Origin of the sequence: Fibrobacter sp. UWOV1 (assembly GCF_900142495.1) — a bacterium.
GTDB lineage: Bacteria > Fibrobacterota > Fibrobacteria > Fibrobacterales > Fibrobacteraceae > Fibrobacter.
This window is the reverse complement of record NZ_FRBA01000002.1, coordinates 115,344-173,014: the sequence shown is the minus strand read 5'-3', so window position 1 is coordinate 173,014 and position 57,671 is coordinate 115,344. Positions and strand designations below refer to the sequence as shown.

At 48.9% G+C, this 57,671-nt stretch carries 39 protein-coding genes (2 of these 39 cut by a window edge); 14 read left to right on the top strand and 25 right to left on the bottom strand.

Going from position 1 to position 57,671, the window contains the following annotated elements:
* The 5 genes from BUC02_RS04480 to BUC02_RS04455 all read right to left on the bottom strand — a co-directional run.
* Nucleotides 1-252 carry the 5' end (the start) of a glycosyl hydrolase family 95 catalytic domain-containing protein gene (locus BUC02_RS04480; RefSeq protein WP_083564388.1) on the bottom strand. The gene continues 2,727 nt to the left of window position 1, outside the view, so the window shows 252 of its 2,979 coding nt (coding positions 1-252); the start codon lies at nucleotides 250-252; its stop codon lies off the left edge, out of view.
* 103 nt (nucleotides 253-355) lie between these two features.
* On the bottom strand, nucleotides 356-679 hold the full coding sequence (locus tag BUC02_RS16720; protein WP_073319256.1) for a winged helix-turn-helix domain-containing protein: 324 nt from the start codon (nucleotides 677-679) through the stop codon (nucleotides 356-358).
* Nucleotides 654-806, bottom strand: a complete 153-nt coding sequence (locus tag BUC02_RS04470; protein WP_249268968.1) for a hypothetical protein — start codon at nucleotides 804-806, stop codon at nucleotides 654-656. Before BUC02_RS04470 ends, BUC02_RS16720 begins: the two co-directional genes overlap by 26 nt.
* Before the next feature lie 46 nt (nucleotides 807-852).
* A complete protein-coding gene (locus tag BUC02_RS04465) occupies nucleotides 853-1,914 on the bottom strand; it encodes a PDDEXK nuclease domain-containing protein (protein ID WP_073319254.1) in 1,062 nt (353 codons plus the stop codon).
* Nucleotides 1,915-2,408: 494 nt separating this feature from the next.
* Nucleotides 2,409-3,818 (bottom strand): ATP-binding protein, encoded by a 1,410-nt coding sequence (locus BUC02_RS04455; protein WP_073319250.1) that lies wholly within the window; start codon nucleotides 3,816-3,818, stop codon nucleotides 2,409-2,411.
* Nucleotides 3,819-4,107: 289 nt separating this feature from the next.
* On the opposite strand from BUC02_RS04455, the gene BUC02_RS04450 reads away from it, so the two are divergent.
* From BUC02_RS04450 to mutT, 5 genes are all read left to right on the top strand, one after another.
* Entirely contained in the window at nucleotides 4,108-5,097 is a 990-nt protein-coding gene (locus BUC02_RS04450; protein ID WP_073319248.1) for an AbaSI family restriction endonuclease, read from the top strand.
* 38 nt (nucleotides 5,098-5,135) lie between these two features.
* Complete coding sequence (locus BUC02_RS04445; RefSeq protein ID WP_073319246.1) at nucleotides 5,136-6,569, top strand: KAP family P-loop NTPase fold protein; 1,434 nt, start codon at nucleotides 5,136-5,138, stop codon at nucleotides 6,567-6,569.
* 143 nt (nucleotides 6,570-6,712) lie between these two features.
* Entirely contained in the window at nucleotides 6,713-7,261 is a 549-nt protein-coding gene (locus BUC02_RS04440) for a helix-turn-helix domain-containing protein (RefSeq protein WP_073319244.1), read from the top strand.
* 19 nt (nucleotides 7,262-7,280) lie between these two features.
* Nucleotides 7,281-10,223, top strand: coding sequence for a DUF3427 domain-containing protein (locus tag BUC02_RS04435; RefSeq protein WP_073319242.1), 2,943 nt, complete (start codon nucleotides 7,281-7,283; stop codon nucleotides 10,221-10,223).
* Nucleotides 10,220-10,603: an 8-oxo-dGTP diphosphatase MutT gene (gene mutT / locus BUC02_RS04430; protein ID WP_073319240.1), complete on the top strand. Its 384-nt coding sequence runs from the start codon at nucleotides 10,220-10,222 to the stop codon at nucleotides 10,601-10,603. The genes BUC02_RS04435 and mutT overlap by 4 nt, the downstream gene beginning before the upstream one ends.
* A 184-nt stretch (nucleotides 10,604-10,787) precedes the next feature.
* Here the strand turns inward: mutT and BUC02_RS04425 are convergent, their stop codons facing one another.
* Nucleotides 10,788-11,108 (bottom strand): hypothetical protein, encoded by a 321-nt coding sequence (locus BUC02_RS04425; RefSeq protein ID WP_073319238.1) that lies wholly within the window; start codon nucleotides 11,106-11,108, stop codon nucleotides 10,788-10,790.
* Nucleotides 11,109-11,550: 442 nt separating this feature from the next.
* On the opposite strand from BUC02_RS04425, the gene BUC02_RS04420 reads away from it, so the two are divergent.
* Together BUC02_RS04420 and BUC02_RS04415 are read left to right on the top strand one after the other, a co-directional pair.
* The gene (locus BUC02_RS04420) at nucleotides 11,551-12,729 is read left to right on the top strand and encodes a PDDEXK nuclease domain-containing protein (protein ID WP_073319235.1); all 1,179 of its coding nucleotides are present in this window, start codon (nucleotides 11,551-11,553) and stop codon (nucleotides 12,727-12,729) included.
* Between the two features lie 181 nt (nucleotides 12,730-12,910).
* Nucleotides 12,911-14,275 carry an ATP-binding protein gene (locus tag BUC02_RS04415; RefSeq protein WP_073319811.1) on the top strand — a complete coding sequence of 455 codons (1,365 nt, stop codon included), beginning with the start codon at nucleotides 12,911-12,913 and terminating at the stop codon, nucleotides 14,273-14,275.
* 21 nt (nucleotides 14,276-14,296) lie between these two features.
* Here the strand turns inward: BUC02_RS04415 and BUC02_RS04410 are convergent, their stop codons facing one another.
* From BUC02_RS04410 to BUC02_RS04320, 19 genes are all read right to left on the bottom strand, one after another.
* Nucleotides 14,297-14,731: a MarR family winged helix-turn-helix transcriptional regulator gene (locus BUC02_RS04410; protein WP_073319232.1), complete on the bottom strand. Its 435-nt coding sequence runs from the start codon at nucleotides 14,729-14,731 to the stop codon at nucleotides 14,297-14,299.
* Nucleotides 14,732-14,739: 8 nt separating this feature from the next.
* Nucleotides 14,740-15,285 carry a glutathione peroxidase gene (locus tag BUC02_RS04405; protein WP_073319228.1) on the bottom strand — a complete coding sequence of 182 codons (546 nt, stop codon included), beginning with the start codon at nucleotides 15,283-15,285 and terminating at the stop codon, nucleotides 14,740-14,742.
* A gap of 189 nt (nucleotides 15,286-15,474) precedes the next feature.
* Nucleotides 15,475-18,096, bottom strand: coding sequence for a carbohydrate-binding protein (locus BUC02_RS04400; RefSeq protein WP_073319225.1), 2,622 nt, complete (start codon nucleotides 18,094-18,096; stop codon nucleotides 15,475-15,477).
* Nucleotides 18,097-18,204: 108 nt separating this feature from the next.
* Nucleotides 18,205-19,866, bottom strand: a complete 1,662-nt coding sequence (locus BUC02_RS04395) for a carbohydrate-binding protein (RefSeq protein WP_083564414.1) — start codon at nucleotides 19,864-19,866, stop codon at nucleotides 18,205-18,207.
* Between the two features lie 111 nt (nucleotides 19,867-19,977).
* Nucleotides 19,978-23,556 (bottom strand): fibro-slime domain-containing protein, encoded by a 3,579-nt coding sequence (locus BUC02_RS04390; RefSeq protein ID WP_254794097.1) that lies wholly within the window; start codon nucleotides 23,554-23,556, stop codon nucleotides 19,978-19,980.
* Between the two features lie 176 nt (nucleotides 23,557-23,732).
* Nucleotides 23,733-26,417, bottom strand: coding sequence for a beta-L-arabinofuranosidase domain-containing protein (locus BUC02_RS04385; RefSeq protein ID WP_073319222.1), 2,685 nt, complete (start codon nucleotides 26,415-26,417; stop codon nucleotides 23,733-23,735).
* 235 nt (nucleotides 26,418-26,652) lie between these two features.
* On the bottom strand, nucleotides 26,653-28,482 hold the full coding sequence (locus BUC02_RS04380; protein WP_254794095.1) for a carbohydrate-binding protein: 1,830 nt from the start codon (nucleotides 28,480-28,482) through the stop codon (nucleotides 26,653-26,655).
* 160 nt (nucleotides 28,483-28,642) lie between these two features.
* Complete coding sequence (locus BUC02_RS04375; protein WP_073319219.1) at nucleotides 28,643-30,142, bottom strand: carbohydrate binding domain-containing protein; 1,500 nt, start codon at nucleotides 30,140-30,142, stop codon at nucleotides 28,643-28,645.
* A 24-nt stretch (nucleotides 30,143-30,166) separates the two neighbouring features.
* Nucleotides 30,167-32,491, bottom strand: a complete 2,325-nt coding sequence (locus BUC02_RS04370; RefSeq protein WP_073319216.1) for a family 43 glycosylhydrolase — start codon at nucleotides 32,489-32,491, stop codon at nucleotides 30,167-30,169.
* A gap of 260 nt (nucleotides 32,492-32,751) precedes the next feature.
* Nucleotides 32,752-34,410, bottom strand: coding sequence for a sialate O-acetylesterase (locus BUC02_RS04365; protein ID WP_073319213.1), 1,659 nt, complete (start codon nucleotides 34,408-34,410; stop codon nucleotides 32,752-32,754).
* Between the two features lie 170 nt (nucleotides 34,411-34,580).
* Nucleotides 34,581-36,185, bottom strand: a complete 1,605-nt coding sequence (locus tag BUC02_RS04360) for a sialate O-acetylesterase (RefSeq protein ID WP_073319210.1) — start codon at nucleotides 36,183-36,185, stop codon at nucleotides 34,581-34,583.
* 337 nt (nucleotides 36,186-36,522) lie between these two features.
* Nucleotides 36,523-37,881 (bottom strand): SUMF1/EgtB/PvdO family nonheme iron enzyme, encoded by a 1,359-nt coding sequence (locus BUC02_RS04355; RefSeq protein ID WP_073319207.1) that lies wholly within the window; start codon nucleotides 37,879-37,881, stop codon nucleotides 36,523-36,525.
* Nucleotides 37,878-39,782 carry a zinc metalloprotease gene (locus tag BUC02_RS04350; protein ID WP_073319204.1) on the bottom strand — a complete coding sequence of 635 codons (1,905 nt, stop codon included), beginning with the start codon at nucleotides 39,780-39,782 and terminating at the stop codon, nucleotides 37,878-37,880. Before BUC02_RS04350 ends, BUC02_RS04355 begins: the two co-directional genes overlap by 4 nt.
* 6 nt (nucleotides 39,783-39,788) lie before the next feature.
* Entirely contained in the window at nucleotides 39,789-42,830 is a 3,042-nt protein-coding gene (locus BUC02_RS04345) for a carbohydrate binding domain-containing protein (protein WP_073319201.1), read from the bottom strand.
* A 74-nt stretch (nucleotides 42,831-42,904) separates the two neighbouring features.
* Complete coding sequence (locus BUC02_RS04340; protein ID WP_073319199.1) at nucleotides 42,905-44,983, bottom strand: carbohydrate-binding protein; 2,079 nt, start codon at nucleotides 44,981-44,983, stop codon at nucleotides 42,905-42,907.
* A gap of 133 nt (nucleotides 44,984-45,116) precedes the next feature.
* Complete coding sequence (locus BUC02_RS04335; RefSeq protein ID WP_073319196.1) at nucleotides 45,117-47,348, bottom strand: carbohydrate-binding protein; 2,232 nt, start codon at nucleotides 47,346-47,348, stop codon at nucleotides 45,117-45,119.
* Between the two features lie 125 nt (nucleotides 47,349-47,473).
* Nucleotides 47,474-49,702 carry a carbohydrate-binding protein gene (locus BUC02_RS04330; protein ID WP_254794093.1) on the bottom strand — a complete coding sequence of 743 codons (2,229 nt, stop codon included), beginning with the start codon at nucleotides 49,700-49,702 and terminating at the stop codon, nucleotides 47,474-47,476.
* 192 nt (nucleotides 49,703-49,894) lie between these two features.
* Nucleotides 49,895-51,220, bottom strand: coding sequence for a peptidase associated/transthyretin-like domain-containing protein (locus tag BUC02_RS04325; protein ID WP_073319193.1), 1,326 nt, complete (start codon nucleotides 51,218-51,220; stop codon nucleotides 49,895-49,897).
* Nucleotides 51,217-52,080 carry a DUF4423 domain-containing protein gene (locus BUC02_RS04320; protein ID WP_073319190.1) on the bottom strand — a complete coding sequence of 288 codons (864 nt, stop codon included), beginning with the start codon at nucleotides 52,078-52,080 and terminating at the stop codon, nucleotides 51,217-51,219. Before BUC02_RS04320 ends, BUC02_RS04325 begins: the two co-directional genes overlap by 4 nt.
* Before the next feature lie 237 nt (nucleotides 52,081-52,317).
* Between BUC02_RS04320 and BUC02_RS04310 the strand changes: the two genes are divergently transcribed.
* From BUC02_RS04310 to metH, 7 genes are all read left to right on the top strand, one after another.
* A complete protein-coding gene (locus BUC02_RS04310; protein WP_073319184.1) occupies nucleotides 52,318-52,710 on the top strand; it encodes a Fur family transcriptional regulator in 393 nt (130 codons plus the stop codon).
* Nucleotides 52,703-52,969: a hypothetical protein gene (locus tag BUC02_RS15840; protein ID WP_139261016.1), complete on the top strand. Its 267-nt coding sequence runs from the start codon at nucleotides 52,703-52,705 to the stop codon at nucleotides 52,967-52,969. The genes BUC02_RS04310 and BUC02_RS15840 overlap by 8 nt, the downstream gene beginning before the upstream one ends.
* Before the next feature lie 80 nt (nucleotides 52,970-53,049).
* A complete protein-coding gene (locus tag BUC02_RS04305; RefSeq protein WP_073319799.1) occupies nucleotides 53,050-54,141 on the top strand; it encodes a metal ABC transporter substrate-binding protein in 1,092 nt (363 codons plus the stop codon).
* A gap of 13 nt (nucleotides 54,142-54,154) precedes the next feature.
* Nucleotides 54,155-54,811, top strand: coding sequence for a metal ABC transporter ATP-binding protein (locus tag BUC02_RS04300; protein ID WP_073319181.1), 657 nt, complete (start codon nucleotides 54,155-54,157; stop codon nucleotides 54,809-54,811).
* A gap of 50 nt (nucleotides 54,812-54,861) precedes the next feature.
* The gene (locus BUC02_RS04295; protein ID WP_073319178.1) at nucleotides 54,862-55,713 is read left to right on the top strand and encodes a metal ABC transporter permease; all 852 of its coding nucleotides are present in this window, start codon (nucleotides 54,862-54,864) and stop codon (nucleotides 55,711-55,713) included.
* A complete protein-coding gene (locus BUC02_RS04290) occupies nucleotides 55,706-56,137 on the top strand; it encodes a hypothetical protein (protein ID WP_073319175.1) in 432 nt (143 codons plus the stop codon). Before BUC02_RS04295 ends, BUC02_RS04290 begins: the two co-directional genes overlap by 8 nt.
* Before the next feature lie 68 nt (nucleotides 56,138-56,205).
* On the top strand, nucleotides 56,206-57,671 hold the beginning of the coding sequence (gene metH, locus BUC02_RS04285; RefSeq protein ID WP_254794092.1) for a methionine synthase. 2,194 nt of this gene lie beyond the right edge of the window; 1,466 of the gene's 3,660 nt are visible here — the first part of the coding sequence; its start codon is at nucleotides 56,206-56,208; the stop codon falls past the right edge of the window.

Here is a 57,671-nt window from a genome sequence, read left to right as displayed (position 1 = left end):
CCCCTGCTTGTTGTTGTCGCCCGGGCCACCCGACCACACGGTACTTTCGTTCAGGCCGATAATGTCTTTTGCAACGCCACCGTAGACAATGCCGCCCATGTAGCCGTTGCCAATGGGCAAAGCGTCGGTAAACGAGGTACCCGCATCGCTATTGTACCACAATTTGAGGGGATTTTCGGCAGCGAAAGCCACAGGTGCAAACACCGTCGCCGCACACGCCAAAGTACCAAACACTAAGCCCAGCGTTCTCATAAGAACTCCTAAAAATTTCCAACCACAATAAAATTAGCCCCAAAAACAGGCTAAAAACCGCTCCAAAAGACACTTTTTGTTGATTTTTTGTCAATGGGAGTGATTATGTTTTAGGATGCTCCACGTCGTGCACCTCCCAGTGGCCACCGCGATCTCCGCCAATACGAGCAATGCGCCCAGACTTTGTGAGATTTCTCAATTGCCATTTTACGCCGTCAGCAGTTATTCCACAAATTTCTGATAACTCCAACCTAGTCACATTAGGATTGTTTGATATCGCATCAAGTATTTTCTGGGTAGTTTTTTGGGTAGTTTTTTGGGTAGGATTGAGTAGGATTGGGTGGGATTGGGTAGGATTGGGTGGGATTGGGTAGTATTGGGTAGTCTTTTGGGTAAATCCTTTATTTCCCGCTCCGGGCGGCGGCAATCTCGGCGTTGATTTCGTCGAGCGTCATACCTGCAGCAGGGCCGCGCTGAGCCTGCCTGCGCAATTCCATGAAGGCCTTCCATCCAGTATTATCTTTCTTGTTCTCTTCTTCTGATTTTTTCTTCATCGTATTTCTCCATTAGTTGCTTGAAGGGCGCATCTTCACAATACTCTTATCTTGCATTTTCAAATTCATTTACCCATTCCTTGACCTTCGCCTGCAATAGTTTCTTGTCCGGCAGGTACAGCTCATAGGCGGAGGCGTAAATATTCGCATCTTCGGGCAAAGTCAGCTTCACAAGGGTGTCCTTCTTCTCCTTGCAAAGCAGAATGCCGATAGTCGGCTTTTCAAAATCCTGCTTTACATAGCGGTCGTAATAGTTTACGTACATCTGCATCTGGCCTAGGTCCTGATGGGTCAACTTATCGACCTTCAAGTCAACGAGCACATAGCACTGCAGCAGACGATTGTACAAGACCAAGTCCACATAGTAGTTGTCCTCGTCAAAGGAGAAACGCTTCTGACGCGCTTCGAACAGGAATCCTTTCCCCAATTCAAGCAGGAAATCTTGCAATTTACCGATGATAGCAGATTCCAGTTTCGATTCCGAATACGAAGCGTCCGGCTTCAAGCCAACAAATTCAAGCGTCACCGGATTCTTGATGATATCCTCCGGCTTTTCCACAACATTGCCAACTCGCGACAGGCGGGCGACCTGTTCCTTGTCGCGGCTCAGCGCAAGACGCTCATACAGGCTTGAACCATACTGCCGCTGCAACTCGCGAAAAGACCAGTTCCCGGAAGTGGCCTCTATCTCGTAAAAACGGCGTTCATCGGCATTCTTGATACGCATGAGCACCAGGTAATGGGACCACGAAAGGGTGAATTCTGGCAAAACTTCAGATTGGGGCAACACTGTTGCCCCAATTTGCTGAGGACAATAAACACGGTAAAAAAAGCGACAACGCTTGAGCGTATCAACGGTCCACCCACTTTCATAGGTTGATAACAATCGTTCTGACAACTTCGATAGAATCTGCCTGCCATATTCCGCTCGATACTTACCTTTTTGCTCATCTTCTACAATTAATCGCCCAATCTGGTATTTCGTGTAGACTTCGGCAACATTCATTGCCGTAGCCACGCGAATTCGCGCTTGTTCAATCAAGTTCGAAACCTTATTGAACAGTGATTCCACCGCTTTTGCAGGGACGTTCTCTTTATTTTTAGTCATATAGCCTCCAAGGGGTCACAATTTGTGACCGGTTCTTTCCCGCTTCGGGTTGCGGCGATTTCTGCATTTTCCAATTCGTCAGCCGCTGGCTGACGATTTAAAACGAGGAGCAATTGCTCAAAGCGGAAACTACGTCTGCACTGCAGGCGCAATTAAGGTTTGTTTGTGTTTTAATTTGGGATGCTCTTGCGGTGCTGTTGGCGGGGGCTTTCCCCGGCGTTACCTGGCACCCGCCTTGGCGAGCGCACTTGAGCAGGTCGTGTTCCTGCCAGCTATCCAACAACATCAACAAGAAGGTTGATGAGCCCCACCGCGGATGCACGTACGGGCCGCAAGGCCTATGCCGACTGTCGCAGGGATTGTCGTAATACGGGGATAAATATACAAAGAGACCAGCAGGAAGTCAACACCCGCGCTATTCTTCGACGGCTTTCCATCCGCGATTTTTGCGAAGGTCTTCGTCTTCCCATATTTCATGGGGCCACACTTGGATTTTATTTCTCAATAATTTCCCAATGGCCGTTTTTGCGCGCGCCGACTCTACGGATGAGGCCGAGTTCCTGAAGTTTTTTCAAGTTCTCACGTATGGTTTCTCGAGTTTTCTGCATCTTATCGGCTAACTTGTCATAAGTGTAAGAATTATTCTCTTGCAACAAATTCAGCAATGCTTTTTGGGTGCTATTTATAGGCAGGTTTATAGGCAGATTTATAGGCAGATTTATAGGCGGATTTATAGGCGGATTCGCCCCACCTATATTCCATTTATTAGCAAGTTCCTTATACTGGTCGCTTGCACGGCATTCAACTGTAAGCCCGCCGAATTCGGCCTTTGGCTTAGGGAGCTTGGAATCAGTTTCTTCGCAAGCCAATTCGATGTTGTAATAGCCACGCCCCCAACTTTCCACATAGCCGCTCTTAAAAAATACGTTGGCGATATTGGGATTACGCGGTTTAGAAACATGCTTTTTGAAAAGGTCCTTCACCTTCACTTCTTCAGGCATGTTGCCCGGGTTCCACATCCAAATACGGTCAGAATAAATCTTGATTTGGATAGGAGTCGTTTCAGTGTAATCCTTATGGACGACGGCGTTCAACAACAATTCCCTGAAAGCGTCGGGCGGGAAAAAGAACCGCTCCTGGCGATTGATTCCCTCGTAACTCACCAACGCCTTCATGTATTTCGTGAAGATCAAGTCCATCGCCCGCTCGACCTGAATCAAAAGCGGTCCATGGATTTCGTCTTGGTACAAAATATCCGCTTCGGTCGCGAAAAAACCAATCTTTATATACGCTCCCGTAACCCAGCTTTCCGGGTCAGGATGGAAACACATCATGGCCGCCCGTGTCAAATGGCTACCTTCGGTGCAGCGGAGATTCTGGAGAAGATTCTGCACCGAGACACCGGCAGCCTTTTTATCGAGACGCTGCGATTCGACCGCCTTTTCCCTGAACAACTTTAGCGCTCCGTGATCCAACTCCTTCGTCGAAATTCCGGGAACAGGAACGGAATCCCAAGTGCGCCCCTGCATGAACAAAGTCAACCTGTTTATCTCGACACCGCTCAATTCTTGCACCGTGGAGCCTGAACGCTTGTAATAGCGGCCCCTGTAGCTAATCGGGACCGGATACTTGTCCACCTTGATTTCAAAGTAATCCAACCCACCAGCATTGAGCAGTCGCATCTCGCAAATGACGCCCATCGTGTTGCGAATCTTATTCGGAATATCTTCACTCAACTTATGAGCATTCTTAACACCACAAACATAGCCTTTATCGTCAACGCCGACAAAAAGCGACCCGCCTTCGGTATTCGCGAATGCGCAAATCCATTTCAGGTATTCATCTTGCCAAGACTGTTTAAATTCAGCGTATTGACATTCTTTAACCAAAACTTTCGTAGCCATGCAGCCTCCATGTAGCCGCGTTCGCGGCTGGTTGATGTTAGAGGCGTCCCCTTTACTCCGAAATCCCGGAATAAAAAAAGACGCATTTCTCCATTAGACGGAGAAACACGTCGGGCATTAATGTACCTAATATTCAGAATCTTGGCTAGGGGCTTAAGAAAATTTTACAGGGCGTTCCCCGGCCCAGGTCCCTGAGCTTGCCGAAGGGCCGAGTCGGGCTATATCGCAAGGGGTCACTATCCCTAACGCGGATTGCTATAATACAACATAACAATATATATTTAGGGCTATGGAAGAAAAAACTAAAATCAAATACATCTCTGAGATGCTTAATAAGCGTACAAAAGGGAAGGATTACGAGAATTTTGTAATCAACCAAATATATGCAAGGGTAGATAATCCTGAATTAGAAATTGTCACACAAAAATGTGTAAGACCCACCAAAGGCATTGACACAAAAAACCTTACTAAAGTCGGTAAAAACCACTACCTTATTGACCTGTATTTTCCTCAAATAAATCTTGCCGTAGAAGTTGACGAAGGTCACCATGAAAATATCGAAAATCAACTCAATGACAAGCAAAGAGAAAATCTCATAAAAGGTTCTGTTTCTTGCGATATAAAAAGAATAAAAATATGCAAGCCAGGAACGAAAATACCTCAAGAATATGACGATATTATTCAACAAATAAAAAAAATGGTTGTTGAAATAAAAGGCAAAATCTCCGAATGGGAAAAGGAAAACCATCAAAAGCTAAAGTGGATTACAAACGATGAAAAGATTGAAAGAGTAAAAAAATGCAAAGTTTTTGATGCTTGCAAAGCCATTCATTTTGGTGGCATAACAAAAGTTTTAAATTTATTGTCTGAAACAAAAAACTATAATAAATATCAGAGATGTGTAAAAAAATTTGACATCTATTCTATTTGGATTCCCGTATTAAGTGTAAGACTAGATGATGGAACTGTGAAAACTGCAAATGGGTGGAAGAACTTTATTAATGAGAGTGAAGATGAAATTTCAGAATTTCCATCTAGTAAGAGCTACAAGAAAGGGCTTGATACATATAAAGCTGAGGATGGGAGTTGTCCACCCAAATGGGGTACAAGAAAGAGAGTCATCTTTATGAAAATGAAGAATGATTTTGGAGATGATTGTTGTCGTTTTTTGGGGGTATTCAAACCCGACCATATTGAATATGAGGGAGGGAAACAGAAAAGAATTTATAAGCGAATTGCTACGACGATAGCGTTTGCTGAAATTGTCAGAAAAAGTTAATCCTCTTTTTCAATAACTAAAATACAGGATTTGCCGATATGAATAAACAAGATTTATTACATCGCGAACAGTATGTCAAACTACTCGAAAGCCTCATTGATAATAAAGTACAAAATCAAAATGGGTTTTCTTTTGCTATTGACGGTTCTTGGGGAACTGGCAAAACATTCGTCCTCCAAATGCTAGAAGGGAAATTAAAAACTAACGGTTATCTTATTTTTCATTATAATTGTTGGAGCAACGATTACTACGAAGAGCCTCTTATTGCGATTATATCAACCATTATCGACACCCTAAAGGACATTGATTTGCCCACAAGTGAAGAACGAAAAAAAGATGTTGTATCTAACGCACTAAGGTTCCTAGCGAAACTCCTATTCATGATTACCAAAAACAAATTTGGAGTCAATTTCCAAGAATTAGGAATAAATCTCGATGATTTAAAAGAGAATACAATAGAGGCCATTAAAGCCGACAAAAAGCCCTTGTTTTCCCATATTGTTGATGAACATTTTTCTATAAAGCAGAGCATTAAAGGCATCCAGAAGCAATTACTTAAATTGCAATCGGAATGGAAGGGCATTATCTTTATTGTAGATGAACTTGACAGATGCTTGCCCAATTATGCAATTAAGGTTATCGAAAGACTTCATCACATTTGTTTTGATTCCGAAAAAAACGATTTTAGATTTATACAAATACTTGCTATCAACAAAGCAGAATTAGCTGATTCCATTTCAAAGGCTTTTGGAAAAGATTTTAATATCGGGAAGCAAACAATAAATCAATCGCATTCATCGCAAAAAGCACTTGCATTCGCTGATTATTATTTTCAAAAGTTCATTCAGTTAATCATTCCTCTCCATATAGGGGATATATCAAATGGTTCTGAATTAATCCTAGATGGTTTCGAAAATGAATTTTTCGGATATGAAGAATCTGATAAAAAGATAATTGATGGATTTTTCTCATTAGTAATGAAAAACTTTTCAATGAGAAGCAAAATGGAACTCGTCAATCATACAAAGATGATCCATCAATTAACTTTAGCAAGAAATCCAGATTTACAAAAACCTCGTATTTGGATTCTTGCCGTTGAATTAGTAGATTGCCTGTATCGTTACCTATTGAAGCAAGAAAAACCCAAATTGAACTATGGAAAGATAGACCACCAGGGAATCATGTTTTGGCTTGGTGAAAAAGAAGGGCTAGTTTTTGCAACTAATAATAATGATTATCTAGATTTAATCAACCTGGAAAAATGGTCCCAAAGCTTTGTTGACGGTTATATTCAAGACATTGATGGTGGTGGCGTTTCCTTCAATTCCGTTACACCACTTAATTACGTAAAATACTTTTTCGTGTCTGAAGATAGTAAAGTTAAGCCTACCTCCCAAACTATTACACAGGATAGTATTCCTTTTGTTAAGGCGTTTCGGGAAACATTAGATATTATTGAACCGTTACAATAAAATCAAATGAAAAAAGAGATATTTCTGCCCCACCCCAAGGGGTTACAATCCCTAACGCAAATAGCCTAGAAGCTGTGTTATCTCCCGTTATCTTCTTTTAAATAGCAAAAAAAATCATAATGTGCACTATATGGCGTGGCTAAATGCTGCGCTATTTATATGTTTTCTGGGAACCCATCACAAGCGTTTATTATATGTCCCTACAGCAGAACATCGGCGTGGCCCTCAGGGCGTTGCGCGCGCAGAAAGGCGTCTCGCAAGAAAAACTGGCACTCGAAACCGGCATCGGCCGTCGTTACATGAGCGACATCGAGAACGGGCGCCGGAATGTCTCGCTCGAAATCATCGAGAAGATTGCCGAGTTTTTCGAAATAAGTTCCAGCGAATTCATTAAAATAATCGAGCAAACCGAAGAACCTCCCCTAACCATCGATTCGCTCAAGGATTACCTCTGCGAACTCGGGCATGAAGACGCAGTTGTCCTCGAAAGCCCCGATTATCTTTCGGCAATCGTTGGCGTTAGCGAAGATGGTCGCGTCATCTATTCGTACCCCAAAATGCTCCAGCACCTGGTTCTGAATGATGGGATGACATATGAAGAAGCGGCAGAATTCGTTGACTACAACACCATTGGGGCTCTGCCCTACATGGGCGAGAAAAAACCGATAATTTTGAACGAGATTATTAGATAAACGACATCCTTTTCGATTTATGGCCATCAACAAATTTATACGAAACAACAGTTCAAGAAACTTTTTTAACTATTTAGTTGAAAATTTAAGGAGCTGTGCAGAGTTTAAAATAAGCGTTGCCTTTATTACGTACGGGGGGCTACAAGTCTTACTTGAAACGCTTCATTTGTTAGAAGAAGAAAATATACCCGGCAAAATTTTGACGACAACATACAAGGAAATGACCCCGCCATCGGTTATCGAACGTTTGGCGAAATTTCAAAACATAGAGCTAAAAATCTACGTTCCTCCAACGAAGATTGATGGGTTTCACGCAAAGGGGTACTTATTTAAAAATCAGTCCAAAGACGGGAACTGGTCTATTATCATTGGATCATCAAATATTACTGGAAGGGCCTTGAAAACGAACGTAGAATGGAATGTTCTTCATCAGGACCTCCAAACGGAACGCTCCAGCGAATTCACGAAAAACGTATTACAAGAATTTGATGACTTGTGGAACAGTCCTTACGCCAAAGCATATTCAGACGATTTATTATCATCATACCGAGACTATCTTCAAAAGATAAAGGATACGATAGTATCAAAACATATTGAAGACATTTTCACTTACGATGACGCCGTAATTGAGCCCAATGAAATGCAAAACGAAGCTGTCGTCAAGTTAGCTCAGCTCAGGGACACGGGAGCAACAAAAGCTCTCGCAATTGCAGCTACTGGAAGCGGAAAAACTTACATGTCCGTTTTCGATTCTGTTCAGTTTAAGCCAAACCGTCTCCTTTTCATCGTTCACAGAGAAGACATCTTAAACAAAGCAAAAGAATCGTTCAAAAAGATTTATTACACCATAGACAAATCAATCTCTTTCGGATCCTTTACTGGCAATCTTGATGAAAGAAATTGCAGGTTTCTTTTTGCCACAAGAGACAAGCTTGCCCTGCATTATACAGAATTCAAACCGAATGATTTCGACTACATCGTTCTAGACGAAGCGCATCACGCATCAAGTCCTCAGTACGAAAATATTCTAAATTACTTCAAACCCAAATTTTTACTGGGATTAACGGCAACTCCAGAACGAACTGACGGCCAGGATATCTATTCCATATTCGACAATAACATCGCTATAGAAATACGTCTTCGCCAAGCTCTCGAATACAATCTTATTTGCCCATTCCATTACTTCGGATTGAAAGATGTTGATGGGATTGACTATTCCAAGATCACTGCAGCGCCAGGAACAAAAGAATTTATTCAACAAATCGCCAGCATGTTGATGATTGGAAAACGAGTTGACTACATCATTGAAAAACTCAAATTCTATGGACACGATGGAGAAAAGGCCAAAGTTCTCGGTTTTTGCGCAAACATAGAGCACGCAAAATACATGACTGATGAATTTAACAAACGTCTTTCTGCAAATGGGAAAGATGTCGCCATTGCGCTGTATTCTGGAAATGGAATAGGCACTACAACTAGAGAATATTATGTTAAACGTCTCGAAGACGATTCAGACAGTCTTCAGTATATCTTTACAGTTGATTTATTTAACGAAGGTATCGACATTCCTTCTGTAAACACAGTATTAATGTTAAGACCAACAGAGTCCAGCATCATCTTTATACAGCAATTAGGCCGAGGCCTTCGAAAGCTACCAAACAAGGAATTCGTTACCGTTCTTGATTTCATCGGGAATTATAAGAATTCGTTTTTGATGGCAATCGCTTTATACGGAAAGCCCGATTTTGACAGGGACACGCTTAAAGTTCAAGTTGCAAGTGACTTTGCAGAGTTACCGAACGGGACCTATATCCACATGGATAAAATCACCAAAGAGCAAATTTTGTCCCAACTCGAAGCAGAAAGATTCATGTCCATGAAATACATGAAAGAATCCTACAATGCATTCAAGAATTTGAGTTGTGGCGGGAAAGTTCCCATGTTGGTAGATTATCTAAAACAAGACGGAAGTATCGATCCGCTTCGTTTTACACAATTTAATGCGCAATTCAAGACATATATGGAATTCGCTTCTTATATGGAGAAGGATTCGCATCCAGAATTGTCTTTGGCATTAGACAACAACGCCTTCTCGGCAGCCATGCGTCTGTTCAGTTTCTATAGTCCGGCTAAAAGGGCTGAGGAATGGATTATTTTAAAGACCATTCTCGATAGTCCAAATTTCGAAGCATCCATCGACAAGATTCTTTTAGAGGCTTCCAAATACATACCCAAAATTCATCCTGAACGTTTCTATCATGCGGCTGACGTGTTGTCTGGGAAATATTTCGACAAAGCAGAATTGACAAAATACAGCAAGTCTTTGCTAGTTTTACAAAACAACTCGCTTGCATTTAACGAGGTCTTAAAAACGTGTTTAAAAAACGATGAGGTTTCGCTTCTGTGGTTGTCAGATTTGGTTCGTTACAATCTACTGCGTTTCCAACGAGAGTTTGAATCGTTCGATAGCGGGCTACCTTTCTTGAAATTATATCATGAATATTCCATGAGAGATATCGCCCTTCTATGCGGTTATAAGAAGACTCATTCCGCTTTTAGAGGACAAGGCTTATTAACGTTAGATTATCCTAATTATTACATCTTTGTAAATCTACACAAAGACGCCAACATCAAAGAATCTATCAATTATAAAGACAAATTCATCAAGCCCGATATTTTCCAATGGGAATCCCCCAATAGCACAACACAAGATTCTGAAGTTGGGAAAAATTTAATCGATAATATCAAAAGAGGCGTAAAACTGCACCTATTCGTCCGAAAATTCGAAGAAATCGAAGGCGTAACGCAACCATTCATGTATCTTGGTGAAGTGTTTACTTATAAAGATACCGTAAAAAACAACAAACCCATTATGATGGAATTTGGTTTATACAACCGTGTTCCTGACAACATCTATCGCGATTTCACGACAACCGTGGAAATAGAGGATTATCAATCATGAAACACATCGAAGTAGTAGCAGGCATCATCAAGGATAGCGACAAGATTTTCGCAACTCAGCGTGGTTACGGTGATTTCAAAGACGGCTGGGAATTTCCCGGCGGCAAGATGGAACCTGGCGAAACACCGCAACAGGCTCTAGCTCGTGAACTGAAAGAAGAACTCGCTATCAATGTTTCTGTCGGTGATTTTCTATGCACGGTTGATTACGATTATCCGACATTTCATTTGACCATGCATTGCTTTTTCTGCACGATTGTGGGTGGCAAGGCGCCGGAGCTTTTGGAACATGAAGCAGCCAAATGGTTAAGCATGTCAGAACTTCATTCTGTAAACTGGCTACCCGCAGATGTGGATGTCGTGAAGGCTTTGGAAAAGTAATTCTGCACGCGGTTCCGGGGTTTTAGGGGCGGAGCTCCTAGGAGAGGGGGTGTCCGAAAGACCCGGGGAGTGTGGCCATGGACCCTATCGGTTGTGCTTCGCGCTCCCTCCAGGGTGACATTAGGGCCACCGAGCCGGGGCTGCAGGCAGGGGGACTCTTCCCCCACTGGATCCTTCGACTCCACTACGTTTCGCTCAGGATGACGAAGCAATCGTCCTTGTCGAAGTCGGTGCCGAAGGCTTGCCGGTAGCTCGATTCCAGCGCCTCTCCGGGGGTGCAGTTTTCCCTGAACAGGACCATGCCGCTGTCCAGGCATTCCATGTCCAGTTCGCCGTCGGTGTCGATGCTTTCCAGCCGGAACGTGGACCATAGGCAATAGTCGGTGAACCCTTCCTGGATGTCTTCTTCGAGCAGGTTGTCGCCCGAGCCCGCCTGGACTTTCAGGAACGCCTTTGCGCTCTTGACCCATGCGAGTATCGCGCCGCCGAACGTGTCGTTTTCCATAGTGCCTCCGCCCCGAAAGATAGATAATGCTAGTGACAGAAAATGTCTTTTTAATTACGGTGAATTCGCCACAATTAATTTTCGAGAAATCTCTTGACAGGGGCCGCGCGAGAATGTATATTTAGTGAACGGGTGTGCAGACTTGTTCTTGCGCGCTCGACCTGAAATTACGACAATCCCTGCGACAGTCGGCATAGGCCTTGCGGCCCGTACGTGCATCCGCGGTGGGGTTCATCAACCTTCTTGTTGATGTTGTTGGATAGCTGGCAGGAACACGACCTGCTCGAGTGCGCTCGCCAAGGCGGGTGCCAGGTAACGCCGGGGAAAGCCCCCGCCAACAGCACCGCAAGAGCATCCCATAAAAACTAGAAATATAAGGCTCAACATACGTTGTGCATCTGCGTATTTTTGCCTTTGTATTGTTACTAAAGAGAGGTCTTTTATGAGAAATCGAAAGATTGAATCTCACAATATCCATATCGATTCTGATTACATCGAGTGGATTACGGAACTAAAGCAGCGTTACCGCTCGGCACAGGTAAAGGCGGTCATCAAGGTAAATGCCGAAAAACTGCAGTTCAATTGGCTGCTGGGGCGGGACTTGGTGCGCAAAAAGGCCGAAGAGCGCTGGGGTTCGGGAGTCGTGGAACAGCTCAGCCTGGATTTGCGGCGGGATTTTCCCGATGCGGACGGATTTTCGGTGTCGAATCTGTGGTATATGAAGAAATGGTACTGTTTCTACACGCAGAAAGAGGCTGTGCAAAAACTGCAACGGCCCGTTGCAGAATTAGAAAGCGAAAAACTCCAACGGGCCGTTGGAGAATTAGAACGGGCTAAATTTATGCAGAATGAAGGAACCTTACCTTCCATATTTACTAGCGTCCCTTGGGGGCAACATGTAGATATTATAACCAAATGTCACAGTATTCAGGAGGCTCTTTTCTATATTCGCCAGGTTGTTGATAAGGGATTAAGTCGCCCTGCACTTCAGAACTGCATCAAGGCGAATCTTTTCAGCCACCAAGGCAAGATAGTCAACAATTTTACCGAAAAACTGCCCGATTTGCAGAGCAAACTGGTTCAAGATGTGCTGAAAGAGAACTACGATTTCGGCTTTGCTACTGTTGGTCACGAAATTTACGACGAAGCCGAATTGGAAGAGGCTCTTACGAAGAATGTCACCGACCTTTTGCTCGAGATGGGTACGGGTTTTGCCTTCATTGGACGGCAAAAGGAGGTTCTTGTAGGTGGACGAAGCCGCAAAATCGACCTGCTGTTTTACCATATCCGCTTGCGCTGTTTCGTCGCCTGCGAACTGAAGGCAAAGCCATTCGAGCCGGAGTTTGTCGGCAAACTGAACTTTTACGTGAACGCGGTAGATGAGTTGCTGAAGGCACCCGAAGACAATCCGACAATCGGGCTGTTGATTTGTTCCAACATGGATTCAACCGATGTACAGTGGTCTTTCCGTGGGCTAGACACGCCGATGGGGGTCGCGACATACAACAACATCCGCATCAAAGATGCGTTGCCTTCGAAGGAACTGTTGGAAGAGCGCATGCGCCTTCTGCAAAAGGAAATGCATACTACGAAACGGCTCATTCGGAAAAAAGGCGAATAGCGCAATCATGGAGGGGCGGTGAAAAAGGAGGTTTTTTGATGAAGAATGGTGAAAAACCGCTAAAATCGCCTTTTTTGAATTATTTCTTTGGAAAATATCCAAAAATGACGAATTATTTGTTTGGAAAATATCCAAAATTGATTATATTTTTCTTTGGAAAATGTCCGGAGGCGGTTCTAGAATGTATTTTGAGCGAAAAATTGACAAATTCTTGTTGGAATGGTCCAAGCAAAAAAGCCACAAGCCGCTACTGCTACGTGGGGCACGCCAAGTAGGGAAATCTAGTTCTGTTGAGCACCTCGGTGAGCACTTCGAAAATTGCGTCAGCATCAATTTTGAAAAGAATCCGGAATACAAAGAGGTTTTTAACAAAAATCTGGATGTGAATAGAATCGTTGCTGAAATTTCCGCTATAAGTGCCCAGCCTATTATTCCTGGACAGACGCTCCTTTTTCTAGATGAGGTTCAGCTTTGCCCCGAAGCGATCATGTCGCTCCGTTTCTTTAAGGAAGACTTGCCCTGCTTGCACGTGATTGCCGCCGGATCACTGCTTGAATTCGCCCTACAGGAACTCCCGACTTTTGGCGTGGGCCGCATCCATTCCATGTTCATGTACCCCATGACCTTTGACGAGTTCACGCAGGCAAATGGTTTTGACAAGCTTCTAAAAGTCCGCGACCAGGCATCGAGCGATAAGCCGTTGCCGGAAACGATTCACAATAAATTCGTGGAACTTTTCAGAACCTACCTCATGGTGGGCGGAATGCCAGAAGTAGTCGCCAAATGGGTTGAAAGCAAGGACTATCTACAGTGTCAATCTATCCAAGACGACATTCTGATTTCGTACGAAGATGACTTTGCCAAATACAAGAAGAATGTCGACCCTACTTTACTCAGGGCTGCATTCCGAAGTGCGGCATTGCAAATCACAAAGAAATTCACGTATGCAAAGGTAGGGAACGGTTACAAAACAGAAAAAATCCGTGAAGCCATGCAGTTGCTTACCCTTGCGGGAATTGTCACTCCCGTAACACGTTCTGCAGCAAACGGACTCCCTTTGGGGAGCGAAGCGGATCCGTCTTACCAAAAATACCTGCTTCTCGATTCCGGTTTGCAATTACGGCTAATGAATATGTCCCTTGGCGACATTTCCGAGACAATCTCTGCGATTCTCACGGCAAGTGCCGCGGATCTTGTGAACAAAGGCTCGTTGGCAGAAATGGTTGCCGGGCTTGAACTTTTACGGAACAAGACGCCAAATATGCGGCACGAATTGTTCTATTGGACGCGGATGCAAAAGAATAGCCAGTCCGAAGTGGATTATGTGGATTCCCTTGGTGGACATGTCATGCCTATCGAGGTCAAGGCAGATACCCAGGGGGGCATGAAGAGCCTATGGAATATGATGCGCGAGAAAAATCTTTCGAACGCTTATCGTATTTCTCTTGAAAACTTAGGGCAATTCGACTATCATGATTCCGAAGCGGAAAATGCAATTCGCCACGTTCAAATATGTCCGCTTTACGCCATATCGCAGATAAAGTAAAATTGGTTGAGTAAAAGTTCTTTAAGGAGCCCCAAACCCTTCCAGCACTTTATACAGCAGGGTGTAAAGCGTCTTTGCTTCGGTGTCGGAGAGGTTCACGCAGCTGGCCATGGACTTGGGGACGCTTGCGGCCTTGCGCTTGAGCGATTCGCCTTCGGCGGTGAGGCTTACGGAAAGGCAGCGTTCGTCGCTCTGTTCGCGGGTGCGCTGGATGTAGCCCTTGGCTTCGAGTTTTTTCAGGAGCGGGGTGAGCGTGCCCGAATCGAGGAACAGCTTTTTGCCGAGTTCAGAGACGTTGCACTTCTTTTCTTCCCAGAGCACGAGCATCACAATGTACTGCGTGTACGTGAGGTCGAGCGGTTCCAGGTACGGGGCGTAGCGGCGCGTGATCTCCTTGGACGCGGCATACAGCGGGAAGCACAGCTGATTTTCGAGTTTTAACTGGGGGCAGTTCATGGCCGCTCCTAGAGCAACTTTTCTACGCAGGCGCGCACGGCGTCCATGTCGGCGGTGGGTTCGAAGCGCGCGACCACGTTGCCTTCGCGGTCCACGACAAACTTGGTGAAGTTCCACTTGATGTCGGGATTTTTCTTGTAGTCCTTGTCGATGCTCTTGAGGAGTACTGCCATGGCGGCGGCCTTCACGCCAAAGCCGAAACCTTCGAAACCTTTCTGCGATTTCAGGTAGGTGTAGAGCGGGAGTTCGTCGGGGCCGTTCACGTCGGACTTTTTCATTTGCGGGAATTCAGTGCCGTAGTTGAGCGTGCAGAATTCGTGGATTTCGTCGTCGGTGCCGGGGGTCTGGCCCTTGAACTGGTTGCAGGGAACATCGATGACTTCGAAGCCCTTGTCGTGAAAATCGGAATACATCTGTTCGATGGGCTTGTAATGCGGGGTGAAGCCGCAGCCGGTCGCGGTGTTCACGATGAGCATCACCTTGCCCTTGAAATTTGCGAGCGGGACCTGGTTGCCCTTGCCGTCGGTGAGCGTGAAATCGTAGATGGTTGCCATAATGAGCCTCCGTTTTGAGGGGTGTTGCTGACGGTGTTTTACCGCATTTGATTGTATACAATTAAATTTTATAAAATTTATCGTCGAAAGTCAATAGGTTTAAGCAAAAAAATTTTCTTATAGGCCGTTTTTTTACAAAAAAAGCCACCCGGAAGGAATCCCAGGTGGCAATTAGGCAAGGAGTAAACTCTACTTGAGCTGCACGCGGAGCGCCTTGGCCATGCCGGAGCCGCGTACCATGTAGATACCCTGGGCAAAGCCGGCTGCCTTGAGCGTTTCGGTGAGGGCGAGGCCTGCACGCGGTTCTACGCTACCCATAAAGCGGCCGTTTGCGCCATAAACCTTGAGCGAACACTGCATATTGGGCATAAAGTCCATGCTGTAGGTCGGCACCTTGCGAATGCCGGTGGTGCCGAGTTCTTCCTTGGTAAGCGCGAACTGGATCCAGTCGATATTCACGTAGCTACCGGTGAACAGCACGCGCAATACATGGTCGCCTTTTTCAATTTCGGAGGTTTCACCGTCCATGAGCGTATAGGTGTTCCAGTCTTCGGTTTGCGGCACCGCAACGGTATCGGTCACGGCCTTACCGTCGATAAACAGGCGAATACTACCGCCTTCAAGGCCATCTGCCACGCTGGCGCGGAACACGAACTTGCTTGTAGTCACTACGTTCACGCTGTATTCGAGCCATTCGCCTGCCTGGGTGTAACCAATCGCGTAACCCTTGCTGGCGTCAGCAGAATCGATCTGCACAATGTCGACACCGTCTTCGCGGTAGGCGCCACCTTCGTTCACAAAGTCCTTGTCGTAGAACGATACGCTCTGGCCGCCCATATCGTAGTCTTCGAGCTGCACAAAGCCCGGTACGCTAAAGATGGCCTTGTAAGGTTCCTGGGTCACAGCACCGTTAAAGTCGGCGAGCGGGATTTCCTTGATGTCGCGGATATAGCGGAAGGCCTTTTCGATACCGGCATTGTTCACGACGTCATCGCTGTAATAGTTATTGGACTGTTGCAAGGTATTCTGACCCGCCTGATTCTGGCCCACGCCTGCAGGGGAATTCTTGAACACGTTTTCCTTCACGGTAAAGCCGCTAGAGCCTTCGTCCAGGTAGATGGGCACATTCCAGTAATCCGCCCACTTGGACGTTCCGTTATCGTGGATATAGTTGTGTTGGATTTCGCTGCCGGTACCCTGGTTAGAGAGCGTGTAAATCGGGCCAGAGTCGCAAAGCAGGCGGGCAATATGGTGAATTTCGTTCCAGTTCACATGGTTATTGGTCATGGCTGTCTGCTGCTTTGTCCAGCCAAAGCCAATGGAAATACCGGAGTAATAAGTGTAAGAAACTTCGTTATGTTCGATTACCACATAGCGTGGGTAACCGGCGCCAATACCTACGGCACCCTGGTGTTCATTCGTCACGTTGGTGACCAGGTTGTTCTTGACCGTATCGCGGGTGCTGATTTCGTCCTTGTCGCTCGGATTGTAGGCGATATGGATTTCAGTCGTGGAATCCTGATAGAACTTGCCCAGCATAATGCCCGCGGCACCGATTTCGAAGAAGGCGTTACCCTGGATCATGTCATCGTTAGTGCCCGAGACAAAGTCGAGGCCCGTAGCCGCAATCTGCGAGAACACGTTGCCCTGCACCAAAAAATGATGCGCATTTTCGACACGGAAAGCCGCATCGGGGCGCCACAGCAGGTACTTGTTGCTATTCAACTTTTCCCAGTTCCCGCGACTAGGATCCGGAAGCACGTCTACGTTGAAGTTTGCGGCCTGCAAATCCAAGAAGCCCTCTTCGCTCGGGCGGGTATAGTTGGAATGGGCAAAGATCAGGCCTTCGAAGCTCATGTAGCCCACTTTGTTCTTGGTGTCTTTACCCAAAACGCTGAACAAAGTATTGAGGCGGGGTGCAACCACGTGGGCAGTCGCCATGCTTTCGCCTTCACGGGGCTTGTAATAAAGCGTTTGATTCTTTTCGTCCAGGTACCATTCACCCGGAGCGTCAATCAGGTCGTAGGAATTTTCCAGATAAAAGACCTGCTGCTTGGGCGGATTGCTCATGAAGGCGGTGCCGAGCATGGGGAAAGCGCGGTGGAACAGCTTGGTGCGTTCAGGATCCTTGGGGATGAGCTTTGCGGTGCCGCCGTTCACCTGGGCCTTTTCCAGGCGCAAAATGTTTTCGGACCAGGCAATCATCAAGTGGATTTCGACGTCTTCGATGTTCTTGATATTCTTGATGTAGTCGGCAGAGACATCGAAGGCGCGGCCCGAAGAGTCCACCTTCGTGAGGCGCACGAAATCGTGGTCGAAACCGCCGTTGCCTTTTTCCTTTGCATCAATCACGTTGGGGAAACATGCGCGGACTGCCTTGCGGTTGTTCACGTAAAGCTGGCGGAAACGGCCATCGACGCCTTCGGCTTTCCAGATGTTATTCGCCTCGTCGTGGATGGTCCAGCCGGTAATTTGCATACCGCCGGTAATGAGCGGCTTTTCGCCATCGGCCGCTTTATAACGCACGTAGTGGCCGTCTTTACCGCCGTCGGCTTCGGTGAAGTTAACTGTAGACGGAAGTACATAGGTGCCTTCGCGAAGAATGACTTCGATGTCGCCGGTCATAGAACCGTTAATAGCGCGCACGGCTTTTTGTGCCTGCGTGATCGTCTTGAACGGAGCATCTTTTGTACCCGCGGCAGCATCACTGCCCGAAGGGGAAACATAGAATGTCGCCTGAGTGGCGGCAGCGGCGGCACCTGCAAAAGCAAGCGTGCAGCCAAACGCCAAAGAAAGAATCTTTGCATTCATAAGAAACCTCACGAAAAATCCACACCAGTAAAAAAAATACCTTTTGCCATCAAAAAAAGAACTCCCTTTTCGGGAGTTCTCGTTGACAAGTTGTCAATGCCGAAACACTTATTTGATACGGTGTCCGGTCAAGTCAAAGCGCATGCCGTTCTTTTCGACAAAGAGCTTGCCGCCTTGTTTGCGCAGGCGCGGAGCCGCCTTAGAAACCGCTGCCGGAGCGATTGCGCGGATTCCTGTTTTGTCTTCACAAGTTTCTTTTTCGCAGAATTCTAGCCAGTCTACATTCACATAGCTGCCTGCAATGACAAGCCTTAGAATGTGTTCGCCAGCAGTAAGGTTAGCAGCTCCGATATCGATTTCTTTGTATACATTCCAGGTCGTGTCGACTTTGTCGATCGTAACGGTATCGAGAAGCACCTTGCCGTCGACAAGCAGCTGGATTTTCGAGGTCTCTGAAGCCGTCGCCACATTCGCGCGAACGCCGTACTTGCCATCGGCAGCGACTTTCACGCTGTATTCAAGCCACTCGCCCGCTTCGGTGTAACCAATCGCGTAACCCTTGCAAGCGTCACCATTGCAAGTCGCACCATCCAGGGTAACGACATCCACAGCGTCTTCGCGGTAGATTTCGCCCTTGTTGGTAGCATCCTTGTCATAGAAACTGAAGCGGTTGCCGCCCTTGTCGTAATTCTCGGCCTCGATTACGCCCGGAATCGCCGCAGGTTCGCCACTAAACGCCTCGCGCACGAGCGGAGTCGTCTCGACAGTGTCTGCCCAAGCCATTTTCATGCGGTCTACGCCCGACTGGTTCACGATTTCGAGCTTGATGTTTGCGCCTTCGCCGCTGCGCTTTGTCATACTGTACCAGTCACCATCACGCAACCCCGGCCAATAAAAGCTACCCATTTCCCATTCGCGCAACTGGTCGGACATGCCGCGAATGTAGGCCATAAAGTAATTCGTCGGAGTAGAATTATAGTCCATGTAGTCGTAATGCACGCCAGCCTTGTCGCCAGGGCTCATGGCGCCGCCCCATTCTGTACACACGGTGCGGTCAATGTACTTGCCCACCTTACCCTTGAAGCTGTTTTTCCAGCCCTGTTCGGTGGTAATGCTCATGTTCCAGAACGTGTATTCGTGCACCGCGAAAAGGCAACCTTCGAAGCGCGGGTCGTCGGCAATGTCGGGCACATTCCACGCAAGGCCCGAGCCGTCAAGCAGAATATGGTCGCGCGGCACATTCGGGAACTTGCTCAGCCACTGGGCGTACAGGTCGCGCAGTTCCGTTTTGCTGTACATGTGCGGCTCATTGAAAATTTCAAAATAGGCATTCGGGTGGTCGCCGTATTTTTCGACGATTTTTGCCCACATGCTCCACCAATCATTCATGTTCTTCGGGCCCGAAGGCTGTGCAGGGCCCCAATAGCCCATCACGATGCGGCCCTTGGAAAGACCCATGTCGATAACGCCCGTGTAGGTATCCCAGAACTTGAGAATCGTGGGTTCGTTCACCGGAATTCGCACGCTGTTGGTGCCGAAAAGCTCCTGGAACTGCCCGATAACGCGGTCTGCCACCACAGATGCCGACTGGTAATTATCCGAAAGGCTCATGCCCGAAAGCACAAGTATGTCAGAGACAAAATTGTCGCGTTTATCGGCCCAGTTCACCCCACGGAACTGACTTGTGACAGCGAAAGAATTCACTGCCGAGAGTGCGGTTGCAGCCAAAACGGAACAGGCAACACGCCTAATCTTAAAACCAAACTTCATAAGAACACCTTCCTTTTCCACCTTTCAAACAACCTGATTATAAATTACCTTTTGGGCACAAAAAAAGAACCCCCAAAAAGGAGATTCTATTGACATAATGTCAATGGGAAGTTAAAAACCCGATTTTCCGCGGCGTACGCCCCATAGGTAATCGTGCGTGCGGTGCACCGTATTCTTGCCGTCTACCACAATTTTGACTTCGAGGCGCGCAATATAGACGCCTGTACCCACCAATCGCCCGTTTTTGGAGCGCATGTTCCAGGCAAGGAACACTTTACCCTTGTTTTTGAGGCAGCCTTCGTCGCCGTACACTTCTTTGTCGGAACACTTAATAGAGCCCGACGTTCCGCCCACATACTGGCCAAATTGGCTAAAATAATGCGTGCGGTAGTAAAGTTCGACTGCATTGTCGGCCACAACCGTCTTTTCGCCGCTGCGGTATTCTTCGAGGTTGTATTCGGTCACATCGCCCCGCTTGATCGCCTCGACCAGTTTTTCGCTCACCCCCGCCTCGGCGAGTTCGGCATCCAGTTTTCCGCTGCGGATCAATTCGAACATGTCGCCCTGCGTTACCGTTGTAACGCCGCCTATGGTAATGGTCGTGTCGCGGCTTGCATCGATATTGGCTTCGGTCATGGTCGCAATCACGCCAAGTTCCTGTTCGCCCACAAAGGCCTTGTAGTTTTCTTCGGTAATGGAACCGTCCAAAATACCATTGATGGTCTGTTCGCTAAATCCGTACGACGTGTCTAACAGATTCACGCGGATATCGTTGAACAATTGCGCAAGCGCTTCTTGTTCGCTAATGCTTGTAATGGTCGTGTCGTAATCGGTTTCGCTCCCGATGCGCGATTTGATAAAGGCGTCAAGAGCATCGACCGCATTTTTCGTCTGTTCCACCATGATTTTTGCGATATCGAAATCAAGAAGCGACCCTTGCACGCCCAGGGAATCTGCTATCTGCTGGGCAGTCTGCGTTGTGCCCGTTATGAGTTTCGGCTGCGTTACGGAATTATTCTTGATAATGTCGTACGGATCTTCGCCAAGAGCGACAACGCCTGGATTTTCTACGCCGAGGTCTTGGTTTCCGGTAATTACGACCCACGGGTTTTCGGCATGCGGCGCATTGCCGACCAAATCACGTGCGGAGCCGCGAGGCGCAAAGCGGATCATGTCCCCGGCATTCGGGAGCACCGCATCCATTTCGCTTACGGCATAAACCAGCATCATTTGCGCGCCCAAACCGCTCTGCAATACAGGCTTTTCCGGCACCTGATTCGAACCCGAACGCACGCAGGTAAATTCGAACATTTCGGCAAAGGCCGCCCTCGATTCATCTGTAATCGCTTCGCTAAAGGTAATGTTCAAGATTCTGCTTCCGTCTTTGCTTTCGGTTTTCGAAGCCGCAAGAATAATGGGGCCAATGCCATCGCTTACCGGTTCATTTTCGATGTAGAAGTTGCTTACTTCGCCTTCGTTTTCGTAGGTGAACCAGTTGTTCAAAGTTCCCGTGTACGCACCAGACGCATCGCCCGTAAATTGCCTGCTGCCAAAGCCGCAAACGCTCTTGCTGCAACCTTCGCCGGTCATGTCTTCAGCCGTGATCACGATATCGGTTTCGTTTATCACCTTGAATTTCGATGTCGGTTGGAACGATTCGCCAAAGGTAAATTGGATCGAATCAAGTCGGCTATTGCCCATGATAGAGCGCTCGAAATGCACATACAAACTATCTGCACGGCCGTCACCGTTTCTATCTACCACAATGGCGCGTTCTACACGGGGTGCAGGCGGTTCGGCAAATTTCAAGTTACTCCACAACGAAACACCCGCTGCAGCGCCCTTGGCCGTAAGGTTCACGCCCGACACAGGGGAATTCGCATGTACGTAGAACGTGGCGCGACCGTTTTCGTCGAGAGTCACGGCATTGATTTTCTTGCCGCCCACCGTATCTAAAATATCGATATCCGGGTTCGAGAAAGAAAGGTTAATCTTGCGGTTGTAATTGTTGACCTTCGCCCATTCTTCAAAGAAGGTAATGTTCACCTGGTATGTCGCATACGCCCAGGGGCCAATTTGGGCGGTGTCGCCCGAAACCTCTTTACCAAGAATCGTCCAGTCTTCTTTTGCAAACGCGACACTCGGCACAGAATAAGAGGGCACCGTAATTTCGACCTTCACCATTTGACTCGGGTCCGCCTTGAGCGTGATCTCTAAAAAGTAATGGCCGGGGGCAAGCGCAAAGCTAGAAACAATCGCCGCAGAGTCAATGGAGAACGTAGAATCGCTCGTAATCTTGATGCCTTCGTAATGGGTGCCAATGCCCAGAATTTCTGGCCCTGCGAGGTTACCGCCCGTAAGCTTGAAGGTAGACACGCCACCGGTCGTATCGAGCTCGGTAGAATTTGCATCAAAGTTGCAAGAAAGCTTGTTCTTCTTGTTTATCTGCCAGACTTCGTAAGTGGTGCCGCCGTCACGATTGTCCGACGACAAGAAGATTGACGCATCGACCTGCAAATCGATCGAGGTACGCATGCGGAAATTCGAAGAGCCCGTATGGCGTTCCACATAGAAAATATGGAAGTCGTAGATTTTGCCGGGAACAAGCTTGTCGCCCGTATTCTGCCCGATGGTATCGAGATCCACAGCACCCGCTACCTGACCGTGCTGCCCGCCAATGTCTACCGCCAGGCGGTGGTCGATAAACACCCACACATCGTCGTCGCCGTAAAAATCAAAATACTGCCCCGGAACGTATTCAAACGTCGCCTGGATTTTTGCGGCATAGCCGAAGTTATGCTTTCCGATTTTTGTTCCCTTCAGTTGGTCGTAATAAGGGTTCGGAACCGTCTTCGCTTCGTCGAGAAATTCAAAATCGTCCAGCAAGAACATGCCGTCCGAATTGGCCTCGTTGCCTTTAGAAATCTGGTCTTTGGAAACTTCAGCAAGCCAGAATCCTTCGTCGTCCATAGACACGTAAAGGTCGCGGCAAGTCATGTTGGTATACTCGTTGCCTTCGTCGTCTTTGGCAATGACTTCGGGCAAGAACCAACTGTCGAGATGTTCCGTAATCTTGCATTTTTCGGGGAACGGGTCTGCGCGCACGGGGACTCCGTTTTCGCCGAGGTTGTATTCGACCATGCCTGTGACGGCCTTGTCCTTGCCGGAACATCCGCCCGAACCAAAGTCGGCACTGACTCCGTTTGCGGGGTCGCCATTTTTGCCGCTACCGTCGCCGTCGCCCTTGGTACCGTGCAGCCAGTCGTAAACGGTCACGGGAATTTTTTTGAGCGGACAATCGCCGAGTACGCCAGGGTAGCCCGAAAACTGCGCAGGAACATCGGTCTTGTAGCCCTGCACCCAAATGGTGTCCGAAAGTGCCGCCACGGAATCGAGCGAAATTTCGCCCGCGGTCATAGGTTCTTCAGTCACCATGCCCTCGGCGCCCACGTAATTCAGGCCAACGGTCTGCTTGAAGTAGACGTTGAAATTCTTTTCGGGAGCGTCGACGGTCGCCTTGAACCAACCGCAGTAATTGTCTAGCGCAGTCATTGTCGCAACGGAATCGCCGTTCATGAACAAGACTGCATTGGTATTCGACCACGGCGTAAAGAACATCACCGTCTTTTCTGCCGAGGCAACGCCTGTGCCCAAAGCGGCGGCCAAGACCGCCATTTTGAACTTATTCACCCAATTTACCATATATCCATCCCGGAGAACTTTTAAAATGTTCTCAAATTTTATATGGTAAATATAGCTCTATATTAGCAAAATATCCTAAATTAACTAAAATTTAACAGATTTAAACATAAAACCCAACATTTCGCAGAATTCATGTTCTCAAATTCCGCGAAATATTCTCAATTTTATCGGTTTTTCCTGAAAATCGTCGTGCCGTAGCTAAAGCCGTCGCGTTGGATCTTCAAAATGTACATGCCGTTTTGCATGTCGCCAAGGCCGATGCTGAAGCTGGATTGCCCCGCCGCAAGCGCCTGCGACTTTACCAAGCGACCGTTCATGCTGAAAATTCTGGCGGTATAGCCCTGCGAAAGCGCCGTACCGGCATCAATCTGCAATTCGCCGCCGTAAACGCGAGCCTTCAATTCGAGCGAAGACTTGACCTTGGCCACCACATTCTGCGGGGGTTCCGGCTTGGGCTTGTTGCGCAGCAGGCGCACACCGTAGAGGCCACCCACCATGTTGCCGGCACCCGCTTGGAACGTCACGCGGATTTCCTTTTTGCCCTTGACCATGGCATCGGGAATCGCATAGACTTCATTCACGAATTCCTTCTTGTTCCACTTGCCCTCGATGCTTTCGGTCGTGAGCTTTTCGCCGTCGATCATGATATCAAAGGTACGGGAGCAGCCTTCGTTGCCCCAATAGCGAACCATCAGGCTCAAGGAATCTTCGCTATTGGTTTCGAGCACGTAGCTGATCATGCCGCCGTCGCCCGCATTGCACTTGCCCGCGTCGCGGTAGAATTCACCGTTTGCCGTGCCGGAGGTCGTATTTTCGGTTTTCATCTGGTGATCCACTTCGGGTTGCTGCTCGCCAGGGGCCACCTTGTCAACCGTTTTCTCGTCGAGCGCCAGGGCTTCTTCCTGTTCCTTTTTCAGGCGTTCCAGAATCGAGGGGTCCGTAAGCACCATCCAGTACATCATGTAGCGCGCGTCATGCACCTCGTAGAAAGGCTCCAGAAGCAGGCTGCCGTCTTTCTTGTTCGCAAACAAGTACGGGGCCTTAAAGTGTAACGGTTCGCCCTTCACAGGTTCAAGCTTCGAGGGAATATCTTCTTTCTTGCTTGCAAGCATGGGGGCCTGATCAAGGGATTCGAGCGCGCCCGAGGCAATATGGCTCCAGCGACCGTCATCGGCCACGAGGCCGTTCAGGTTAGCGGTTCCCGTTTTTGCAGAAAGCACGATCGGGCCATGCAAAAGTGCCACGTAGTCAGACACGTTGGGCAATTCTTCGACATGCGTGTACATCGGGTAAAGTACTTCGATTACATCGCCAGTCTTCCAAGATTTTCCGGCCGACACGTAGCTCGAAGGGTCAGACTTTTTCACCACAGTGTCACCGTTGACGATCACCTTGAATTCGCCTTCCTTGACCCAGTACGGGTGACGAATCTGCATGTCGAAAGAGCCGGAGCCGGTAACGGTGAACTTGGAACTTTCACCCTTCGGGAATGCGGTCTCTTGCTTGATTTGCACGTTCTTGGCCTTCCAATTCAAGATGGATGCGGCAAAGAGGTTCACGTAAAGCTTGTCGCCGTCTTTGGTGTAAATAAACTGGTTGTACTTTGCCGGGTTTTCCATGCCCGAACCCACGCAGCACCACATGGCTGCATTCACCTTGGAATACACGCGGTAATGGCGGGGACGTGCAGGAGTGAAGTACACGTACCCGCCATGTTTTGGATGTATTGTGGATAAGATATGGTTAAAGAGCGCGCGTTCATAGAAATCCGCCTGCTTGGCGCTATGGTCCATATTGAACAGGCGTTCCGTCAACTTGAGCATGTTATAAGTATTGCAAGATTCCGGTCCTTCGCGTTCTTCGACAAACTTTTTATGGTTGTTGAGCGCCGGGAAATGTTCCGAAATGCTGTTACCGCCAATAGCGATACTGCGCTTGTTCACAACCGTCTGCCAAAAGAACTCGGAGCCTTTCTTGTACTTTTCATCGCCAGAGAGTTCCGCAATTCGCGCAAAACCGACGACTTTCGGCACCTGTGTATTCGCATGCACGTTCGTCAAGTTGTCATTGCCTTGCGACATCGGATTCAAAAGCCACTGGTGCGACCACTTCTTAGCCGCATTCAAATACTTCGTATCGTTCGTGAGCTTGTAGGCGTCGGCGTAAACTTCGGGCATGCCGCCGTGTTCAGTGCCGAGCATCTGCTGCATCTTGGAATCGTCAAGGCCGTTCGTAATCGTAATGCCCCAGTCGCAAAGAGCCAAGAACATGGTCTTAGCCTGTTCATAGCCTGCATAAATGTAGGCATCGCGGAGGCCCGCATAGAGCTTGTGGATATTGTACCACGGCACCCAATAGCCGTTCTGGGCACCGGCATTTCCGCTCTTCATGCTGAGCCACATCTTTTTGCCGTTGGGCACGCCGCTAATGTAGCCCTTGAAGTTGTTGTCCTTGGAATTCTGGTCCTGAATGGTTTTGAGTTCTTTCAAGACATATTCCAACCGTTCTTTAACCTGAATGTCGTCATTGTCGGCGTAATGCATCGCAAGTGCACTCAGGTAATGCCCGAGCACATGCCCGTCCAAACCAGCCCAGTTCGGGAACTTGGATGCTTTCGGCCGCATGCCCGCTTCTTCGTAGAACGGCGCCAGAAGGCGGTCCACGTCGTAACTCAGCAGGGTTTCTACGTTCAAGTCTTGGCGTTCTTTTAACGGACCGTCAAGCAGTTGAACTTCGTTCAACGCGAACATATCAGGATAAAGAACGTCTTGCGAATACCCTTGAGTGACGAGACCTCCTACCACAGCAAGGGTAACGCAAGCGATTTTTTTTGTATTGATTCCAAACATCTTATACCATCCTTTTTTAAACCAATTTATCCTTTATAAAATTATATCTTGCACCAACGATTTTCATCCCTTCAAAGCCAAATACCTTTGCAGAAATTTCAATAGTCAAAGATGTAATCAAGTCGCAAAAACGATGCCAACAAAACGCGACAACAACGCGAGTGAGACGTATGTAAAAAGCCCCGCTATCGCTAGCGGAGCCTCTCTTTCTTAGGAGTGATTTTGGAGTAGCAAATTACTTGATGCGGTGACCCGTCAGGTCAAAGCGCTTGCCGTTCTTTTCGATGAACATGGCATTGCCCTTCTTGAGGAGTCGCGGAGAATTGGTGTTGCGCACTGCCGCGGGAATTGACTTGCGCAAGCCCGTGGTATTGCAGGTTTCGCCCTCGCAGAACTCGATATAGTCAATGTCCATCCAGTCGCCGGTAACCGTGAAGCGGAGAATGTGTTCGCCTTCGGTCAGGCTGACCTTGGCTTCGACCGTATTGTATTCGTCATAGTTGTCTTCACCGGCGGTTGCTGCAGGCACTGCGATTTCTTCGGTAATGTCCTTGCCGTCCATAGAGAGCTTAAAGCTTGACGTGCTGTTGGCAGAGGCAACGGAGGCGTTCATGGCGTAAGTTCCGGTCTTTGCCACCTTCACGGTGTATTCAAGCCATTCGCCCGCCTGGTTGTAACCGACAATGATGCCAGACGCCTTCTTGTAAAGGTCGACTCCGGTACCCGGGCGATAGTCAGAATCGCCGTGGTTTTCGGTATCGCTTTCGTTATAGGTGGTATTGCCCTGGCCCACGCCGTTAATGTCGAAATCTTCGACTTCGATCTTGCCCGGAATAGCGAGAGCTTCGCCCTTGAACGGAGCGCGCGGAACCGGCTTTAAAACCAAGCGGAGGAGTGCCGAGCCGTGAGCCGGAAGTTCGATAGAAACGTGCGAAAGCGGGCCCAGATCCTTCTTTTTCCAGGCATCGCGAACTTCCACTTCGCCTTCTACGCCAATGTCTGCAAAGTTGCATTCCACAGTCTGAGTAGAGTTGTTGTTATTGAGGAGTGCCACGGCAAGGTCGCCATTCTTCAAGGGCTTGGTCCAAACCTGCTTACCCTGCTTGTCAGAGATGCGGTGGCCCTGAACGCCCAGGGAATCCTGGTTGATGGCAATCATGTCCTTGTTCAGGTAGAGTTCCTTAGTCTCGTTACTCATGCTGCGCACGTCAGAACTGATCATGATGGGAGCGGCCATAATAGACCACATCGTCATCTGGGAGCGTTGTTCTTCGTAAGAGAGGCCCCTGTTGCCCACTTCGAGCATGTCCGGGTCATTCCAGTGGCCGGGTTTTGCAATCTGCCAGTACTTGTTGTTGGCATCGATAATTTCGTAGACGCCGCGATACCAGGAGGTAGAAATCCATTCGGGGCCAATGTCGAAAGTGGTACGCCAGAGGTTGGCGATTTTCGGCATCCACTCCTTGTATTCCCACATGCAAATGCTGAACACGATGTCGCGTCCGGAATTGCGGAGGGCCTTGGACATGGCGGTGTAATCTTTTTCCTGGGTATTCGGGTCAGAATCGCAGTTGTCGTACTTCCAGTAGTCAACGCCCCATTCGGCGAGTTTCTTAGCATCCTGTTCTTCGTGACCGTTGGAACCGCTCTGGCTATCCCATTTGCTGTTGTAATGGTGGCAAGTACGTTTGCCGCGGTCGCCGTAAAGGCCGAACTTAAGGCCCTTCGCATGCACGTAATCGGCAATGGCCTTCATGCCACTCGGGAAGGTTTTCGGATTATTCTGGAGGTTACCCTGGGCATCGCGCTTGGTATCCATCCAGTTGTCGTCGAGGTTCAGGTAAATGTAGCCCGCGTCCTTCAAGCCAGAAGACACCATGGCATCGGCGATTTCCTGAATCTGTTTTTCGTTGATGTTTTCGTGGAATACGTTCCAGCTGTTCCACCCCAGCGGGGGTGTAAGCACCAAACTATCGGGATGCGCAAAGGCCTGAGAGGCCAAACCACAAAAAGCAAGGGCGATAGCCCCGCCGAACGAGTATTTTTTTAAGCCAAACATCTTCATCACTCCATGATGATATTTACACCTAAAAAAATATTCTTAAAAAAAGGGAAAACTCACCCAGAAAAGCAAAACGGCGTTGACTATTTGTCAATGCCGTTTGTCATATTATTTCTGAATTTAAGCGAATTTCAGCAATTTTTACCGATAAAAGCGACCGTTTTTATTTAACATGGAACAAGGTCTTTTTGCCGTTCTCGCTACGGAGCATGTAGACGCCCTTCCCGAATTTGGCCTTCAACAAAGTCTCCGTTTCCGTCGCATGGCGAATTTTTACCGTTCCGAGGCGTTTGCCGGAGAGGCTATATACCGCATATTCGGCGGTAGCAGCGACAACCGAGCCCATTTTCGGTGCAATGCCAGTCAATTCCGGATCCGTCGGGGCATCGATCTTTTTAAGCACCACATTATCCAAGGTGAGCGAGCCCGTCGCAGCGCCCGCATTAAAGCTCAAGCGGCTGTTGGTATCCGTTGCGGCTGTCATCTGGAAATTGAACTTGAAGTTCTTCACATCTGTTCCAATTTCAAAATTCTGCTTTTCCTTGAGGTAGCTCGCCCACGGGTCATTATGCTGTTCCACGTTGACTTCGAGCGTACGGGCAGCACTTGCACTGGCATCAAAACTGATTTCGTACCACTGGTCCTTTACAAGGCGCAAGTCGTGCTGGATCAGCTGCACCTGATAATTCTGTGTGCCGATTGCCGAAATATCGAGTTTGTACTTGCCATCTTTTGCATCGCCGCTGGCCTGAGCGTCACCATGCGTCTGCAAGTCCCAAGCCACGGCGCTCGAATCAAAGCCTCCGTTAAAGACTTCTTCGCGGTTCGTGGGAACGACAATCGCAGGGGTCGGCGGAGTAATGCTGGAACCGTCCAGCGAGTAGTTCTTCACAAAATTCCAGATTTCCACGCTTGTGTTCACGCTCACGGCTTCGTCCATGGAATACCAGTGGCCCTTGCCATCAATAGTCAGCAGGCGAACTTCGACGCCATCGGTGCAGCCGCTCCAGATTTCAAGCGATGCGGCAGAGCCCGGCTTGGTCGACGGATACGGCTTGATCTTCTGCGAATTGCTGGAGCATTTTTGCGCATTGACCCAGCCCTTCAAGGTATTCACGGTGCTGTTATAATTCACCACGTCGTCGGTGGTACCGTGCGTATGCATAATCGGCATGGCGCGCTTGGGAGAATTCACTCCACCTCCGCCCGAAACAGGCGCGATGGCCGCAATCTGGTCGCCCATCTTGTTTGCCACATGGTAGCTCATCATGCCGCCCATCGAGAAGCCTGAAACGTACACGCGGTTCTTGTCGATACCGTACTTGCTATACATCTCGTTGATGATGGCCTTGATAAAATTGATGTCTTTATTGCCACCGATGTCCCAGGCCTTATTTTCGCCGTTGGGGAACACCACCACAAAGCGCGCGGTATCGGCAATGGATTCCCACTTCGCCGCATTCTTCTGGTAGGGGGCATCTTGGTTCATGCCGTGCATTTGAATGATGAGCGGACGATTCTTTTCGATTCCCGACGGAGCATACACGAGCATGCTGCGGGATTTTCCGTCAACAGTTATGTTGTCAGCAACAGCATGACCCGTAAGCAGCGCAACACTTGCGAAGGCAAGCACCACCTTGCCCAAATTTTTCATACCAAACATCCTTCGCTCCTTTTTTACGGGTCCTTACTTCGTTACCGTAAAGCGATGAACCATCCCATTCTTCGCCCTAATCAGGTACACGCCCTTTTCCGAAACCATAGCGCGCACCTTAGACTGAGCCTCGCTTGCACTTGTCGCAAACACGGAGCCCACAAAGTTTCCGTTCAGGCCATATACGCGGTAAACCTGTTCGGCCTGCACATCGTAGCGCACTGCATTTGCGATACCCGTCGGATCAATCGGTTCCGGGTCCGTAGCGTTTGCGCCCTTCACGAATGTGAAGTAGTCAATATCGAGCCAAGCGCCAGTAACCGTAAAGCGGAGCACATGTTCGCCAGCAGGGAGCGTTACATTGGCCTTCACCTTGTTGTAATCGTCGTAATTCTCTTCGCCGGAGCTTGCTGCCGGCACCGCGATTTCTTCGGTAATGTCCTTGCCATCCAAGGAGAGCTTGAAGCTCGAGGTAGAGCCAGCCGCAGCAACAGCCGCGAACATGGTGTAATCACCTGCATCCTTTACGTTCACGGTGTATTCGAGCCAGTCGCCTTCGCTGTTGTAGCCCACAATGACGCCGGTCGCCTTCTTGTAAAGGTCAACGCCCGTGCCCTTGCGGTAATCGCTATCGCCGTGGTTTTCGGAATCGGCGTCATAGTAAGAGGTGCCATCTTTACCCTTGCCCGGAACGTCGAAGTTTTCTGCTTCGATCTTGCCCGGGAGCGCAACGGCAGGGCAATTTTCACCAGCAGCGCAGAACGGAGTCTGCGGAACAGGTTCAGAGCCAGCGCCATCGAGATAAATTTCATCGTTCACGTCGGTACCGACCTTGAACCAATCAAAGTCTGCGTAACCACCGGCCTGCTTGGTCGCAAAGTTGAAGAGGCCCCAACGCACGCCCACGAACATGTGCAAGTCGTAATTGAGCTTTACGTCGCTACCAATCTTTGTCCAGGTATTGCCATCGGTACTGTAATAGAAGTATGCGGTACCGCGGTCAATCGGCAAGTCAAAATCGATACGCAAGTAAACCTTGGAACCCGAAATGGCCTTGCTATCCTTCAGGCTTTCACCGTCCTTGTTTCCAGTGTACATCACCACCTTGTAGCTACCGTTTTCCTTTGCGAGAGCCACAAAGCCCTTGTCATCCTGCAAGGCCACGAGACCCGCAATATCGCCATCCTTCATACCCTTGCCATCCACAAGCGTACGGCCAGAACTCTTTGGGCCAAAGGAACGCTGGGTAATCGTATTCTTTGCATTCACGACGCGGCTATCGGTGCGGCCTGTTGTAATGCGGAAGTAACCCGGATTTGCAGACAAGCTCCAATTCTTGTTGTCGGGGTTATGGTTAAACTGCCATTCGAGAGCCAGTTCGCCAGATTCAAAGTCGTCGCTGGTGACCATGCCATAGCCCGGAAGCGGAGATTCCGGCAAGTCGATTGTCGAAGGAGCCTTGGAGCCGCTCGTGGGCACGGGCCAGCCATCCTTCCATTCCATCGGGACCAAGTGCGACATACGACCAACCGGACCGGAATCGCGGAACAAAAGCGCATACCACTTGCCATCGGGAGTATCGAAAATGCCACCCTGCGCAACACCGTTATCAGAGAGGAAAACTCTTCCTGTATATCCGCTCAAGAGGTTCTTAGAACGGTAAACCACTTCGGTACGGCAGGAACCGTTCGGCCAAGAAATCGTGAACAGATAGTATTCGCCGTTTACCTTTTCCATGTGCGAGCCTTCCTGCTGCACGATATAGCTGCTCTTGCCGGTCGCCTGGTTCACGCTCACGCCGCCAAGCTTACCGCTACGGCCACCAGCCTTCACGCCGCTAGCATCATCGTTCAACTGCACGTAGCTAATCTGGTCACCACTGCCGTAGAACACCCACACGGTGCCATCGTCATCAAAGAACAAAGAAGGGTCATGGTAGAACGGGAGCTGCACTTCGGACCATGGGCCGTTTTCAACGTCGGCGGTTTTGTACAAATGAGTTTTGCCCGTCGTGTAAGACGGGGTCAGCACGTAGAAAAATCCCTTGTGGTAGCGGATGCTCGATGCCCAGGAACCCTTACCGTAGGCATCCTTGCCGCCATTCAAATTCTGCTGGTCATTGTTGGCAAGCGTCTGGTAGGCATAACCCACAGTGCGCCACTGCGCCAAATCCGTGCTCTTGAAAACCGGCACACCCGGCGCAAAGTGCATGGTCGTCGTGACCATGTAATAGGCATCGTCAACGCGGACAATCGAGGGGTCCGGGCTATCGACGTACATAATCGGGTTATTGACTGTTACAGCGTAAACTGCACAAGAACTAGCGAGGGCAATGCCCAAACTTTTAAACCATCCCATGTTAGTACTCCTTTTGTGGGCGCACCACCGCCCATGTAAATTTCTTCATAGTAAAATTACCCTAAAAAAGGCCCTTTTTACCATTCCCGCGCACATTATCCTTTGACAAATTGTCAATCCTTTTCGCCAATAAAATGAAAAACACCCCTTATTCAGGGGTGCAAAACAAAGAGAGAGAGTTTAAGTCCTAACCGTAAAGGAATCCGAGCACGACCGCGACTACCGAGAAAAACGCAATCTGCTTGATAATTGTAATTTCATTACTTTTCATAAGTCACCACCTTTTGTTTGATGCCCATCTTGCTTGCAGAGCGAACCAAATACACTCCCTGACGAATACCCTTGACACCGCCCTTGACCATGCGGACTGCAGCATCCATGCCAGAGGCCTTGAAGCTAGCCACATGCTTGCCCTGCATATCGAACAGGTTAAAATTGCTTTCGGCTTCGGTCATGTTCAAGTGAATTGCACCAATCTTGCTCGGAGGTTCGTCATTCTTGGCGGCCTTGAATTCAACATAGTCAATGTCTATCCAGTCGTTCGTGATTTCGAGTTTCAGTTCGTGTTCGCCCGCCTTCAGGCTAGCCTTGCCGCCGCTTACAACTTCGAACGAATCAAAGCCGTTTCCGGCATTGACCATCTCGGTACCGATAGGCTGGTCATCCATATAAAGCGTCAAGCTACCGGTTCCGTTCTCGCCCGCCACGTTGGCAGAAATCTCGTATTCGCCGTCGGCGGCCACGTTCACGGTGTACTTGAGCCATTCGCCCTTCTGGCAGTGGCCCACGACAATGCCCATGTTCGGCTGATAAATATCCACATCGTCCTTACGAAGCTTGCCGCCTTCGTTGCCCTTGCTCAAATCGTAATAAGCCTTGTCGGCACCGCCCTTGTTGTAGTTCTCAGCTTGCACCTTGCCCGGGATTTCAATCGGGTCGGTGTAGGGGCCATATTCCTCGGGCGGTTCGTCAGGAACCGTAGACTGGCTCGGGTCCACCAGGTTTACCGGCGGAGCATCCGGATCAATCGTCTTGTCAATAAGTTTGAGCATCTCTGAGCAGTAGCGCTTGCCGAGTTCAATCACGCCTGCGCGCCCAAAGTGGTACGGGTCCTTGCCGTTACCCTGCAAGCCCTTGGAAGAGGCAAGCCCGAACTTCTTAAAATTCTGCTTGAGTTGCGCAATGCCGCTGTTCTTGCTAGAGCAGCAGTTGTTGCCTTCCTGCAGCAGTTCGCCCGCCACAAACGGCACTTCATTTTCGTCCAAGCCAAGCGCATCAATCACGTCCTTGTAGGTCTTGTAAACGGTCTTGCGCCAGTTAGCATCAGTGCCGTCACTTTCGCCCTGGTGGAAGATGAAGCCCTTGATGACGCCCACTTCCTTAGCCTTCTTGGCGAGTTCCAGAATGCGTCCCGGAGGATTGTTGTCGTAATCCTTGGGCCAGCCCCAGCTCATGATGTCCTTGCCGTCGCCCTTGAAATAGCTTTCGTACTGGTCCTTGTCGAAGGCGCGGATGCTCACCGCACCGATAGCGACCGGAATAATACCCACGGTAACGCCCGGCAGGGAATCCACCATAGCGCGGCCGAAGTAGTCTGCCGGAGAAAGGTTTTCAAAGGGGTGGAACATCGGGGGAATCGCGGTGTACCATTCGCCCGTCTTGATAGACTGATTCGTCTTGCCGCTGCGCTGGCTCGCGTTTGCGTTATGCGAGGCGAGCATCAGGAACTTTTCCTTGTACTTGTCCTGGTCTTCGGAAGGGACGATATCGCCGTTACCGGCCATGTTCGACTGGCCGTAAGCGATATAAATATGGAAATTGGGGTTCGGCGCCGCACTGGCAAGCGACGCAAGCATCATGAGCCCGCCAACAAGCCACAGGGCCGGGGTTAAAAATTCAGAGACTTTTTTAAGGTCCATAACACACTCCTTATGCAATACTCTAAAATTATCCTCAAAAAACGCCGATTTCACGCGAAAAACGCCAAGATTTATGGATAAATAGTCAACAAAAGGTAATGAAAAATAAACAAGAAACCCGCCTTTTTAGGCGGGTCTCAGCATTCAATTCTTAAAATCATCCAAAATGCCTATTTTGCCACCTGAATCATCATCGTGCGGCCGTTCATAGACTTCGCCATGTAGGATCCGCCACGCTTGACCAGGTTAGCGGCATTCTTGCGGAGTTCCGCCTTGCCCGTCGCACGGACCACGCCAAGATAGGTACCGTTCATGTCGAAAAGGCGGAAGTTTTCGGCTTCGGTCGGCATGTTCAGACGCACGTCGGCAATCTTTGTGTTGCAATCGGCACAAGGTGCTTCGCAACCATCGCAAGGATCCTGCTCCGTCGAGAAACTGATGTAGTCGATATCAAAGTATTGCTGCGTCACATCCATGCGCAGGATATGCTTACCGGCCGGGAGAGTCACCTTCTGCTTGACTTCGGTGAAATCATCGTAGCTAGAACCCGTGACCGTAAATTCGCCAATGGACTTGCCGTCGATAGAAAGCGTAAAGGCGCCTTCACCTTCGGTAGCGACAGAAGCGGCAGCGGTGTAATCGCCAGCTTCGGCAACATTGACCGTCCATTCGAGCCAGTCGCCGGTAGTGTTGTAACCGGCGGCAATTCCGGTAGCCTTCTTGTAAAGGTCTACGCCGGTATCCTTGCGGTAGTCGGAATCGCCGTGGTTTTCGCTATCGTCGCTGTAAGAATCGTTGGTGGTACCGTCTTCGTTCCGGCCCTTACCCGGAATATCGAAATCTTCGACCTCAATCTTGCCCGGAATCGCAAGAGCTTCTCCCTTGAACGGAGTCTGCGGTTCAGGATCCACCGGAGTCACATTCACCAGTTTCAGCATTTCCTGGGCGTAACGCTGCCCCATGCCGCGGTAGCCTTCTACGGTAAAGTGGAGGCCGTCGCCCTTACTTCCGTAGCCCTTGGAGCTTGCCACGCCAAAGTTGACGATGTACTTGGAAAGATTGTGCACGCGGCTGTTAAAGCCCGCGCAAGAACCGCCGTCCACCATTTCGCCGGCGACAAACGGGGTTTCTTCGGCTTTAAGGCCCAGCTGCGCGAGCATGTATTCGTAAGTCTTCTTGACAATCTGTTCCCAGTTGCTCATGCCGCCATCGGTTTCGCCCTGGTGGAAAATGATACCCTTGATAACGCCCTTTTCCTGGGCCTTTTTCGCGACTTCGATGATTCGGCCCATAGCGTTACCGTCGTTACCGTAAGCCTTCACGCCGCTCTGGAGCCAATCAGCAGCAGATGCAATATAGGCCTTGTAGTCATCGGGGTCGAACAAGCGGATACTCGTGCCACCCTGCGCCACCGGAATAATACCGATTGTCACATCGGGCAAGGAGTCTGCCATGTGGCGGCCAAACCAGTCTGCCGGAGAAAGGCCCTGGTTGCACTTGAACATCGGAGGCACTGCCGGGTACATCTCGCCCACCGTCGGGCGACCAAGGTTACTGCAAGACGTCGTTGCGAACATCTTTACGCGAGGATGTTCCTTGCCATCGACATTCTTGTCGAAGTTTGTCGCGTTGCCTTCCATGTTGGACTGGCCATACGCAATGTAAATGTGGAAGTTCGGGTCCGGTGCTGCGTTTGCAACTGTTGCAAGCATCATCAGCCCACCCGCAAGCCAAAGGGCTGGGGTCAAAAACTCGGAAATCTTCTTGATATCCATTTCACACTCCTTTTGCAATACTCTAAAATTACCCTCAAATCGCCCAAATCATCAAAAAAAGGCTCGTTTTTCTATGGACAAACCGTCAACAAACGAAAAATCCCGGAAACAATCCGGGATATTTACTTTTTTATAGGGGGAAGACTCCCCCTGGTTCGCACTGCGTTGCTCTCCACCCCTTCGAAGCGGGCTTCAAACGCCAGCCCGCAACACCCGGCTTGCCTCGCCCACCCGCCCTAAAGTTCTCCAAAATAAAAATTACGCAGTTTTACCAAGAACTGCGGAACCTTTGAAATTTAGGGAAAACTATTTTTGAATTGTTGTAGCCTTTCTAGAACTACTTAATTTGACGAACAAGGCGCAATCCTTGGTACAACTTGCTTGCAAAACCATCATCATCACAGTGATTTCTTACATTTAATTCTTCAAAAGATGATGTTAAAAAGCCTCCTTTACAAGAGGAAACCTCATTATGGAATAAACTTTTGCCTGGTAACATTACTCTTTCACAAACAAGTCCTAGCATATCGTACAAGCCGTAATCATTGGGCTTTAACATTCCCACAGGGCGAGATCTTTGTTTCCACAGGCCGCATGAATGTTTTAAAATGATTTGATTTTCAAATTTAGTGCTATCCAAAGTTGAATAAAAATCATCACTTTCCCGAATACCAAACCAAGCATATTGTGCTTTTCTTGTAGAATCATTTAAGTTTCCTTCTCCATACGTTCCCGCACTACCTCTAGACAATGCAGTCCATTCATCGTAATACGGTAAACGATAGCCATCAGCATTCTTGTCAATCATCACATTTATATTTTCTGCAACATTAACAAAAAAACTTGTTCCATCAATATTAAACGATCCGTCTTTGTTGTCAAAAGATTTTTTTTGCGATTCCGTTTTTTTTAAGGAATATACTGGCTTAAAACCATCTCGTAAACTCCTAACATTTGCATATAGAAATGCATGATACAAGTGAATACGCGTTGCTGCAGAATCGTGAGCATCGCATTTTCCACTTTTTTTCATATTTTTTTTCTTTTCGATCCAAAAATTATTGTTGTCATCTAAATTTTTATTTTCTTGTGCAGGAATCGAATCCCACAAAGCTTGGACGAATTCACACTCTGTAACCTTATATTTATCAACAGCAAGAATTTTATCTATACGCTCATGCCTTACGGGATCATTATAGATGCAATTGCCAGATCTCGTTCGTGAACAGTGCAAATCAGTTCCGATTAAGTGTTCTTGAGTCGACAAATCAATATATTTCATTCCCACAAGAAGATTGAAAGTGAAAACATTGCCTATTTGCGTCACATATTGAATACGGTTTGATTTTACAAGATTCCCTGAATTTAGCAAAATGCAGTTTTCTTTCTTTTTCACAAAAATGTTTGGCGACTTCCAAAAGCCATCACGTACATCATCAATGCAAATTGTGTAATCTTTATTTTTTTCCATTTCAAGCCACGAAATAGAATCTTTTAAAGAAACATAAAGAGAATCTTGAATAGCGTAAACAGAGTTTGTGCTATAATCTTTTTGTATGTGTTTAGTTTTAACTAAAGCCTTAGGACCTTTAGTTCGTTTAATGTTATCTACTTTTGAACCATCAACTTCATATAGGTTTGTTGTTGCAAACGTAATAGAAGATATTATTGATATATAAATGAATATTTTTTTCATAATGTGTTACAATCCTTGCTGGAACGAATGCAGTCCCATTGACGCTCTGTTACAAAAATACGGTTTCCACTTTTATCCTTGTAATACAACTGCATATTTTCTCCTGTTGGGGTAATAAGCAGAGATCTGTGTCTAATGCGTTTTCCCGTTGGAATTTTATAGGACATGACATTCGATTCGTTAAAAGCAAATGATGCTTTTAAATCTGCTTTTTTATAATTTTCAGGGATTGTCGGATCGTCTGGAGCCATATATAAATCCGTGAGTCCAAAGGTGTGTCCAATTTCATGAACTATCGTATTATATGAAGCGGTCCCATCTAAATGTGTAGCAAATGCAATGCCGCCAATTACTTCAAATGGCGAAACATCATTAGTAAACGATTGAGTTATTTGTGCAGCAAATCCTTGTGAAGGATCGTAGTTAGGATCAGGTATAAAAGGGAGAACGTCAGCAACAATATTGTAATATTTACTTTTTTCTAAAATTTTTCCAACTTTGGCTACAAATTCACCATCGCCGGTGGGACGCTGAAATTCAAGATATGTCTTGGAACCCACCGTTTCTCCATCACGAATGATTTCAACTTGCAATTTTTTTTCAGTTTCCATCATATCAAGTGCTTCGTTAAATACGGCATAATTGTTGAGTACTACAATATCGTCATTTCTGCCTTGTACTCTCCATAAAAGGCGCATTCGATTTATTGCTAAAGCTAAATGTTTCGATTCAAATGTTTTTTGCGCTTTCTTTTTGTCTTCTAAGGCAAAATCAAAATTAGTCCATAAATTCCAGCATTCCTCACTACCGCATTCTACAGCATAATTGGTTCTATAAAATTCCTCTCCAGTGATTTTTTTATTAACCAAACTTGTTGATTCAGTAAATTTACACACATCACTATGATTTACGCAATAATCGTCAACCAAATTAGCATAAGCCTTATCAAATTTTTGTTTTTCCTTTGCAAAACCATATTTTTCCGAATTTTCAATCCGATTAGCTAAAGAGGATATAATTGGGTTGTCGTCTGATATTGTCGCATTCATTGATTCCGTTAAATCAATTGTAAAATTTTCATCAAGACCTATGTAATCGGGATTATGCTTCGTGAAACCCGTTTTTCCCGCACTTACAACTGCTTGAGCCATGATTTCATTGAATCTAACCTCAACCATTCTTTTTGTGTAACACCCATTAACACCATTCTTCATACATCCAGGTTCACTTTCATCTCCAAACTCAACGTAGTCAATTTGTTTTGTTTTTTCGTCATAAGCTATAATATGCAAGTATCTTTGCCTGTCTTCGTAATCTTTTGTTTTACTATTATAATGGTAGACTCCGTAATCTCCCGCAGGAAGTTTTATGTCTTTTGCACAAAATCTATCAGTAATTTCATCAGCATCTGAACACACGTCGGAGCCTTTTTTTAAAACCCGACTATCATCTATCTTTCCATCAGAAATATTTATAAAGCGATATTTGTCTTTTTCATTTTTATCAACTCTAATAGTTACATATGTTTCTTCACCTCTTTTTACAGACATGTATACATCCCTTCCACGAGCAACAGCATCGCTGCATTTGCTACAAATGGCATATGGATCCATGTCAAATCCGTATTTATGTCGATGAGACTCATTTTGGGGTTCAAGATACCACGCAATGGTTTCGGACCAATGATAATCTATAACATCACCATCATTAAAAGAACTTGACAAATAATCATTAAAGTAATCTGGCAACTCATGAAATATAGTTAAATCTGAACAACTTGGATTATTCGGGTCTTCCTTACAAAGAGATGTCAACACATCATCTTTGGCGGAACCATCATCGTCGCAAGCTTGTAAAATAAAAACGCAGAGTGACGAAAAAAAGAATTTCAAAATTTTCATAATCGACTACTTCTCCTTTGCTTCGTAATAGAAATAATCTGTAACTTCACCCATGTAAATTACGATAGCTTCGTCGTATTCACCGGCATCTTCTAAGCGCTTAGAGAACAATATTGGTTTTCCTTTATCTTTGGTCATTGTCTGGAAAACGCATTGGCCATTTTCATCTCCATTGCGAAAAACATCAAATTCCACAACGGGGTCTTTGGTTCGTTTGTTTCCATCTTTGTCTTTTACCCATAACTTGACATGCGCTTGGTTTAAATTTTTCGTTTTTTTATTTCTATCTATAGTCGCCTTCCAAACTCTAGCATAAGAAGAACTGATAAGATACTTTCTGTGTTGTATTCCCATTATTGCACTAATTAAAGGAATGGCGGGTTTGAGCGCTACCACACTGCCATCTTCATCCAATACACCAAATGTTGCATTCTTTGATGGCATTGCGTTTGCATAAGGCCCCAAAGCGATTGCGTTGTCTTCACGCTCCATGTCTAATATGTCGTATTGTGGAGCGAAATTGTTCTTTACGCCAGCTTTCAATAGGTTTGACTTTTGATCAAGATTGATTCCCGCGTCGTAATTCATGTATTCATTTTCTCCGGCAGGGTTATTTTCGTTTGCGAGTTTGGGGTCGCCGATGTAGATGTTTGTTCCTGCGTAGTTTTTCGAGAAAGATGAATTTGTTGCGCTATAGCCGGCGACGACTTCTTCCGCACACTCTCCTGTGCATGTTGCCGTTGTATTCTTCCAGAAAATGCTGTTGCCTATAGAGCCTTTAGCCTTGCCAGATATCGCTCCATTTTTTGTCGTGGCGACATTTGCGAAGAATGTCGCATTCCAAATATTCAGGATTGCGCCATCATTGTTGATTGCACCGCCATTGTCCGCAGCATGGTTGTCATAGAAAATTGCATTACCGATGTAAGTGTTGCCACCTAAAAGATTTACGGCTCCACCGTTAAGAGCAGTCGTATTGCTCAAATAGATTACATTAAGCATACTGATTTCACCTTGAGCAGAAATTGCACCGCCATTTCCTTTCGATGTATTCTGTGTAAAGTGAACTGTTTCGAGATACAAGGAATCACTTGTTGCCAAGGCTCCGCCGTTTTTGTTTGATTCAGACTTTGCGATAACGATGTTTTTCAAAAGCAGTTTCTGGTTGTCGGAATGGATTGTTCCACCGTTTTCGGCATTAAATCCATTTTCAAGGCGAAGACCGACAATGCTGCGTGGAGAACGGCCTTCGATTTCCACATGAGTGTTTCCGCCCATATTCAAAAGCGGGAGCTCTTTTTCAGAATTCAAATCCCAAATGTCACCCTTGTATCCGACCAGTTCGAAACCGACTTTCCAAGGAACTACTCCGTCTGTAAAGTTGTCGGCCACATTCCAAACGCCACCCGCCATGTTGATTTCGCGGCCTGTCGCCTTGGCTGTTTCGACAACGGTCGCAAAGTCGCCAACGGCAGTCGCTGCGGTAGTTCCGTCGCACCCCTGCTTGCACTGGGTTTGCGGATTCCAGAAGATACGGTAGTTTGCACTCTTGGTAAAGTTGAATACATAACTGCTACTGAACGCTTCGGCGGGGAAGCCCGAAATCATGTTCCTGGTAAGCGAGATGTTTGCGGTTACATTAGAAGACGGAAGTTCGACCGTTGCCGATGTTTCGCCGTTCACCTTGAATTGGGCGTTATCCGCATAGACAAACATTTCGATGGCAGATGCGGAAAACGGCAGTTGAGAAACATAGCGGAATACTCCAGGTTCAAAGAACGGTCCGAAATGTTCCTCACTGTGGGAGATTTCGGTCGCTCGGGGTTCCTGTGAAACGGTCGATTGCGGTTCTATCTGGAATTTGTTGGCATACACGGCACCGACAAGGTGCGAACGCGACGGAATGCGTACAAATGCAGACGGTGCGACGAATTTTCCAAAATACAAGCCGTCCGTTCCCATATCAACATTCTCACCAGCAACATTCCACAAGATTTCACTGGGGTTTCCGCCCGTAATGGAGAACGTGTTTCGGTCGCCGAAGCGGACATTTCCCAAGACATTTATTGTAATTGGGCCGGAAGTCAAGTCAAACGCAAACTCGGCGTCAGGTTCCGTAAAGATATTCTGGAAAGTATAAGAACCCGATGACAAATGGACCTTAGACCTTGCATTGGCGTAGAACGCTCCGTAATTACTCGGCGATACCGTAACGTTCTGGTCAAGTCCAACAGAAATTGGAGTTATCCCCGCAACGATGTTCGGAATGCCGACAACAGGTTTTGAAAGAGCAGCTTCACTCTTTGTCTTGGCGACAACTCCGTTTTGTTCCTCGCATTGGCTAGTATAACGCAAATCACCGCTGATGTTCGCACGTTCACGCAAGAAACAATGACTCGAAGCATCGACATTACCGTAAATCTTGGAATCCACCCCAAGTTCAAGATTTTGACCGAATACATCGCCCAAGGACATGGAATTATCACGGAAATCGACCATGTCGGCAACGACAACGTATCCCCAATCACCTGCCAATGTTGCATAAGAATTGCTTCCGCCTATGTTTTGGTTCGAGCCGCAGTCAAGGCAATTCAGACTGACATCAGAAAGATAAACCGTCCCGGAATTTTTACCAAGATTGAATTCAAATCGGGCGTTGCTGACATTGCCCGACTGCATCGTGAAAGTCTTTGTTACGGTTCGTCCGTTTACGGTCGCCGCAACTTCACCGAATTCGGCGAAAGCATCATAAGGGAAACCATCGCGCCCGATTCGGACTTCTACATAGCGGCGAGCACTAACACCCTGTAGGTAAAACTTGACTTCGTATGTCTTACCAGCCTGTAATTCGATATTGCTACGAGTCAGTTGAACATGCCAGTAATCAGAGCCGCCATCGGCAACAGAAACAAAGCCTTCATTAAAGGAAGCATAAGCACCTTCATAATTAGCAAGATTCCATTCAGAATACGGAAAGTCAAGGGCAAATGCTCTATTCAAGCAAAACAGACAAAGCAGGGCGAAAACGCTGGAATACAGTTGTTTCAAATTTTCCTCTTATTTTAAAACGACAAGCTCACTTCATTTTGAGAGCTTGTCGTTACCTTAGTGTTAAACGAAACTTATTTAGTCACCTGAATGAGCTTGGTACGACCATTCATAGACTTAGCCAGGTAGGCGCCACCGCGCTTCACGAGGTTAGCTGCATTGGCACGGAGTTCCGGCATGCTCGATGCCTTAACCATACCGAGGTAGCTTCCGTTGATATCGAAAATGCGGTAGTTTTCGGCTTCGGTCGGCAGGCGGAAATTAGCACCGCGCAAACCAATCGTCTTATCGTCCGGATCGGCAGCATCCTTGCCCTTTGCAAAGTTGAAGTAGTCGATATCGAACCAGGAACCCGTCACCGTCATGCGGAGAATATGTTCACCCGCCGGGAGAGTCACGTTGGCCTTGACCTTCGTAAATTCATCAAAACTTGTGCCCGAAAGAGCGACATTTTCAACAAGCGTTTCGCCATCCAAGGAGAGCGAGAAACCGGACGTCGAATTGCTCGTAGCGACAGAAGCAAACATCGTGTAGTCGCCCGCTTCCTTCACGTTCACGGAGTATTCGAGCCATTCGCCTTCTTCGTTATAGCCGACCACATAGCCAGTAGCCTTCTTGTAAATGTCAACGCCCGTACCTTCGCGGTAGTTCGTTTCGCCACGGTCTTCGGAATCGTTTTCGCTATAAGACTTGTTGCCCTTGCCCGTACCCGGAACGTCAAAGTTTTCGGCTTCGATTTTGCCCGGGATTTCAGCGACCTTGCCACCAAACGGTTCGCGAGGTACAGGATCTGCCGGAGTGCCACTGCCCACGAGTGTCACAATGCAGTCCTTGTTGCTTGAATTGCCGGCATCCATGGTAATCGTCACGGAGCCATTCTTGACTTCGACTTCGCCTTCGTACTTTGCATTTTTCGCTTCGCTAGTGGTGTACACATGGAAAGTTTCCACATCGGCACCCTTCACATTGACGGTCACAGTCTTGCTATTCTTGTAGTCGCGGTTCACGAGCACCACGATAACGCTATCGCCATCTTTGCTCTTGTATGCACTTGCAAAGACTTCCTTTTCGGGGTTTGCCGTAGCGCCCACGCGCACGGCACCCGGGCGGACAAAGCGCGCAAACTGGCTCATCACGTAACCGCGCTTAGAAATCTTGCCGATTTCGTTCTGCGGAATCTGGAGCTTGTTGCCAAAATCCTTTTCCATAATCAAGCCGTAGCAGCGACGGATGTACCACCAGGTGTACTGATTGAAATTGCCTACGACCATGGCGCGGTGGATTTCGTAAGCTACGTCCATGGCGTTCACGGTATCGCGCTTGTTGGCGTTCGCCTGGTCACCCGTATTCGTAATCGTGCGCCAGTAGTTACCGCTTCCCTGGCTTTCGGTATAGTGTTCCGTCATCCAGCGTTCGACTTTTTTCTGGTCAGCAAGGCTGTACTGGAAGAAGTTGTCCCCAGTCCTTCGGTCACTCGCGTAAAAATGCGCGCCGAGAATGTCCCAGTTCTTGAGGGCATTGGCATCGTTCAAGACCTTATTGTAGAGGTTCTTGTCATAACGGAAGGATTCCGTCGAAATCACCTTCGCGCCGTTTTTGCGCATCTTATCGGCGTAGCCCTTGGTGAAGTTGTAGATTTCGTCTGCACTCCAGCAGGCCCATTCACCGCACCAGTCCGGTTCGTTACTGATGGAGATAGCGTACAGGGGAACGCCCTGATTCTTCATGTAATCGTTGAAGTTATTCAGGTGGTCCACGTACTTCTGGTAATTCGAAGAAGCCATGTGCTGGTTTGCGCCTGCATACGGAGAAGTCCACGGAGTCGCGTAAAGGATAAAGTCATCGCCGGCGTACTTTTTGGCATACTTTGCGGCCTGAACTTCCTTGTTGAAGTCATTGGAATTGGCGTAAACCGGAATACGGAGCGTGTTGAGGCCGATTGTGCCATCGCCCGTACCAAAAGCAATCTTCGCATCGGCTTCGGAAAGGCCTCCACCGCCCTGCCACTGGTTATGCACCATGCCGCCAAACCCGCGAATCACCTGGTGTTCTTCGGTCACGTCAACATTGACGGTTGCCGCCGTTGCCGCGCTCCATAGGCCAACCACTCCAAAGGCAAGGCCCACACTCTTTGCAATTTTTTGGATTGTCATCTTATACTCCTTTTTAACACAACTCCCGATATTAAAATACATTCTCGTAATTTCAAAATCAAGCGTTTTTTCCCGGAAGGAAGGGCACCCCCATTCGGGGGTGTCCTCCTGGTTGGATGTGTTTATGGGAAACTTATTTGGTGGTGCGCACCTTGGCAATCTTGCCGGTGGCACGGTTACGAATCAGGCTAATTCCCTGAGCCTTTTCGCTACCCTTAACGGAACCACTCTGCCAGAGTTTGGTAGCTGCGGCCATATTGCGAGCCGTAAAGCTTGCCACCTTCTTGCCATTCAAATTGAACACGTCGAACGTTGCCACCTTGGCCGCATTCAGCTTCACATTGCCAGCAAGACCCGTCGTCGTTTCCGGAGCGTCCTTGCCTGCAACGAAGTTGATGTAGTCAATATCGAACCAGTCGCCCGTTACCGTCATGCGCAGAATATGTTCGCCAGCCTTCAGAGACACATTGGCCTTCACGCTTTCAAAGTCATCCCAGCTGGAACCAGAGACTGCGACGTCGGCAATTTTGTTGTCATCGATAGACAGCGAGAATCCAGCGGTAGAATTGTCCGTTGCGACAGAAGCGTACATGGTGTAATCGCCATCTTCCTTCACATTCACGGTGTATTCGAGCCATTCGCCGGCCTGGTTGTAACCCACGACATAACCCGTAGCCTTCTTGTAGATATCGACGCCGGTGCCTTCGCGGTAGCTCTTGCCACCGTTGCTTTCGGCACCGTGGTCTTCGGAATCGTTTTCGCTGTAAGACTTGATTTCGCTACCGCGGCCAGAGCCCGGAATGTCGAAGTCTTCCATTTCAATCTTGCCCGGAATATCCCAAGCCTTGCCGCCAAAGGGTTTCTGCGGTTCCGGCGGCGTCGTGCCGCTGCCTTCGAAGCCCCAAGCCTTCACGTACATGGTCGAATCCTGATTGCCCTTGAACACGAGGAACAGCTGGTTCACAATGCCCTTAAGGCCAGAAACTTCGCACTTGTTTTCGGCATAAGTGTTCTTGCTGCCGGTATTCTTCAAGGTACAAGTGCCTGCGAGCGTTCCCGATGCAGAACCCGTGCGAATTTCAATCTTGTTGCCGTCGGCAGCACTCGAAGCCTCGACCGTAAAGCCCGTTGCCGCAGTACCGAAATCCACGCCAGAAACGCGAATCCAGGATTCCTTGCTCGAAAGCGGAATCAGCACATGTTCAGCCCTCTTGCCCACGACAAAGTTGGAGCGGCTGCGAATGCCCTTCTGCTTGGAGCTCGTGAGAGCCGGATACCAGTCGTACGGATCGAAGTTTTCAATCTGCTTCGGGCCTTCGTCCGTCACCTTCACCGTCTGAATCGTACCGTCAGCATTGTAGAACATTTCGTCTACAGAAACGCTGCGGTGGTAACCTTCGTTCGGCTTCGGCTTGCCGTCATCGGCCGGAATAATTTCAAGTCCGTTATGGCCCTTGGCAATACGGCGGTCATGATAGACAACGTAAGAATGGCCCTTGAATTCGGCAATACCATGGTGGTTGTTGTTGCCGTTAATGCTACGACCATTCATGCTCGGGTCGCCGAGAATGGTACCCTTCCAGGTGTACGGGCCCATCACGTTGTTGGACATGCCGTAGTCAATGGTAGGCGCACCCTGCTGCCAGCCTGTACTGTAAGAGAAGTAGTAAGTACCCTTGTGCTTATGGATGTAAGAGGCTTCAAGCATCTTGCGGGTCGGCAAGTTGTTCACCTTCACGTGAGAACCGTTACCCACCGGAGCATTCTTCGCATCGTTCAGCTTGACGATATCGAAGTTGTCGGTGTTCGGACGGCTGTTGCTTTCGCCGCCGCCCCACGTCACGTAGGTCGTGCCGTCATCATCGATAAAGATACCCGGGTCAAAGCACCACGAAACGCCATCGCAGCCGATGATGCCGCGACCGCCGACAAGCTTGTCCTTGCCGTTACCCACGGCGTTCGTCCACGGGCCTTCAATTGCAGGAGCCTTGATATAGCCGATACCGCCGCCACCGCCATCGGGGAACACGATGTAGAACGTACCGTTATGCACGGCAATGCCAGAAGCCCAAATGTCGTTAATGCCGCTCACCTTACGGGCATCGTAAATAATGCCGAAGTCGGTCCAGTTCTGCATATCCCTACTGCGGAATGCATAAAGGGCGTAAATCTTGTAACCGTTAGAATTGTACGGAGCCGGGTCATCGGAGTCCGTGATGATATAGAAGTACTCATCGTCAGCGGCAGCACCCGGGTCTGCCAGGTAATGGTAAGTAGAAATCGGGTTGTCGGCAAGGCCGAAAGCAGCCAAGCCCATGACCAAACACGCGGCCTTCTTCAGGCCTTTAACATTCCAAACATCCATAAAGGACTCCTCTGAAGGTAAAACACCACACCTTCCATCCTTAAAATTATCTTCAAAAGCACAAAAAAAGTGCCCCGGAGGACACTTTTCTTTGACTTTTTGTCAATGGTTTTATTTATAAAACTTTACTTCGTAGTGCGAATTTTGGTCACCATGCCGCTGGTACGGTTGCGGATCAGGTTCACGCCACGGGCCTTTTCAGAACCCTTCACGGAACCGTCGCGCCACATCTGGGAAGCTTCGATCATGTTGCGGGCCTTAAAGCTTGCAATCTTCTTGCCGCTCAGGTCAAACACGTCGTAAGTCGAGACAGAGGACACATTCAGCTTGGCATCCTGATGGATACCCGTGGTCACATCACCAATCGAGAACCAGTCCACATTCACGTTGTCGCTGAGAATTTCCAAGCGGACAATGTGTTCACCCTTGGTCAGGGTTGCCGTGCCAGCATCGAATTCTTCGTAAACGCTCCAGTCTTCGCCAGTCTGCGGGACCTTCACGGTATCGCCCACGACCTTGCCATCGACAAGCAGGCAGAAGCTAGCGCCGTTTTCCATACCGGTAGAAGCCGATGCCTTCAAGGCGTATTCGCCATCTTCTGGAACCACGATCGAGTATTCCAGCCATTCACCAGCAGCGGTGTAACCGATAGCCTTGCCGGTACCACCGAGCACGATATCGACTCCCAAGTCGGTACGGAATTCGGCATCGCCCTGGTTTTCGGAATCAGCATCGTAGTAGGAATCAACATCGCCACCGCGACCCGTACCCGGAACGTCATAGTTTTCAGCTTCTATCTTTGCCGGAAGTGTCACAGCAGTGCCGCCATAAGGTGTCTGCGGAGTCGGCGGAGTAGAACCGCTCCCTTCGAAGCCCCAAGCCTTGATAGCCATAGTCGAATCCTGCGAGCCCTTGAACACGAGGAACAAGCTTTCCACGATGCCCTTCAGGCCTTCCACTTCGCACTTGGTTTCAGCAAAGGTGGACTTGTTGCCGGTATTCTTGAGGGTACAAGTACCAGCCAAGGTACCGCTTGCAGAACCGGTATGGATTTCAATCTTGTTGCCGTCGGTAGTGCTTGCAGCCTGCACGGTAAAGCCAGTGGCTGCCGTACCGAAGTCAACGCCACTCACGCGGATCCAGGATTCCTTCGTAGAAAGCGGGAGGAGGAGATGTTCAGCCACCTTGCCCAAGCTCCAGTTGGAACGGCTACGGATGCCCTTCTGCTTTGAACTCGTGAGTGCCGGATACCAGTCGTACGGATCAAAGTTTTCAATCTGCTTCGGACCTTCCTTCGTGAAGGTCAGTTCCTTCATGGTGCCATCGCCATTGTAATAGAATTCATCGACGCTTACGCTGCGGTGGTATGCGGGCGCCGGATTCGCCTTGCCGTCGTCGGCAGGAATCTTTTCCAGGCCATCGTAACCGTTCGCGATACGGCGGTCATGGTAGGCAACGTACCAGTGGCCCTTGAATTCGGCAATGCCATGATGGTTGTTGTTGTTCGCGTTAATGTTCTGGCCACCAATGTTCGGGTTCCCCATGAAGATTCCCTTGTATTCGTAGGGGCCCATCGGGTTCTTGGACATGCCGTAGGCAATACGCAAGTCAGCCGTACTGTAAGACAGGTAATAGTTGCCCTTGTACTTATGGATGTAAGAAGCTTCCATCGCCTTCGGGCCGCCAATCTTCAGGTGAGTCTTGGTACTCACGTCAAAGCCCTTCATGTCCTTGTTGAGCTTGTAGATGTTAAAAATGTCGTTATTGTTGTTGTTCGCCGGGCGGCTATCGCTGCTACCGCCACCGAACGTGAAGTAGCCCGTACCGTCGTCATCAAAGAAGATTGCCGGGTCAAAGCACCAGCCGATGCCGTCGCAGTCCGAAATACCGCCACCCCAGTTGTTGATGAGCTTCTTGTTGCCCGAAACGGGGTTCGTCCAGGGGCCGGCAATGCTGTCGGCGCCGATGAGGCCAATGCCGCCACCACCGCCATCGGGGAACACGATGTAAAGCCTGTGATCGTTGGGGTTCACCGCAATGCCGGATGCCCAGATATCGCCGATACCGTCCACCTTGCGGGCATCGTAAATGATACCGAAGTCGGTCCAGTTTTTCATGTCCTTGGTGCGGAAACCGTAGAGGGCTTTGATGTTGTAGCCGTTGGCATTGTACGCAGCCGGGTCGTCGGAGTCGGTGATGACGTAGAAATAGGTGTCATCGGCGGCAGCGCCCGGGTCGGCGAGGTAGTGATAACTTGAAATCGGGTTGTCGGCCAAGCCAAACGCGGCAAGTCCGGCAACTAAGCACGTAGCCTTTTTCAGGCTTTTCAATTCCCATACATTTCTGTAATCCATGAGGACTCCTTCGAAGGCAAAAAACACAACCAAACCTTCTTAATCCAAAAATTACCCTAAAAAAGCACAAAAAAACCGCCCCGAAAGCCTATTTCCATTGACACATTGTCCATAAGCATAAAGCAGAAATGGCGGGCTGAAGCCCGCCATAATGCTCGTCATTGCACCAAGTGCAACATTTTTAGATGAAAACTATTCCAGCAGTTCCTTGACGCCGTAGATCGTCACGTCGTCGATCCACATCTCATAGGGGGTGCCTTCGGTCACGCCACCGCCGAAGAAGTTCAGGTTCGTCACATGTTTCTTGACTTCGTCCCAACCGATGTTGCCTCCGATATGGTGTTCGTCGGGTTCAATCAAGTCCTTCGGAGTCACCACGAAACGCTGCCAGGCCGTATCAAGTTCCAAGTGCACCCAAGCCTTACCGTTTTCGTAGCCGGTACTATCGAGAGCGATAGAATCGAGAAGCACATCGAACGAGACGCTGATCCACTGGGAAGAATCACTGAGGCCTGCACGAGCCCAGAATACCACGGAGTCGAGCTCGCTCATATCCGTCATTTCGTTCAAGGCACGTCCCATCAAGGCCCAGTTGGCGTTGGAATCGTTCTGGTACACGAAGTGGGCAACCATGCCTTTACGGCCAGCCACGTTCTTTTCGGCATCCAGTTGTGCCTCGGCATACTTGGACCTAGAAATATACCAGCCATAAGTGCTGTCTTCAAAGTCGGCAAAAAGCACAACCGGGTAGACATCTTCCTTGACCGTCGTATCGGAAGCGGGCACCTGCTTCTGACCAATCGTCACGTTCTTCGAGGTCTTGCCGGACTCCACCTTCGTATTGCTGGAGCCGACCGTCATCAGGTTGCTGATCGCCGACGGCTTGCCGTCCATATCGAGAGTCTTGTAAGTACGGAACGTGAATCCGACCAGGGTAAGCAATCCCTTCGGCAGGCTCTTAAATTCAAACTTGCCCTCTTCGTCCGTTTCAACAAAGTAATCAAGTCCCTTGACGCCCACCGTCACGGACGATTCGTTTTCAGGCAAGTACACCTGGCCCGAAACAGCGCCAGTCGGTTCAAGCTTGATCGACACAGAATCACGGGACACATCGGTCACCACCACGCGCACAAACGCCTTGGTAGTATCCTGACGTGCTTCCACATTATAAGTACCAGGTTTGAGTCTCTTGAGGTTCAACCGGCCCTGCTCGTCGGTTTCAAGATTCAAGATGCCCAAAGTAGAATCGGATACGACCACCGGGGATTCCCCCTTTTTGTGGTCCTTGACAACATCCATATTATTCGCACCCGCCAAGAAGTCGACCGGGCGCACCAAGACCTTGGTACGGGCAGCAGGCGAACCATCGCTCTGCTTCACAGCGAGCACCACGGCAACCGAGTTCTCTGTCTCAAGCGACGTTCCCGCACTCGGATCAATGCCGTTGCTACTGGAACACGCCGCAATGAGCGCTCCCACTGCAGCTGCAAAACCTATATGCCACACCCATTTCTTCATTTGGACTCCCTTTTGTCGCCCTCCACAGAATCAACGGTACGGACACCGCCCTTACGCGCAATCGGATAAAACGCCATAGAAAGCTGCATTACCCGGTCGGAGTTTTTGGCACTGTCCACCCTCTTCTGGACCAGACGCCTAAATTCCCTAAGCATATCACCCAAGTCATCGAAGCAGGACTGGTCTACGGACAATGTAAGAGTAGAAATATTTCTTTCGTCAACAGGAATATTGTCCAGTGCATCACTAGCCAAAGAGAGCACTTCTTTCTGGAAATGACGAACAGCCTGCTTCTTTTCGGGGCCACCCACGGTCAAATGGGCGTCCGTAACAGCCAACTTGCCCGAAGCCATCTTCTTGACCAAGCCGACTTCCAGCAAGGTATCGATCGCTTCCTGGGCCTGGGCCTCGGTAATCGGGGGGCACAGGTCCCTAGAAATCTGCTTGACGTTAACCACGCCACCGTTCAGTTCGAGGTAGGCACGCACGGCCGGAATCCACCAGTTCTGAAGCAGCTTGAGTTCGGCTGCCTGCAGGCTGTGGCGGTCCACATCCCGAAGATCGAGGGCTTTTGCCATCAGCTCTTCGCGCTTGGCCTTGTCCTTGGTTACTGCTGCGGAGAACAGCAAGTCAAAGTATTCGGCCTCACGACCGGACAGATCAAGGATTTCTTTCGCGGCAGGGAGTGCATGAGCCGGCAAGTGCTGCTTTTTCTGCAACACGCGATAAAGGTAGCTGGAATCCAATCCCAGCTTGTCCCCCATCATACGGTACGAGTAGAAAGGCATTTCGGCTTTCCTACGGTCGTAGTACTCCTTCAAGAAGTCGCGATAATCCGATATGTCAGAAAACGTAACCATAATTATTTACCCGTATATTTACAATAATAAAATAGACTTTGCAGGTAAAGAAACATATACCGAGGGTGAAATTCGCATGGACGTTTTATCCAAGTGCATTGTGACACGGGTCACAAAAAGGCCAAAATGGGGCAAATTCCCCAAAAAAAAGGAATTTAGGCTTTTGCCAACTCACAAATTGCAAATCATTCGCAATTTTACTATATTTGCGAATCGTTCGCAATTTCGGCGTTGAAAATGGAATACAAAACTCAGACCCGACAGATGATCATGGATTACATGGCTGAAAATCCCGACCGGATTTTCAAGGCCTCCGAGTTGGCCCAGAGTCTGTCCGAGGTTTCGCTGAGTACCATTTACAGGAACCTTTCCAGGCTCGAAAAAGCAGGAATGATCCAGATTGTCGGAGCTGCCGAAAACAACGAGTTGCAATACCGCTACACGGGCCCAGGCCGTTGCGAAGAAAAGATGCACCTCGTATGCAAGGAATGCGGCAAGTTTTTCCACCTGGAAGGCCCCGCCCTCAAGGTTCTGCAGCTTTCGGTACAGCGCAGCGGATTCGAGCTGGACCAACAACAGTCCGTGCTGCTCGGGCGCTGTTCCGGCTGTTCGCGGAGGCGCCATGGTTAACGCCCTGTTAAACAAGCTGCTCATAGCGTTTGCATCGCTCTACGTCGCGAGGCACTTGGAGCACCATTGCCACGGCGAGCACTGCCACGTGTGCCACCACATCCACCGTTGTCTGGAACTGATTTCGGTTTGCATGGAACTGGTGGTAGCGCCGTTCGAACTTGCGTTACGGTTTTTCTATTTCAAATTAGTTTGCTTTAAGGCGGCGGTTTCGCCGTCGACAACTCTTGTTTCACAGAAAGTCCTGCTGCTGAATTGATGGCTACCCTCGGCACGACAAGTGCCACGAACAATAAAGCATCAACTCAAATTTTGGCCCGATTGGGCAAAGGACTTATTATGAAGAAATTTGCAGCATTTGCAATGTTTGTTTTGGCGACGGCGCTGATGTTTGTCGCTTGCAGCGCGGAATCGAACGAAAAAGCACCCGCACAAAAGAAAGTTTCTATTGTCGCGACCATCTATCCGCAGTACGATTGGCTGAAGAACGTCCTCGGAGACCGTCTGGACGCAGTAAACCTGAAACTGCTTATCAAGAACGGCACCGACTTGCACAGCTACAAGCCCTCGGCACAGGATATCGCAGCGATTGCAAGCGCCGACATGGTGGTGTTCGTAGGTGGTGAATCCGACGAATGGATCGAGAAAGCGCTGAAAGCAACGCCGAAGGAAGGCCGCGTGCAAGTGAACCTGCTTGCGGCCTTGGGCGACCGAGTCAAGGAAGAAGAAGTCGTGGAAGGCATGCAGGAAGAGACGAAAGACGAAAAGCCTGCCCTGAGCTTGCCGAAGGGACGAGAGACGAAAGAAATCGCAGAAGAGAACCACGAACATCACGAGCACGAAGCCCATGCCGAAAAACACGAAGACGGGCATCATCACCACGAAGAAGCTGAAAACGACGAACACATTTGGCTCTCGCTGAAGAACGCAGAACTGCTGGTGATGAACCTTGCCGACGCCCTCTCGAAAGTAGACACGGCGCACGCTACGGAATACCACATGAATGCGGGCCTTTACATCGCAAAGATCAGCGCCCTGGACGCCCAATACCGTGCAGCAACAGACAGTGCCCATTTCAAGACCATTTTGTTTGGCGACCGTTTTCCGTTTCGTTATCTGGTGGATGATTACGGCATTAAGTATTTTGCCGCGTTTGTTGGCTGTTCCGCCGAAAGTGAGGCAAGTTTCGAGACGGTAGCCTTCTTGGCGGGCAAGATGGATTCACTCGCGCTCCCCGCGATTTTCACGATTGACGGAAGCAACGGGAAGATTGCCCGCGCGATTCTTGACGCCAGCAAAAAGTCAAAGGAAACGCCTGTGCTGACGCTGAATTCGATGCAGTCGGTGACGGATGCGCAGATGCAATCTGGCGTAGACTATCTGAGCATGATGCAATCAAATTTGGAAGTTTTGAAGAAAGCAATTAAATAATGTGGAATGTGTGATGAGTAATGCGAAGACCCTTATTAAGTGTCGCCAGTTGACTCTCGGATACGGGAGCAAGGACCTAGTACGCGATTTGGACTACGACATAAACGCAGGTGACTACCTGTGCATCGTGGGGCGCAACGGTTCCGGAAAGACGACTTTCTTGAGGGGTATCGCGGGGCTACTCAAGCCGAAATCGGGAGTCATCGAGCTCTGCGACGGCCTCTCCCGAAATCAAATCGGCTACCTGCCGCAAATGACGATCGTGCAGAAAGATTTTCCGGCCTCCGTCGAAGAAATCGTGCTGTCGGCATTCCAAGGAAAGCACCGCTTGTTGCCATTCTACAGAAAGGCGCACCGGGATCGCGCCATGGAATGCATGGCGCTAACCCGTACCGAAAGCCTCGCAAAATCTTGCTTCCGCGAGCTTTCGGGGGGCCAAAAGCAGCGCGTGCTTTTAGCGAGGGCCCTGTGCGCCGCCGAACGCCTGCTGCTTCTCGACGAACCGGTGACAGGCCTCGATCCAGAATCTACAGAAACTATGTACCGCATCATCGAAGAGCTGCATCAGAAGGGAATGACCGTCGTCATGGTCACTCACGATGTAGACACTGCCCTCGACGATGCCACCCGCGTGCTGGATTTCAATACCATTTCAACCAAGGAAAAATAAACCCTCTACCGTCTACTTCCTACTGTCTACTTCCTACCGTCTACTAAACTATGCCCGAGCTTATCGAAAAACTTTCGTTCTATCTAGATTTCCCTTTCGTTCGCTATGCGATTATCGTGGGCGTTCTCGTTTCGCTCTGTTCGTCGCTCCTGGGCGTGACCTTGGTGCTCAAGCGTTACTCCTACATCGGTGACGGCCTTTCGCATGTCGCCTTCGGCGCGCTCTCTATTGCAGCGGTACTCAAGATTACGAACAACATGCTACTCATCTTGCCGGTGACGGTCGCGGTGGCAGTACTCTTGTTGTGTACAGGGAAAAATGCCCGCATCAAGGGAGATGCCGCCATCGCCATGGTCTCGGTCGGAGCCCTTGCCATCGGTTATCTATTGATGAACGTTTTCTCGACTTCGGCGAATATTTCAGGTGACGTTTGCACGACGCTTTTCGGTTCCACCTCTATTCTGACACTTCGGGTAGAAGAAGTCTACCTGTGCGTCGCACTCTCGATTGCAGTCCTCGCGGTCTTTATTCTTTTCTACCACAAGATTTTTGCCATCACTTTCGACGAGAATTTTGCGCAGGCGACCGGCGTCAACACGACGATTTTCAATTTGCTGATCGCTGTCATCGTGGCCGTCATCATCGTTCTTGCCATGAACCTGGTAGGCGCCCTCTTGGTGTCGGCCCTGGTGGTGTTCCCGTCGCTTTCGGCCATGCGTATTTTCAAGAGTTTCTTCGCGGTAACGGTTGCATCAGCCATCATCTCGGTCGTGTGCTCGCTTATCGGAATCGTCGTCGCAATCCTTGCAGGCACTCCCGTAGGTTCCACCATCGTGGCGGCAGATATTGTGGCTTTCGGCCTCTTCTATTCCATCAGCCTGATTCAGGGCAGAGGTGTTTAAATTGTTCAAAGTAGTTCTTGCCGTTCTGCTTGCCTTTGCGGCCTTGTTTGCAAAGGAACCCGGCGGTAAAGAGAAATACGACATTGACATTTCCCGTATGAGCGGGACCATGGTCTACGGACAAGTTTACCAAATGGTTATGTACCCGAGCAAGTATCTCGGAAAGCATATCAAGATGAAGGGAATCTTTTCGAGCTATTACGACGAGGAAATGGAACGGCGTTTTTACGGTTGCGTCATTCAAGACGCTCTCGCCTGTTGTTCGCAAGGGCTCGCCTTCGAACTTGCAAAACCGCGCGAATTTCCCAAGGAATACCCCGCCGAAGGGGACGTGATTACGATTACAGGCGACTTCGATTTTGAAAGCGATGAAGGCGGTGGCGGATTCCCTATTATTCGCAATGCTGAAATGCAGACTAAATAAAAACTTTTCTATATTTATGCATAAAATTAAATAAATGCATAACAAATACAAGTATGGTGGTTCGTGCCATGGAAAAGAAAATGACTTTACGCGAAGCTTTTGAAAGCAAGATGATGCTGCTGGATGGCGGCATGGGTTCTGTCATTCAGACTTACGGAATCAAGGGTGCGAACAACGACATGCTCTCCATCGAGAAGCCGGAAATCATTCTCGATATCCAGCGCCGCTACGTGGATGCGGGCGTGGACTGCTTGACGACGAATACGTTCTCGAGCCAGCGCGTGAGCCAGCACGAATACCACCAGGAACACCGCATTGCCGAAATGAACCGCGCCGCCGTGAAGATTGCGAAGCAGGCCGCGGCAGAGGCTATGGAAAAGTACGGCCGCCAGGTGTACATCCTGGGTGACGTGGGCCCCACCAGCAAGATGCTCTCCATGAGCGAAGACGTGAACGACCCCGCAAGCCGTAGCATTACTTTTGACGAACTGGAAGACGCCTACCTGGAACAGATTCAAGTGCTGGTGGATGAAGGCGTCGATGCCATCCTGATTGAAACGATTTTTGACACGCTGAACGCGAAGGCCGCCGCAAGCGCTTTCACTAAAGTGATGGAAAAACGCGACGCCGATGCAGCCGCTGCAAGAAATACAGCCGACCTCAAACCCGTAGAAGTCATGTTCTCCATGACGGTGAGCGACGCCTCGGGCCGTACACTTTCGGGCCAGACGGTGGAAGCATTCGCCGTGAGCGTGATGCACATGCATCCGCTTTCGATTGGCCTGAACTGCGGTCTCGGTGCCGACGGTATGGTGCCGTACCTGCGCCGCATGGGCAAGGTCGCGCCCTGCTACATTAGCTGTCACCCGAATGCGGGGCTCCCGAACCAATTCGGCGGTTACGACGACACACCCGAAGACATGGTGCGACTCATGGGCGTATACCTAGACGACAAGCTCGTGAACATGATTGGCGGCTGCTGCGGAACCACACCGGAACACATCGCCGCCATGCGCAAGATGCTCGATGCGCTACCCGCCGATTACGAACGCCGCAAGCCAGCACCCAAGTATGCGACGAGCCCGCTACTCCGCCTCGCCGGTCTCGAGCCGCTGTTCAAGGAACAGGTGCGCCCGAGCAACGGTGCCGACAGCTGCAACGCCGAAGACTTTGTGAAGGTGGGCGAACGTTGCAACGTGGCGGGCTCCAAGAAGTTCCTCCGCCTCATCAACGAAAAAAATTACGAAGAAGCGCTCGACATTGCACGCAAACAGGTCGAAGACGGCGCCGACGTGATCGACGTGAACATGGACGACGGTCTCTTGGATGCTACCGCCGAAATGCAGACCTTCTTGAACTTGCTTGCATCGGACCCGGCCATCAGCCGCGTGCCGATTATGGTGGACTCTTCCCGTTTCGAAGTCATCGAGGCTGGCCTCAAGTGCGCCCAGGGCAAGTGCATCGTGAATTCCATCTCCCTCAAGATGGGCGAACAGGCATTTATCGATCACGCGCGCACCATCAAGCGCCTTGG

Bases quoted from the DNA above. Each gene is read 5' to 3' on its own strand.
- BUC02_RS04470 (WP_249268968.1), bottom strand. From the start codon at position 806: ATGAAGAAAAAATCAGAAGAAGAGAACAAGAAAGATAATACTGGATGG.
- BUC02_RS04465 (WP_073319254.1), bottom strand. From the start codon at position 1,914: ATGACTAAAAATAAAGAGAACGTCCCTGCAAAAGCGGTGGAATCACTG.
- BUC02_RS04455 (WP_073319250.1), bottom strand. From the start codon at position 3,818: ATGGCTACGAAAGTTTTGGTTAAAGAATGTCAATACGCTGAATTTAAA.
- BUC02_RS04450 (WP_073319248.1), top strand. From the start codon at position 4,108: ATGGAAGAAAAAACTAAAATCAAATACATCTCTGAGATGCTTAATAAG.
- BUC02_RS04445 (WP_073319246.1), top strand. From the start codon at position 5,136: ATGAATAAACAAGATTTATTACATCGCGAACAGTATGTCAAACTACTC.
- BUC02_RS04440 (WP_073319244.1), top strand. From the start codon at position 6,713: ATGCTGCGCTATTTATATGTTTTCTGGGAACCCATCACAAGCGTTTAT.
- BUC02_RS04435 (WP_073319242.1), top strand. From the start codon at position 7,281: ATGGCCATCAACAAATTTATACGAAACAACAGTTCAAGAAACTTTTTT.
- mutT (WP_073319240.1), top strand. From the start codon at position 10,220: ATGAAACACATCGAAGTAGTAGCAGGCATCATCAAGGATAGCGACAAG.
- BUC02_RS04425 (WP_073319238.1), bottom strand. From the start codon at position 11,108: ATGGAAAACGACACGTTCGGCGGCGCGATACTCGCATGGGTCAAGAGC.
- BUC02_RS04420 (WP_073319235.1), top strand. From the start codon at position 11,551: ATGAGAAATCGAAAGATTGAATCTCACAATATCCATATCGATTCTGAT.
- BUC02_RS04415 (WP_073319811.1), top strand. From the start codon at position 12,911: ATGTATTTTGAGCGAAAAATTGACAAATTCTTGTTGGAATGGTCCAAG.
- BUC02_RS04410 (WP_073319232.1), bottom strand. From the start codon at position 14,731: ATGAACTGCCCCCAGTTAAAACTCGAAAATCAGCTGTGCTTCCCGCTG.
- BUC02_RS04405 (WP_073319228.1), bottom strand. From the start codon at position 15,285: ATGGCAACCATCTACGATTTCACGCTCACCGACGGCAAGGGCAACCAG.
- BUC02_RS04400 (WP_073319225.1), bottom strand. From the start codon at position 18,096: ATGAATGCAAAGATTCTTTCTTTGGCGTTTGGCTGCACGCTTGCTTTT.
- BUC02_RS04395 (WP_083564414.1), bottom strand. From the start codon at position 19,866: ATGAAGTTTGGTTTTAAGATTAGGCGTGTTGCCTGTTCCGTTTTGGCT.
- BUC02_RS04385 (WP_073319222.1), bottom strand. From the start codon at position 26,417: ATGTTTGGAATCAATACAAAAAAAATCGCTTGCGTTACCCTTGCTGTG.
- BUC02_RS04380 (WP_254794095.1), bottom strand. From the start codon at position 28,482: ATGAAGATGTTTGGCTTAAAAAAATACTCGTTCGGCGGGGCTATCGCC.
- BUC02_RS04375 (WP_073319219.1), bottom strand. From the start codon at position 30,142: ATGTTTGGTATGAAAAATTTGGGCAAGGTGGTGCTTGCCTTCGCAAGT.
- BUC02_RS04370 (WP_073319216.1), bottom strand. From the start codon at position 32,491: ATGGGATGGTTTAAAAGTTTGGGCATTGCCCTCGCTAGTTCTTGTGCA.
- BUC02_RS04365 (WP_073319213.1), bottom strand. From the start codon at position 34,410: ATGGACCTTAAAAAAGTCTCTGAATTTTTAACCCCGGCCCTGTGGCTT.
- BUC02_RS04360 (WP_073319210.1), bottom strand. From the start codon at position 36,185: ATGGATATCAAGAAGATTTCCGAGTTTTTGACCCCAGCCCTTTGGCTT.
- BUC02_RS04355 (WP_073319207.1), bottom strand. From the start codon at position 37,881: ATGAAAAAAATATTCATTTATATATCAATAATATCTTCTATTACGTTT.
- BUC02_RS04350 (WP_073319204.1), bottom strand. From the start codon at position 39,782: ATGAAAATTTTGAAATTCTTTTTTTCGTCACTCTGCGTTTTTATTTTA.
- BUC02_RS04340 (WP_073319199.1), bottom strand. From the start codon at position 44,983: ATGACAATCCAAAAAATTGCAAAGAGTGTGGGCCTTGCCTTTGGAGTG.
- BUC02_RS04335 (WP_073319196.1), bottom strand. From the start codon at position 47,348: ATGGATGTTTGGAATGTTAAAGGCCTGAAGAAGGCCGCGTGTTTGGTC.
- BUC02_RS04330 (WP_254794093.1), bottom strand. From the start codon at position 49,702: ATGGATTACAGAAATGTATGGGAATTGAAAAGCCTGAAAAAGGCTACG.
- BUC02_RS04325 (WP_073319193.1), bottom strand. From the start codon at position 51,220: ATGAAGAAATGGGTGTGGCATATAGGTTTTGCAGCTGCAGTGGGAGCG.
- BUC02_RS04320 (WP_073319190.1), bottom strand. From the start codon at position 52,080: ATGGTTACGTTTTCTGACATATCGGATTATCGCGACTTCTTGAAGGAG.
- BUC02_RS04310 (WP_073319184.1), top strand. From the start codon at position 52,318: ATGGAATACAAAACTCAGACCCGACAGATGATCATGGATTACATGGCT.
- BUC02_RS15840 (WP_139261016.1), top strand. From the start codon at position 52,703: ATGGTTAACGCCCTGTTAAACAAGCTGCTCATAGCGTTTGCATCGCTC.
- BUC02_RS04305 (WP_073319799.1), top strand. From the start codon at position 53,050: ATGAAGAAATTTGCAGCATTTGCAATGTTTGTTTTGGCGACGGCGCTG.
- BUC02_RS04300 (WP_073319181.1), top strand. From the start codon at position 54,155: ATGAGTAATGCGAAGACCCTTATTAAGTGTCGCCAGTTGACTCTCGGA.
- BUC02_RS04295 (WP_073319178.1), top strand. From the start codon at position 54,862: ATGCCCGAGCTTATCGAAAAACTTTCGTTCTATCTAGATTTCCCTTTC.